Genomic DNA, 54,984 nt, shown 5'->3' on the forward strand with positions numbered 1-54,984 from the left:
CCGAACCCAGCCCGAAAACCACGACACAGCCGCGGATCAGCGGCTCTTTCACCGCCGTATTGCGCTTCAGCTGGCCACCCAAGAGATCAAGGCTGCGGTCCAGATCGCGCGCGGCCCGCGACATGTCGTAAACGCCATCGCTGATCGGCAGATCCCACAGGAACGGATCCCCGATAAACCCCCTGATGCCGAGCTCAGCGGCAGCTTCGGCGGCGGCATCGGCATATTTCAGCGTTCCGGCCTCAAGAAAGCAGGTCGTGCCATTCGAGAGCATTTCGAGGCAGTTGAGCATGGTCGCCGCGCGCTCATCGGCAAGATCGGAGAGGTCCCACCACCGGCGCAGCACATTCATCATCGTGCCGGTTTCCAGCGTATCCGGCAGCGCGCCCCGGGCGGTGTTCATGAAATGCACATGGGTGTCGATGAAACCGGGATGAACCGTGCCGCCTCTGGCGTCGATCACCTTATCCGCGCGGTAGCGGGTAAGGAGCTCCGCCTCTGGCCCGACATCAACGATACGCCCGCCACTGATCGCGATCGCCCCGTTGGGCAGGCAGCGCCGGCCGGCATCCATGATGATGACAAAGCCGTTGCGGATCAGACTATCGACAGGCAGCTGCTCCATGACATAGGCTCCACAAAGGCTGTTTCCTGTGGCACCCCTTTGGAAGGCGCGCCGCTTCTCTCCAATCATAGGGGGTCAGCCGGGTCGCTCAAATACTTATTACGACTTTGTTGATAGATATTTCGTATCAATAGCGTCGGGGGAGGAGCCGGCCATGATCAGACAATCCCAGCCGGCAGTTTTGCTGTAACGGCCCGCGTTGCCTTGCCAAAGCTTTCGTGGGGAGGTTTTCCGGCACCCACTGCCACAGTGCGGGCCCGACTCGGGGCCTGATCACGGATCGCATCGATGATTGACATGACAGCCGGGCTGCTGGCGGCCGCCTCAGGGAAAACCGCGTGCAACGTGCTGACGGCCGTCAGATCCGGCGGGCACAGGACCGCGACCCCTCTCGTTACGGCGGCCACGCTTTCCGGGACAAGGCTGTACCCGCAACCGGCCGATACCAGCGCGACCATTGTCAGGGTGGAGCCCACGACCTGCGACACCTCGGGCGAGAATCCGGCGGTCATGCAGGCCCCCATGACGGCATCGAAATAGCCCGGTCCGATATCGCGGGAAAAGAAGACAAAAGGCTCGACGGCCAGATCTGCCAGCCGCAGCGTCGGATCGCCGACCCGGGATGATCTTCGGCCAGCACAAGGACGAGACGGTCAACGGACACCTCTTCCGTCACAAAACCAGGCGCACGCCAAGGGCCCCGGATCAGGGCGATATCCAGTTCGCCTTCCAGCAGCATCTCGCCCTGGCGCACCGAATTCGCCTCGGTCAGACGAAGCTCGGTTTCGGGCCAGGCCTCGCGGAAGACTTTCAGGATCCCCGGCAGCAACACCGAGGACGAGCTGACAAAGCCGAGGCGGAGCGTCTCGCCTTCGGCACGCTGCACGGCCCCGAAAGCGATCTCGGCGGCCTTGAGCGCGCGCCGCGCATGGGGAAGGAGCCGGCGCCCTGCAGGGGTCAGCCTGACCCCTTTTGTGTCACGGTTGAACAGTGCCTGCCCGACATAATCCTCAAGCTGGCGGATCTGCTGGGACAAGGGCGGCTGCGAGATATGAAGCTTTTGCGCTGCATTGCGGAAATGCAGCTCCTCCGCGACGGCGACGAAATATCTAAGCTGACGCAGATCCATATTTCATCAACTCCCTTGCGGCAGAATATGAGATGGGCGGGGACGCGGAATTCCAGGCTGCCCCGGTGAAGGCGCTGACTATAGGGCCGGATCCGGGCGCCAGCCACCTGGGGTCCCGGAACCATGTTCTCTTCTTCTTCGCTTGCATAGCGTTAACCTGCTAAAGGTTGCCAGCATCGCAAAACTGGACACGATCTGACCGGAACAGTTGCGCCGGTGACAGATTTCTCATGCAGCGCGCCGCCCGCACTGAAGGGCGCGGTCACTGACGATACCTTTCCCCGAAATCCCACCCGCAAGCGCCCTGCAGGCCGCTTGCGGGTGGGAAGACAGGTTCTGGCCTGCGCCCCTGACGCCTCAGGCCGGCAGGCTGCCGCTGTGCCGGCGGAGCATCGGGCGCAGCAGGATCGGCAGGAAGATCGCCGTGCCGATGAGGGTGGTGACGATCTCGGGGGCGACCAGCAGGACGGCGGCGATCGCGAGGAGCCAGCGCTCCCACACATAAAGCCGGTCGGTCAGATAATCCGGGAAAGCCGCCGAAAGCGCGATGATCCCCAGGGCACAGCCATAGACCGCAAGGGTGAATTCCGACCATGAAAAGTTCTGCACCATGATCAGCATCGAGGGCGAGAAGACGAAAGGCACCATGACCTTGCCCATCGAAAGCCGGAACGCGGTGTTGCCGGTGGTGAAGGGGTTCGAATTCGCAATCCCCGCCGTGGCATAGGCACAAAGCGCGACCGGCGGCGTGATGTCGGCAAGGATGCCGTAATAGAAGACGAAGAAATTCGCCACGATCTGCTCGACACCCAGCATGGCAAGGATCGGCGCCGCGACCGTCACCATGATCAGATAGTTCGCCGTGGTGGGAACGCCGGTCCCCATCACGATACAGACGATTGCGGTCAGCAAAAGCGTCAGCAACAGGGTCAGGCCCTCGGGTGTCATGATACCGAAGGGGATCCAGGCAGACAGCGATCCGGCCCAGTCGCCTGCGGTCTGGGTGACGATATAAGCCACCTTGAACGACACACCCGTCAGGGTGAAGACGCCGATAATGATGCCGACCGTGGCCGCCGCCGCCCCCACCGCCAGCGCCAGCGCATATTTCGCGCCGACCACAAAGGCCGCGAAGATATCGGCAATCGTCATCCGGTTGCGCGGATTGACGAGACCGATGATGATGCAGAACGTGATCCCCCAAAAGGCGGCAAGGTAAGGCGTATTGCCGTTCATCAGCACGCCGACCAGCACGAAGAACGGGAAAAGCGTCGGCCAGTCGCGCCTGAGGATCGACCAGATTTTCGGCATCTCATCCCGGCTCAGCCCGCGCAGGCCCTGACGTTTGGCCTCGAAATGAACCTGCATCAGCACGCCGAAAAAATGCATGAAGGCCGGCACCAGGGCCGCGATCATGATATGGGTATAGGGGATGCCGAGGAATTCGATCATCAGGAAGGCGGCGGCCCCATGATGGGCGGCGTGATCTGCCCGCCGGTTGAGGCGGCGGCCTCGACAGCGGCGGCAAAGTGGCGCTGATAGCCGACCCGCACCATGGCGGGTATGGTCAGCGCGCCGGTTGTGACCGCATTTGCGATCGACGAGCCGGTGATCGTTCCCATCATCGCCGATGAGAGCACCGCGACCTTGGCAGGCCCGCCGGCATAGCGCCCGGCAATCGAGGTGACGGCATCGATGAACAGCTGGCCAAGCCCCATCCGGGTCGCCAGCACCCCGAACAGCACGAAATGGAAAACATAGGTCGCCACCACGCCCACCGGCATGCCGTAAATGCCCTGGCTCGTCAGATAGAGGTGGTTCACCAGCGCCGACCAGCTTGCGCCGGGATGGACCAGCATCCCGGGCATCTGGCGGCCGAAAATCGCGTACAGGATCATGAGCGCGGCAATCACCGGCAACGGCCACCCCATCGAGCGGCGGGTCGCCTCAAGCAGCACGACGATCAGCGTGGTGCCCATGACCAGATCCGGCATCGAGGGATTGCCGACCCGGAAGGCCAGCTCCGGGAAGACCCAGGGCACATAAAGCGTCGAGACGGCAGCGGCCGCCTTCATCACCCAGTCGTAAATCGGAATTCCCGCCGGGCGCCAGAGACTGGAGCGGTGCAGCCGGTCGTCGGCACGCCGGGCGGCAAACACCAGAAAGATCAGCGCCAGCACGAAAGACATATGGATGGCGCGATGCGTCACCTCGCGCATCAGGCCAAAGCCGGCGGTGTAATAATGAAACGCCGAAAGACTGAAAAGGGCCACGGCCGCCAGGCCGACTGTGAATTTCTCTTCCAGCGCGCGGGCTTCTGCCTCGTCAGGCCGGATGTCGCGGGGCTCTGCCGCCCCTTGTCTGTGCGGATCGCTCATCGGAACTCTTTCTGTTCTGGAGGTTGGCACGGAAAGACGAAAGCACGGCAGGTCGCGGCGCCGCGAGCAGAGGGGCGGGGTTTAACCACCCCGCCCCAGGCTTCGTCTTTCAGGGCAGATCACTCAGCGGCGGGGATCCCGAGGCCTGCCTCGCGGTAGAACCTTTCGGCGCCCGGATGCAGCGGAATGCCAACGCCATCCAGCGCATGGTCCAGCACGATTTCCTTGCCTTTGGCGTGACCCGCATCCAGAAGCGCCCGCGAGTTCTTGTTCCAGACCGCTTTGGTGATCTCCTAGATCAGGTCTTCGGGCTGAGAGGCACCGGTGATCCAGAGCGCGCCCACCGCCAGCGTCGCCACATCCTGATCAACACCCTGATAGGTGCCTGCCGGAATGGTGTTCGGCGCGAAGAAACCATAATCTTTCAGCACGCCCTCGGCCTCGGGGCCGGTCAGCGGAACGATGGTAATGTCGCGGCTGGTCGCCAGCTCGGCAATCGCCCCGGCGGGGAAGCCACCCACGAAGAAGAAGGCGTCCATATGACCGTCACGCATCAGATCGGCGGCCTGGTTCGGCTTCAGATATTCCGGGGTGATGTCAGCTTCCGAGAGGCCCCAGGCCGCAAGGATCAGCTGTGCATCGACCAGCGTGCCCGAGCCAGGCTCGTCCAGCGAGACCTTCTTGCCCCTGAGGTCAGCAACCGAATTGATCCCGGAGCCGGCCCGCGCCACCAGGTGGATCGATTCCGGGTAAAGGTTTGCGATGGCACGCAGCTCGGTCACCGGCTCCTGGCCATCGAAAACGCCGGTGCCGGTCCAGGCCCAATAGGCCACGTCGGATTGCGAAAAGCCCGATTCAATCGCGCCGCCCTTGATGCCGTTGACATTTGCGACCGAGCCGTTCGAGGCGATTGCAGTGGCCACGAGGCCTGGCGCGCCGCAGCTGCCCCCCTCGTTGCAGGCCCGCGAGCCGGGCGGGTTCGAGATCGCGTTGGCCAAAAGCCCGCCGATCGGGAAATAGGTTCCGGCGGTGCCGCCGGTTGCGATGCGGAAGAAGCTGATCTCCTGCGCCGACGCCCCCGAGGCGCCAAATGTGAGTGCCGCTGCCACCAGCAGTCTGGTAAGTCTGCCCACCATTAATTCGTTCTCCCTGTTATTATTTGTGCAAGGAAGGCTAGCGGCAGGTTCCCCATGTAACATCCCGTGAATCCATTGAATGCGCACTGTAGCGACCCGTGCCACTGCTGCGGTGTGGTTTTGCGCAGCTGGCGCGCCCCTTCGGGCACCGGTCGCAGGCTGGCGTGTGGGGCTCAAATGGCCCGCTGACCAGATGAGCCCGACGAGATCAGGACGGCAGATCGAAGCCTCGCGCATCCATGTCCCGCCGGGTGACCTGACCTGCGTCGCAGTGTTCCAGCCTATCCTGGAGCGATCATCACCATTTAAGCCGGCAGCAGTGCGCATTTCCGGGTGCCAGAGTTGATCGGTCACATCCATCAGATTCTGATGATCCCGCAACAGTATGAGCGCCCGTATGTTAAGCGCCAGAAAAACGACGCACCAATGCCAAGGCAATTGTCACCACGGCTCGCCAGCCCGGAATGCGCTTTGTGCCTACGAAAACCGACCGGCAGCAGGCCCGTGCTATGCTGTGCCGCGCCAGGGAACGCCTTTCGCACCAAAGAACCGAACTATTAAATACGGTGCGCGTCGTTCTTTATGAGTTCGGCTTTGTGGTTCGGCAGGCCTCAGGCACATCGGTCGTGTGAACGCTGTTCTTGATACAGGTGAAGCAGCGGTCGCTCGGTGCGTGAGCGGAGAATTCCCAGATCTTCTGCGACACACTGCAGAACAAACAGCCTGTACCGACCAGAGAGCCGGGCGGCTTTCCGGTGGTGCCGAGGCGGCGAAGCATCTGCAGGCCGTGCCGGGGCAAGGCCCAATCACCGCCCTGGCATTCGAGGCCTTCGCAGCGGACATGAAGGCTTTTCGTCGGGCCGCGACTGCGCGGCCTGGCTGGAACGATCACGCCTCCCGCAAGCTTCCAGGCCGGAGAGAATGCTTGCAAGAAAGCCGCGCGTTCTGGTCGCAATTTCCGTGGCCCATAAAATGGCGCGCGCCATTTGTGACATAATAACGAAACAACAGGACTATGGGATCCCTGCTGCCGCTACGGCCTGATCCGGGCGCCTCGCCCGGACCTAAGCGGGATGCAAGCCTTCAAGGATCCGCTGAAATGCCAGCTGGCCGGGATCGGCAAGTCCGACCGAACGCTCTCCAAACATCCGGGCCCGGCCGAGAAGACAGGGTCGGGACCGAAATGCCTCGACGACCTCGCCTGCGCTGGCGGTTGCGACGCGCGCCATCTGCTCCGGTGGCACCCCGACAAGCGATCTCGCCACTGCGTCGAGACTGTCAAGCACCGTCTTGTCACCCAGATTTCCCTTGCCGCGCGCCATCATCGCATCCCGCCCCCTCCGACGAGGGCCGGAATCCGGGCGGGATCAAGGCTGTCAGTGCCCTTCAGCTCCCGCGCTGCCGACATGAATCCAGTTGCAATCAGCGTGCCATAGGAGGAGGACGACACCCGCTGAAAGGCCTTTGCCACTTCCAGAAGTGCCAGACCGAAATCAGCCGGGAGATCGATCCGCGCCGCCTCGGCAAATCCATTGGCGACGGTGATCCCCAGATCGCCGTCGCCAAGTTCGCCATCGGCGCGGCAAAGTTCATCCGAAAAGCCGGCGGTATAGGCTGCCACCCGCTCCAGCCCCGCTTTCAGATCGGCAACCGTAATCATGCGACGCTCCAGAAGGCACAATGCGCCGGCGCCTTCAGCCAGCGCTCCAGATCCGCGTCCAGTTTAAGTACCGTCAGTGTCAGGCCGGTCATCTCCATCGAGGTGGCGTAACGCCCGATCAGCAGCCCGGCTACAGTCACCCCGATAGCGTCGAGCCTGGCCCTGAGACGGCGGTAAAGGATATAAAGCTCCTCTTGCGGGTAGCCCCCAGCGAATTGACCAGAAGCGCGATGCGCGCCCCCGCTTCAAGCGGCTGATCAGAAACCAGCTGATCCAGCATCTCATCGGCGATCTCATCGGCGGTTTTGATGGCTGAGCGGTAAATGCCGCGCTCGCCATGAATACCCATGCCCATTTCCATCTCATTCTCGCCCAGCTCGAAAGTGGGTTTGCCATGCTGCGGAATGATGCAGGGCGTCAGCGCCATGCCGATCGACACGAGATTATCGGCGGCCTTTTGTGCAGCGGCGGTCACGCCGGCGAGGTCAAGCCCTTCATCCGCAGCGGCTCCGGCGATTTTGAAGGCGAAAACCATGCCACCGACACCACGGCGCTTGGCAGCCTCGCTCCTCGGGGCCGATACCACGTCATCGGTCAGAAGAACGGTCGATGTGGAAATGTCATTCTCCAGATCAACCATCTCGCAGGCCATGTCGAAATTCATCACATCGCCACCGTAATTGCCGTAGAGGCAGAGCACGCCTTTGCCGCGATCGGCAAGCCGGATCGCCTCGGCCATCTGTTCCGCCGAAGGGCTGGCGAAGACATCCCCGACCGCGCAGGCTGAAAGAAACCCCTCGCCGACATAGCCGGTGAAAACCGGCAGATGGCCCGAGCCCCCCCCGGAGACGATACCGACCTGGCCCTCGGCCGCGCCGCCGGCGCGCGCCACCACCCGGCGCGACGGCTGGGCATAGATGTCCGGATGGGCGAGGATCATGCCCTCAAGCATCTCATCAACGTAATGCGCGGGCTGGTTCAGGATTTTCTTCATCGTGGCGTCCTCCCGGGGTCTGTGGTTCTGGTTTTTCTGCGTCACGCCCGGCTGCGGATGCTGCGCGCCTGCCAGCGCTCCATCGCGATGGGCAGTGCTGTTCCGATGATGATCAGAGCGCCGACCACCACTTTCTGCCAATAGGACGGCACACCCACCATCAGAAGGCTGGTATTGATCATGGTGATGACCAGAACACCCAGCATCGTACCGACCACCGTGCCGTAGCCGCCCGTGATCCGCGCGCCACCTAACACGACAGCTGCGATGACATTCAGTTCCTGCCCGACCAGATCGAAAGGGTTCGCCATACGGGCCAGCGTCATATGGGTTATCCCGGCAATCCCGGCAATTGCCCCTGCCATCACGAAGACAGCAACCTTGACCCCCGCCACATTGATCCCAAGCCGCCGCGCGCCTTCCTCTGAACCGCCGATCGCATAGACCTTGCGGCCAAATATTGTGAATCGCAGAATAAGCCCGACCAGAACTGAGACAGCTGCGAGGGCCCAGAAGGCCTTTGGCAGCGAGACCATCTGGCCCATCTCATTCTCGATCCGCACAATATTCGAGCGTGCAAAGCTGACCACTTCGCGCGGCATATTGGTGACATAGACTGTGCCAAGGAAGGTCAGAAGCGCACCGCGGATCAGGCTCATGGTGCCCAGCGTCACAATCAGCGTGTTCAGCCCGAACCCGCCAACCAGAGTTCCGTTTATCAGGCCGAGCAGAGCCCCGATCAGCGCCCCCATCGCAAACCAGGCCCAGATCGACAGGCCGGGATCAATGGCCATGATAAGTTTTGCGGTTGCATACATCGCAAAGGCACCGATGGCCGTGCACGAGACGTCAATCCCCCCGGCGCAGAGCACCAGCATCACCCCGATGGCGAAAATTCCGGTCACCAGCCCGTTGCGGGTGATGTCGATCAGCGTGGCTGCGGAAAAAAAGGCCGGGTTCAGGGCGCCCAGAAACAGCGCCAGAGCCAGCGCCATTGCCATGACCACCCCTTGGGGTGAGCGCAGGGTTCGGGTCAGAATGCCTGTCATATTGCCCATCAGTTTTCCTGCCGGATCAGCGGTCATGCGGCGCTCTCTCCTTGCGGATGATCGGCGGTGACGGCCGCATAGATTTCGTCTTCAGTGACGGATTCAGCGTCGAAAGTGGCGGTCAGACGGCCCCCGGTCATGACCCTGATACGGTCGGACAGCGCCATTGCCTCGTAAATGTCATCGGTGACCACCAGAACCGCACAGCCCTGACGCGAAAGCGCCAGCACCAGTTCATGGATGGCCCGTTTCGAGCCGACATCGACGCCGACGGTTGGCCCGTTCAGGATCAATAGCTTCGGGTCGGTTTCCATCCAGCGTGCCAGAACCACCTTCTGCGCATTGCCGCCCGAAAGGGTCGAAATATTCGGTCCCGGCCCGGGCGCGCGGACCGAGAGGCGCCGGATCGCATTGCTTGTGCGGGCTGCCATGGATCTGAGGCTGAGGAACGGGCCGCGCAGGTCACGCTCCATGGTTGCCACGCCGAAATTATCCCGGATCGGCTGGTCGGCGAACAGGGCCTCGGTCAGCCGGTCTTCGGGAACATAGGCGATACCGCGCGCCATGGCATCTTGCGCGGAGCGCAGGCGGATCACCCCGGATGCGTCCTCAATCGTGCCACTGTCGGGCTGCAACAGGCCAAACAGCGACAGGGCCAGCGGCGTGCGCCCCGAGCCGAGCAGGCCAACAATCGATGTGATCTCGCCAGGATGCAGATCAAGATCCACACCCTCATAATCGCCCCGACGCGTCAGACCGCGCAGCCGCAGAACCGGCGCCGCTGCAGCGACCGGGCTCCGCGCCAGGCGCTGGCTGTCGATGGGCGCCCCGACATCGCTTCGACAAGGCCGGCTGGCCGGAATGCCGTAATTGGCCCCGCGACAACCGCCTTGCCGTCGCGCAGCACCGTGACCGTATCGCAGACCGCGAAAACCTCTTCGATCTTGTGAGACACGAAAAGAAAGGCAACGCCATCGGCCTTCAGCTGGCGCACGATCCCGAACAGCTGCGCCACCTCGGCCCGGGTCAGGGCGGTGGTCGGCTCGTCCATCACGATGATGCGCGCTTCGTTTGCCAGGGCGCGGGCAATGGCCACGACCTGTTTTTCGGCCACGGGAATTTCCTCCAGCACCCGGTCAGGATCAAGGCTGACCCCCATCCGCGCCAGGACCTCCAGCGCCAGAGCCCTGCTACGGCGCGCCGAATAGACCCTTGCCCCCGACGAAAGCGCTGACAGGAAAGAGATGTTTTCATGGACTGTCAGATTGGGCAGCAGCGAAAAATCCTGCCAGATCACCGAAAGGCCATCGCAATCGCCGCGCGCGCGCCTTTTGGTGCGCGCTTGCCGTCGAACAACACCTCGCCCGCATCGGCGGCAATGACCCCCGAGAGGATCTTGATCAGGGTTGATTTGCCCGACCCGTTCTCGCCGGCAAGACAGCGCACCTCACCCGGCCAGAGCGTGAAGCCGACCCCTTCCAGCACCGGGATTGGCCCATAGGCCTTGGCAAGGTTTCGCAGGTCCAGCAGGGGAACGGGTGAGGGCATGGAAATATCCCGAAGGGCAGAGCGCGCGCCCTGCCCGGACCAAACCGGGCAGGGCCTGAAACGGATCAGAAGTTGTAATCGCCCATATTCGCCGAGGTCACATCTTCCCAGGCCTGGCCATAGATCACATGGCCATCGACCTTGACGTCATTATAGCCGGGGATCCCCAGGTCATCGCCGGTTTTGACCGCCTGCCCCTCGATCGCCATGACCGCCAGCTTGTTCATCGCCTCGCCGGCCTTGGCGGATCCCAGAATGAAATCATGCTGATGGTGCCCGCCTCGAGATAGGGGCCGCGAGACCGACACCAGCGAGGTGCCGACAATGTCACCTTGCCTTCAAGCCCGGCTTCCTCAACTGCGAGGGCGGCGCCAACCACATCCTCACCGGCGACCCCTGGATGCCCTTGAGGTTCGGATAGGTGCGCAGCAGTTCCTTGGTTTTGGCATAAGCGGTCTGCTGCTGTTCGTTCGATTCCACCTTGCCGCCAACCATTCATTATGGGTTTTCATTATGCGGTCAGATGGCGACAAAAACGGCATATTCGCCTTCCTCGCCCATACCTTCGCCGCGCCTTCATCAGATGCTCGCCATAAGCGCCATTGTCGAAGGCCTCGATATCCCAGGTGACATTCTGCAGCGAGGAAGCCTCATGGCCGATCACCTTGATCCCGGCATCAAGCGCCTTTTTCAGGACAGGCTCCAGCGCCTCGGCGAATTCGGCACCACGGTGATTGCGTCAACGCCGCGCGCGATCAGATCCTCGATCATCTGAACCTGCAACGCGGCATCGGCCGAAACCGGGCCAATCGTGGTGGCATTATGGCCGGAGGCTTCTTTGAAGCCGGCCACGCCCTCGGCCATGCGGTTGAACCAGGCGATGCCTTCCAGCTTCACCACGGTCACGATCTCATAGCTTTTGGTTTCGGCCAGCCGGGCCTGCGAGGCATGTCGCGCCAAGCGCCAGTGCCAGAGCGCCTTTGCGGATGGAAAAACTCATGTCGTCCTCCTCTGTTTTGTTTATTTTTCAGTTATTGCCACCGGCCAGCAGCGGCCGGGTGCTGTGGTAAAGGCTTTGGAAACGCGCTGCCCCCTCTTGGTAAAGCTGTGCCAGATCAGGATCTGGTGTCAGCGCGCGCGCGCTCGGGTTCCAGCGCGTGATATCGCGGGGAGCGACCATGCCGACCCCGACCGCCGCGAGAAAGGCATCGCCATAAGCCGCACCGGTCGAGCGGGCGCGGATCGTCTGCTGCCGTCCCGTGATATCCGAGATCCCCTGCGCCCAGATCGAATTGCGGGTGCCGCCCCCACCGCAATCACCTCGGTGATGCGCGCACCTGCCGCCTTATAGGTATCGAGGATCTGGGCGATGCCATAGCCAACCCCTTCCAGCAGGGCCCGATAGAGATCACCGCGCTGATGTGAGAGGTCGAGGCCGAAAATAACCCCTTTCGCCGCTGCATCATGGATCGGAGTACGCTCTCCCGAGAAATAGGGCAGCATCACCAGGCCCCGCGCGCCGGGAGGTGAGGCTGCCGCCTCGGCGCTGAGCAACTCAAAAACCTCTGTCTCGGGCAAATCGCGGGCGAACTGGCTGACAAACCAGCGTGTGAGCGTGCCCGCAGTGGCGGTTCCCGACATCAGCGCGTGCTGGCCCGGGAAAAGCCAGGGCGCATACCAGAGGTGCGGGTCCGCAATTCTTTCGCCGGTCACAAGGATCAGGAACATTGACGACCCATACATGAGCATCATCTGACCGGAATCCTGCACGCCCACAGAAACCGCCTCGGCGGCGGCGTCGATTGTTCCCGCGATCACCGGCGTGCCTTCGGCAAGGCCCGTCAGCCTCGCGGCCCCTGAAGAGATATATCCGGCGATATCGGTGGCCCAGGTCAGTGCGGGCAAAAGCGCGGCCGGCGCGATCAGATCATCGTAATCACGCGTCCAGGACTGGCTTTCGATGTCGTAATAGGGGTGATAGCTGGAGGCGGAATAATGGTCGATCACCACTTTCCCCGTCAGCCGGAACACGAGCCAGGTGGTCGAATTCATGATGTATTTCGTGCGCGCGAAAATCTCGGGCCGGTTGCGTTTCAGCCAGAGCATCTTGGGCCCGACGGATTGCGAGGTCAGACCATTGCCGGTGCGCCGCAACAGCGTTTCGACGCCGATTTCCGCTGTCAGCTCTGCGATCTCCCGGCTGGCGCGGGTGTCGACGCCGTAAAGCACGCCATTCATCAGCGCCTGGCCTGCCGCATCGACCGGCAGCATGCAGGGTCCGATCCCCGAGAGGCCGACCGCGGCAATCTCTTTCGGATCAATGCCACTTTTTGCCAGCAACTCCCGCGTCAGCGTGACAAAGCCCTGCCACCAGTCGGCCTCGGCATCATGTTCGGCATAGCCCGGCTCGGGGATCTGCATGTCATGGCGACGCGCAGCCTCGGCCATGACCCGCCCTGTCTCATCGACAAGGCATCCTTTCGCCTCATAGGTGCCGATATCAATGCCGAGCGTATAGCGCATCAGGTCACCAGATCACGGTCGAGACTGAAATCACCTGCCATGCGCGCAATGGCCGCACTGACCAGCCGGGTCAGTTGTGCAAGGTCACGCAAGTCGCACAATTCCAGCGAAGTATGGGTGTAGCGACAGGGAAAACACATATCGATACAGGCGACGCCGGTGCCGACCAGCTGCACATAAGAGCTGTCGGTAAGAGCGCCGGTATGGGCGGTGCGCTGCAGGGGGATACCTTCGGCGGCGGCGGTCTCATCCATCAGTTTCGGAAGCGCCGGATGGGGGATAGTGCCATTCAGCGTGCCCCGCCCGTGAAAGGAATACAGCGCCATTGCCGGGCCACCGCCCAGGATGACCTCGCCGCGGCTGGTCATGTCCGGCGTGTCTGAGTTCAACGCGAGGTCAATCTGAATCGCCACATCGGGCCGCAGCCCCTGGGCTGCCACCATCGCGCCACGGAGGTTGAATTCTTCCAGCACGGCAAAGACGAAATGCACCGTCGGGCGCTGAGCAGCCGGCAGTTCCGCCAGGACCGCCGCCGCCGCCATCACCACCGCGCAGCCTGCGCGATCGTCAATCCAGGTGCCCGCTACGCGGTGCTCGTTCAGATGCACAACCCGGGGCGTATACACCACCGGCGTGCCGATCCGGATCCCGAGCGCTTCGACAGCACTCGCGCTTTCGGCGCCGATATCAATGAAAAGATCCGCATAGGGCGTGACCTTGTACTTCTCATCAGCCGGGGTCGCGTGGTGCGATTTATTGGCGATGATGCCATGCACATCGCGCCCCTCACCCACGCAGAACGTGACCAGCTGCGCCGGAAGCGCTTTCTCGGGAATACCGCCAAGCCGCTCGATGCGGATCAGCCCGTTCGCTTCAATTTTACGAGTCACGAAACCAAGGCTGTCCATATGGGTAAACAGCATCACCGAAGGTGCGGTGTCGGCACCCGGCAGCGTACAGATCAGATTGCCCAGCATATCGACCGAGACCTGCAATGGCAGATGCGCAAGCTGCCCGGTGATATGGCGCCGGACCCGATCCTCATGCCCGGCGAGGCCCGGGATCAGCATCAGCGCTTCGAGTGACTGGCGAAGAGAGTCGATCATATCCGTTTGTTCCGCATGAAAAGAGGGCCGAGGCCCAGATTGCCGGCCATCCAGCGCCCCAGCATCACCGCAACCAGCAGGCCGCCGTAGAAGAGGTCGCGCGAATAGGCGCTGAAGGCCATAAAGTTCAGACCGCTTGAGATCAGCTGCAATGTCAGCACCGCCAGCACCACTCCGATCACGGTGCCACGGCCGCCATTGGGATCCACCCCGGCCAGCACATTGATCAGGATCACAAGCAGCAGATAAGAGCTGCCGTAATCGGGATTGGCCGAGCTGACCCGCGCCAGCACAACCAGCCCGGCCAGAGCCGCGATACCGCCGCAGATTGCATAGGTCCGCACAAGGGTTGTCGTCTCGGAAATGCCGGCAAAGCTGGCGGCAGTTGCATTGGCACCGTAAAGCCTGCCACGCAGTCCAAGCCGCGTCCGCGCCAGCACAAGTCCCAGCACCAGCGCCACGCTTGCGAAGATGACCAGCGGCAGCGGCAGGATCCCGAAGACAGACCATGTCCCCAAAGCGGCATACCAAGCCGGCAGCCCCGTCAGCGACGGGCCGCCCGTTATGACGATAGCGATGCCGCCAAACAGCTGCATGGTGCCCAGTGTTGCAAGGATCGCGGGCAGCCTGAGCCATGAGATCAGGAGCCCGTTGACCGCACCGCAGCACAGCCCCGCGAGGATCGTTACCGGAATCGCGACTGACGCCGCAACACCGCCTTCACGCAGCAAGACCGCGCAGATCACCGCGCTCAGATTGGCGACTGCCACGACAGAAAGGTCGATCCCCCGGCAACCATCGCGGGCAGAATTGCCAGTGCCAGCAGCCCGAATTCCGGGAACTGGAACCCCATCGACGAGAGATTGTTGAAGGAAAGATAGCCCGGCGCCGCCAGTGACAACGCGACGAAAATCCCGACCGCCAGCGCTGCGAGGCCGTAAAGATAGCTGGTTGTCGTATCGCGTCTTACGTCCATCGTCTCTCCCCGGTACGGTCTGCCCGAACGTCAGCCCAGGCTGGCTCTCACAATCCTCATGAACTCCTTTTCACGGTCCGGATCGACGGCATTGACATCTGCGGCCTGCAAAGCCTCCGGATCGCAGGCAACCGAGTTGACGATCTCCTTTATCACCGCGGCCTCATCATAAAGCCGGGTCCCCGGCAAAGGGTTCAGCTGGACCATGGCAGTCACCTGTTTCGTGCCGGGAAACAATTCTGCGAAGTTTGACATAGCTGCCCTCATGGCAATCTGAACATGCCGCGAAAATTGCGCCCCGGGCAAACCTGCCCTGCCTCTCTCTCGATGATAATCCCCCTGCAACCCTGTCTGCGGGTCTGGAGAAAAGGCTAATGGATGGCCTCGACAAGCGTCAACAGGATTCGAACACAATCGAAAAAGAATTCTGTGCGGACACCTGTAACTATCAGAGATTTTCGGTGAATTCTGCCGGGACCCTCATAGCAATCTGCATAAAAGTCTTCATATATTAATGATTTTGCTTAGGAAAATGATTTATGGACGAAGTCGCGACAGCCGGGAGGCCTCCTGCAACCATCAAACATTATCGAACATATCAAACAAAGTGCCCCGTCCGATAAGTCTGAAATTCCACCGGACCCTGCGCCTATGCCCTGGTCAGAGGTTGTGAATGTGATGAACAAACGGAGACACCGTGGGCCAGCGCCACCGGGGGAGGTCGCAGGCCATGCTTTGCCCCTGAACTGCGGTGGCATGGTCCCGGGCGCGCCACGCACCGAAAGACCCGGCCCGTCGCAACGATCATTCGAAGCGATCTGTTTGGCTCGATCAGAGTTAGCTGTTTGATCCAGGGTTTGATGGTTAGATCCTTTCTTTAGAATGCAAGGATGCCCTATGGGACAAATTGGTCACGGAAGCGCCAGGACCACGCACGTCATCCGAGCATCTATACAGCGATCGGAAGCTTCGAGCGCGGCGCTGAGCCGCGAATTGGGCATCAACCCAAAGACTGTTGCGAAGTAGCGGAAGCGTCAGATGGTCGAGGACATGAAGACTGGACGAAAGAACCTCGTTTAACGGTGCCAGGCGGGACGAGGAAGCATTGGTCGTGGCGTTCAGGCGGCATAACTGCGACCCTTAGACGACTGCCCCTATGCCCTGCACCCGTCTCTTCCGCATTTGACACGCTCGGCCTTGCATCGTTGTCTTCAACGCTATGGGATATCGCGCCTGCCGGAAGTGGATGGCAACAAACCAAAACGGCAGCGCTTCAAACGCTCCCCCATCGGCGACTTCCACGCGGATATTGCCGGGGTGCAGACCGCCGAAGGCAAACTCTGTCTCTTTGTCGCAATTGACAGAACCAGTAAGTTTACCTTCGTTCGCCTCGTCCAGAAGGCAGGAAAGATGGCTTCGGCCCAGTTTCTGCGGGACCTGATCGCAGCCGTGCCATATCGGATCCACACGGTATTGACCGCCAATGGCGTGCAGTTCGCAAATCGAAGCATCGATACCAGCGCCTTAGAGCACATTTTCGGGCGCGTTTGCCGCGAACACAGCATCGATCACCGGCTGACTAAGGTGAAACACCCATAGACCAACGGCCAAGCCGAACGGATGAACCGCACGATCAGGGAGGCCACCGTGAAGCGCTTCCACTACGACAGCCACGACCAGCTTCGCACACACCTCACCGACTTCATAGCAGCTTACAACTTCGCCCGCAGGCTCAAGATCCTCAACGGCCTCATCCCATGAGAATACATCTGCAAGATCCGGACATCAGAGCCTCACAGATTCATCCTGAGCCCGATCTACCAGATGCCAGGACTGAACACCTAAGGTCCGGCGCCAGCACCGCGGCGTTTCAGAACCTGTGCCGAGAAATGCGACGACCAACTTCATGAGGGTCGCCGCAATCCGCAAGCCAGGCTCCCGGTGACGCTCCCGGTGTCTGGTCGATGCAAGGGATCTGCTTTGTGAGACACACCTCACCTGTTGAACCCGGACGCCCGACGGCGGCGTGCCTGGCCGTATGTCAGGCGTTATCCGTCAGGGTTAGGTATCGTCTTTGGATTCCTCGGCCCTGACTTGCCATCGCCCTGCCCCTCAGGCTCCGAGCGCTCATCCTCCATATCCGCCGGATATGTCTCATCATCCAGGACAGAGGGTTTGGCAGCGCCCTGGGGCACTTCGCCTTTATAGCGTGTTTTGACAGGCATCTTCGATCCTCTCATCAGTGGTCGGTCTTATCTGAACACGTGGCCCCTGTGGTTTCCCGCCTCGTGATGTCCAGGCGGATTCTGTCCTGCTCGCCGCTGTCCTGCGCGGGCTGGCCATGCGCAATGCGCGGCCAGCCCGCTACGTCCTGCCGCCGGGAGCAAGCGACCGGACGTATCTCAGGCCGCTGCGAGGGCGGCCTGGTTGACCGAACCATCCGCAAGCTCTGTCAGCGTGCTGTCAGTGGCTTCTTCTTCGGAAAGGGTGGTTTGCAGGATTTTTGCAATCTCACCCTGCCCCATCAGTTTCGCCCAGTTCCTGAGCGTACCGTAGCGGGCCATTTCGTAATGCTCGACCGCCTGCGCAGAGGCGACCAGACCGGCATCCAGCGCAGGGGAACCTTTGAAGCTCTCGATCACCTCTTCGCCCTCATCAAGGATCCCCTCAATGGCCGGGCAGGTCTTTCCGCGCGCGGGTTTCCCCAGAATATCGAACACCTGCTGGAGCCGCTCAACATGGATCTGGGTTTCGTCATGGTGCTTTTCAAAAGCCGCTCCCAGCTCTGACGACTGTGCCGCCCGCGCCATTTTCGGCAAGGCTTTCAGGATTTTGCGCTCGGCGTAGTAGACGTCTTTCAGAAGGTCGAGGAACAAATCGTCAAGTGTTTTCGCTTTCATCAGTCTCACTCCTGTGCGCGATAACCTTTGCGGGGTGCTCGGGTTCAGATGCAGGAACCACTGCGGCGGCAGTTTGTTCCGGCGATGTGCGATCTTCACCGCCCGCGACGATCACCCCATAGTGCCGCCCCGCCCGCGCTGCGTTTCAGCCGGCCCGGCGGGCATCAGGTGAATCAAGGGGCCTTACAGCCAATTTCCTCAGCTCGGGAACATCACCGCCCGGCGCGGGTTTGTAACGGGACCTGCACAGAAAGGAGAGCACCATGTCTGCGCCGAATACCAACCTCGAAAAGCAGCGAAAGCGTCACTGGGCCCCTCTGCTGGGGATCGCAGCCGCCGCCCTGTTTGGCGTCCTGCTGATTGTCTACTGGATCGGAGAAGAGGTCGTGGAAGCCGATCCGGATGCGCCCGCCGGTCTTGATGCCGGAACCGTCAACGAACCCGCGCAGTCCACCATTCCTGCCCAGGTGATCGAGCCCGGGGCTCAGCCCGGAGCGTCCGGGGGCTCGGCAACACCGCCCACCACCCGCGAAAGCCCGCCGGTGCCCAATGCGCCGCAGGAGCTGACACCCGAGTAGACGAGGCCCGGATATTTGCCGGACGCTTTGGCGAGGCCAGACTTGCATTCGCAACAAGCGGGGCCCTGAGGTCAAACCGTTTGCGGTCGGATTTCTGGAAGGGGCTCCGCCGGTTTTCCCGCCTGTCCAGCCCCTGCAGGACGGTGGGAAACATCGACAGATCGTAGTTTCGCAAAGCCCGGCGGCCCGCCTTGAAGCGGGCCGCTCCAGTTTTTCGTCATGCCTGTGCAGAAGAAGGGGCCGCCGGTCAGGCCCCCTTGTCGCGAGACATTTCGCTCATCGTCAGCGTTATGTCTTTCGACGCGGTTTCGGCTCCGCTGTCGCGCGTGCCAACCACTGCCCTATTCGATAACCGCACAAGCCAGGCGGTCGCCCGCATTTCCGGTCGGCTGGCTGCGGTGGTCATCGGCACCGGCATGGGCCATCAAAGCACGGCCCATGACCGAATTGTCCCCCGCGCCAAGCCTTACATTCGGATTGAGCACCTGAACGCGGGCGAAGCCGTCTGCATCGGTGCGGATGTTCGGCATGTCCCCGGCATGGGGCCCGGTTGTCGAGAGCACGCCATGTTCCACATTGGCCGGATTGAAATGGCCACCTGCGGATTCATGCCCGGTATGGGGATCGCAACTGCCCGTCTCATGGACATGAAAGCCGAGCCAGGATTTGGCGGGAAGCGCACCCAGTTCCAGATCGATCAGCACACCGGCGCGGGTCTCGGTGAGGGTGGCGGTGCCGGTCTCGGCGCCTTCGGTGTCGACAAAGGTGACCCTGGCTTCCTGAGGCGTTTCTGATTGCGTGGTCGCCTCCTCGGCCAGCGCAGTGAGCGGCAGCATGAGAACGGCACTGAGAAGGGTGACGTGCACAGGTTTCATTGGTTTTTCCTCCATTAATGACGAAAGAAACCCGCAGCTTCCGGGGATGTTCCGGTCCGGATCAGTCCGAGACGGCGGCATTGTCCCGGCGCGCCACAGGTTGCTCATTCGCGCGGATATCTGCCACTTCAGCGGCCGTGACCGGCAGGGCATCATTCCCCCAGGCCTCGCGCAGAAAGCTCGCAAGCGCGGCGATTTCGCTGTCGCTCAGGCGGGCCTCATAGCCCTGCATCACCAGTGGCATCGGGCGCTGCACGGTCCCTGCGACCTCTGCGCCATGCAAAATGATCGAGACCAGCGGTGTGATTTCATCCGAAAGTACAAGCGTATTGCCCTGAAGCGCGGGGAAGATCTCAGGCGAGCCGCGCCCGGTGACAAAGTGGCATTGCGCGCAATTGTCCATGTAAATCCTGGCACCAGGCGGCATATCCGGCGCGGCTTCGGTCAGCATCTCTGCCGTGGCGCGGCCTTGGTCATCCGCCTCAGGAGCGGGCAGCGAGAGCGGTCCCTGAGGCACCGCAGCCGCGGGCGGGTCATGCGGCTGGCCGTCCAGCGCCTTCAGAAAACGCGCCATGGCGATGATGTCGGCATCGGTCAGATATTGCAGTGAATGCTCGACCACGAGCCCCATCTCGCCATTGGCAGTCGAGGCGAAGTTGCGACCGGTGGCGAGGAAAGCTGTCAGCTCCGGGATCGGCCAGTCGCGGGTCACACTTCCCGGCCCCCGCAGGGCGGGCGCTTCCTGTCCGTCGATGTAGCCGCCGGTCAGGAAGGCGCGTTCATCGGCGGTGATCCCGTCCTGGCCCATATAGACGGTGCGCGGGCTGTGGCAGGCCGCGCAATGGCCAGGGCCTTCGACCAGATACTGACCGCGATCGAGCACCGGATCGCCCATGATCCCATTGAACCTGCTGTCATGGGTCAGGATCAGCCAGTTCAGCGCGCGAATGCCCCAACGCTGGCTGAAGGGGAAAGGCAGATCGGGTTCGGGCACATCATTGCGGACCGGCTGCACCTCTTCCATGAAATAAGCGTATAGCGCGCGAATGTCGCGCTCGGTCAGCAGGCGGTAATTCTCATAAGGCATGGCCGGATAAAGATGGCTGCCATCGGCGCTTAGCCCGTCGACCATGGCTGCGCGAAACTGATCAAGGGTCCAGTCGCCGATGCCGGTTTCCGGGTCCGGGGTGATATTCGCGGTATAGATCGTGCCGAGCGGGCTGTGGATCGGCCGCCCGCCTGCGAAATCAGCGCCACCCTCGGAGGTATGGCAGGCCATGCAATCGCCCGCCCTCATGGCATATTCGCCAGCGCCGGGTTCAGGGGTCCAGCTGACGGGTAAGACCTCGGAGGCGGGCGTGCGGCTGACCGGGATCCAGATCAGGGCCACGATGGAAAGAGCTACGACCAATATCAGCGCCGGGAAGAGGCGAAGGACGGTTTTCATCTCATCCCCCCTCAGATCAGCGGACCGGGATTGCGCAGATACTGGCGCCGGATCGCATCCGCTGCCCAATAGGTCAGTCCGCCGACAAGACCGGTCGGGTTGTATTGAGTGTTCTGAACAAAAGCCCCCGCGCCGGTCACAAAGACATTATGCTTGTCCCAGGCCTGGAGATAGCGGTTCAGCGGGCCGCCCTCGGGCGTCTCTGACAGGATCGCGCCGCCTGTGTTATGGGTGGTCTGATAGGGCCGCACATCATAACGGCTGTCGAAATCCTTGTAGCTGGATTTCATCAGGTCGGGCTGCATTGAGCGCGCCAGATCCTCGATCTTCTGCTGCAAAAAGGCATTCAGCCGCAGCTCATTGGGGTGCCAGTCAAAGGTGATCCGCATAAGCGGGCGGCCGTGGCGATCTTTGTAGGTCGGATCCAGATCGCAGTAATGGCCGCGGTAAGACATGACCGAGCCGTGAAGCGAGATGCTCATCTCATGGCCGTACCATTCGGCAATCGCCGATTTCCAGCCGCCCCCCCATTCGGGCGTATCCTCGGGCAAAGGCATCGAGCGGATCGGCTGGCCATTGGTCTGGGCGGAAGAGATATAGGCGCCGCCGATGAACCCCTCGGCCCCGAAATCAATCGCATTCATGCCGAAATCATCAATGCACATGCCATTGATGCCGGCCCCGACAAAGGGGTTGAAATGCTCGTCTTTGAAGAACATCGAGGTCGAGCCGGTGATCTGATAGCCGTAATTCCTGCCTGTCACACCTTCGCCCGTGGCCGGGTCATAGGGCTGGCCGATGCCCGAGATCAGCATCAGCCTGACATTTTCGATCTGATAGGCGGCGAGGATGACGATATCGGCGGGCTGGAACACCTCTTCGCCGCTGTCCTCGTCAAAATATGTCACGCCGGTAGCGGTCTGGCCGTCAGGAGCCATCTCGACCCGCAAGACCTCGGCCCCGGTGCGGTAGCTGAAATTCGGCTTGCGGAAGAGCGCGGCGAGGATCGTCGTCTGAGGTGATGATTTCGAGTATTGGTAACAGCCGTAGCGCTCACAAAAGCCGCAAAAATTGCAGGCCCCCATCTGCATCCCGTATTCGTTGACATATGAGGTGGAGGCATTGCCGCCGGGGCGCGGAAACGGGTGGTAGCCCATGGCACGCGCGGCCTCGGCGAATTTCGCGCCATTATATGTCTCGGGCAAAGCCGGCATCGGATAGTCGCGCGACCGCCAGCCCTCGAACGGATTGCCGCCTTCGCGGATCTCGCCATTCACATTGCCGGCGTTCCCGGAAATACCTGCCACATATTCGAAACGATCAAAAAACGGCTCCAGCTCGTCATAGGTGACGGGGTAGTCGCCAATGGTCATATCCTCGGGGATGATCCCCTCGCCCCAGCGATCAGCGACATAGCTGCGTAACCCCAACTCGACCGGCTGCGGCCGCCAGTTCTGACCGTTCCAGTGCACGCCCGCACCGCCGACCCCGTTGCCGAGCAGGAACGACCCCCATTTGCGCATCGGCAGCGCGGTCTCATTCAGGTCGCGGCGGATGGTGATGGTGGATTGCGAGGGGCGCTGCATCATCTTGTGACGCTCGCCCTGCGCCAGCTCGTCGATCATCCCGGGATATTTCATTTCCGGCACGGTTCGCCGGTCGGGGCCGCGCTCCAGCGCCACAATCTCCAACCCCTCCTCGGCCAGTTCCATCCCCATGATTGCGCCCGTCCAGCCAAGGCCGACAATCACCACATCCTTTTTCGGATTCTGCCTCGCCATAGCTCAGGCCCTCTCGCCCGAGATCGAAACCGGGCCGAGCGGATAGGGGATATTGTGCCGCCCCACCCATTCCTTGAAATGCGCCCGCGCGCCCGGAAAGCCGATATGGACCCAGGCCGCCATGCCGTGATTGCCGCCATGGATCGGGTCCGCGAAATAGCCCTCTTTGGTATTGGCCAGCAGGATCTCGAAGAAATCGCGCAGCTCTGGCGGCAGGGAAACCTCACCCTCCTCCAGCGCGGTCAGCGCCGCGTCCTGATCCTCTGCCGCGAGGGCAGAGAACGCCGCGCCGTGGCGGGCCTCGCACCAGGCATCAAAGAGCGGGATCGCCGCGCGGTAGATTGCAGCCGGGGCGAGAGGCGATTGCCAGCCCAGTTCCGGCGGCGCGTCGGGCTGATGCGGCCCGTCCATATACCAGTCGGTCGCCGCGCCAAAATCACCCGCCAGTTCCCGGTCGATAAAGACCGGCACCCGCGCTTCGATCGCACCCGGACCATCCCCCTCCGACGGAATCAGCCGGGCTACGGCGGCCAGAACGAACACCCATTCGGCCGCATCGAAAAAGCGGCGCGGATGATCTTCAAGCGGCGGCAGATCCTGCGCCGCGACTGCCCCCGCGGGCCAGAGCCCGGTTGCGGCCAGACTGGCGGCAGAGACCCTGAGGAACTGGCGCCGGTCTGGATGGTGGTCGGGATGGCTGGGGGTATGTCCGGTGCGGATCAGCGGGCTTTGCGGTGGGGCGGTCATGTCGTTTCCTCGCTGGGAACTGGGCCTCGAAGAACAGGGCCGGGAAGCGGCATCCGAGATGCACTTGAAAATCAGAACCGGGCGCGGGGCGGATTGTTCCGAAATAATCCGGAACAGTGCTGCCGCGAACGCGTTTTACGATTCCCGGCATGGCAAAGGACCGGCAAGGACATGGATGAAAACAAGGATGTTCTGAGCGCAGTGCTCGATCAGCTGGACGAGATTGGCGCGACCACGACGGTCAGCATCGGCGCGGTGGCCGAGGCGATCGGCACGCGGTCTTTTGCGACACTGATGCTGATCTTTGCGCTGATCGCGGTGTCTCCGGCCAGTATCGTGCCCGGGGTGACGACGGTGGTCGCGCTGGTCGAGTTCCTGCTTGTGGCGCAGATGATTGCCGGCAGACGTCATATCTGGTTGCCCGATCTGCTCTCCGACAGGGAAATTCCGGGCGAACGCCTGCGGTCTGCCGTTTCATGGCTGCGCAGGCCGATTGCGGTCGTGGACCAGATCCTGCAGCCCAGACTGAGCTTTCTGACTGAAAAGCCCTGTCTTTATATCTGGCTCTTCCTGATCCTCGCGCTCACTCTGGTCATGCCCTTCATGGAACTGGTGCCAGGCACCGGCACCGTTGCCTCTGGTCTGATTGCCCTCGTGGCGGCGGCCGTTCTGACCCGGGACGGCGCCTTGCTGATACTGGCGGGTCTGTGCCTTGGCGCCCTGGTCTGGATGGTGCGTTTGCTTGGTGAAGCCCTGTTCTGAGCGCGCAGTTTCTCTGTCTGATCCACCATCTGCGGGGAACAATTCCCGCGTCCAGGCGTTAACCCGCGCGGGATCATAGCTGAAGCAAGACTCCATTCAGATATGTACCTCGAAAACGTTAAGGCGCCTGCCCATGCAGGCGCCTTTTCTCTCGCCGCTTTCTTTGGCGGCGTCAGGTCTCGAAAACTGTTCCGTGCAGATGCTCTGGCAGTTCCTGCAGCTTCTCTTTCGTCCGGACGGCTTTGCCATTCGCATCCCGCATCAGGGTCAGCTGATCGGGACTGATCCGCACGGGCCCCGATCCGGTTGCAACAAAGCCGCCGATATCAACCCCGGCATCGACCACGACCACGACCACGACCTGGGTCAGAGGGCCAGCGAACAGACCGCTGCCATGAATGGTCGCCGGCACATCGCGATCGCATCGGCTGCCTGCTGAAGCACGGCGCGGCATGAAGCGGGGATTTCCGCCGCAGCGGAGGGCGTTCGGGAACAAATGCGCGGGGCTCAGGGTTGGATGTCGTTGCGTAGCGGCGCCCGATTTCGCCTTGCGGCATCCGCGAGTATTTCGCCTTGAATGAGGCGGTCACCGCCGGGCTGGCATTTCTCGCTGCAGGGGCGATCTTTACGGCGGGCGGCCTTTACGTCGGGCGGTAAGGTCACCGGGCTGACGACCGGCGCAGGTATGTGGATGGCCGGAGCCATCGGCTTGGCCTGTGGCAGCGGCTTCCTGCCGCTTGCCATCATGGCGACAGTGCTTGCGATCCTGGTGCTGTGGGTGCTGTGGGTGCTCGGGCGCGTGTCGCGCCGCATTGCGCGGATCTGCGATCGCGGCACCTCAGACGAAAATCACTGACGGGAAGGAGGCAAAGATGCCCGCAAAATCGAAAGCTCAACAAAAGGCGGCCGGGGCTGCCCTGTCGGCAAAACGGGGAGAAACGGCGCGAAAGGATCTGGTTGGCGCGTCAAAGGAAATGTTTGACAGCATGACCGAGGCCGAGCTGGAAGAGCTCGCCTCCACCCCGCATGACGGCTTGCCGGACCGGGTGGAGGATGACGCATGATAACCCCTTTGCAGCCCGCTGAAATCACCCGAGCCCTTCTTATCGGCAAACAGGTTTTCGCATCACGCAACGAAGCCGTCGGTTCAGTCAGCGATGTTCTCGGCACCGGCAACTCCGCGGTAATATTTGTCGACCTCGGCGGGCTCTTTTGCGCTGGTGGCAAGACCATTGAACTGGCCGCGAATGACATGCGGATTGGCCGGGAGGAAAACGGGGCAATCATGCTTGAGACGCGACTGACACTCCACGAGCTGGAGATGTTACCTGAAGTAAAACTCTGAGCCGTGGGCCAGGCCGGTCTGCGCGACCGGCCTGCCGGATCATGCGCAATGTCACCATGCGCGCATCTGGCAAAGAGGCTGAAACCTCTCATCCCCACAATCGCCGTTAACACTGTGCTGTTTTGGTCGAGTGCCGACGCCGCTTCTGGCACATGGTGCACCTTCCATCTGCCGATGACGGGGGTGGTGATGCGCGGCCCAGAAGAGGCGAGCGGTTCACTGTTCAGTTGTGATAGTCCGCAGGAGCGGATGCAGGATAACCTGCTGTTTCGGTGGTTTGTGGATGGTTGGTTGATGCCCCGGTCTGGGTGACAACCGGGTCTATGAAGAACCGTGACCGCCTGTTGAACACCGAAATGTCGCGCAAAGTCTGGGCGGCAATACGCGCAGATCGCGCAGTTCAGCCGCTTCTGTCGGACGACCACATTTCGGTCGAGGGCAAAGGGCTCAAGGCTCGGGCAGCAATTTAGGGCTTCCGGCCAAAGCCCGAAGCCATGCGGGGCATAGTACGCGCGGGTTCCTGACCGTTCCCGCCGCCTGTGCTGGGGCAAAGCCGTTCCCGCCAGTGCGTCGCCGCTTCATGGCGTCTTCCTGAGGCAGGTCAGGGCGATCAGTTCAGGCGGTTCAGGTGACGTTCCAGAATGGCTGAGGCAGCTTTGGTGTCATGGCGGCGGATGGCGACCATGATACCATAATGATCATTGTCAACGCGCGGCTTCCACCGCTTGCTGTAATGAACAAGGATATAACGCGCCGCCAGGTTTTGCATGCTCTCGACCGCTTCCAGCAGCCGGGGCATCTCGCAGGCCTCATAGATCTTCATATGAAAGGCACGGTTAAGCTCTTCCCAGTCAAAGATATTCTGCGCCTGGTCACAGGCCTGGCGCAGGGCGTCGGCCTCGCGCACCTGGCCGGGGGTGAGATTGGGCACGGAATGCAGCAAGGTCAGCGGCTCGAGCGCCAGCCGCATCAGCTTCAGCTCCTTTTGGGCCATCGGGTCAAGCGGTGCGACCTGCATTCCCCGGTTGTGCTGTGACACGACCAGGCCGCGCGCGACCAGTTTCAGCAGCGCCTCCCGCACAGGTACATGGCTGGCACCAAACTCGGCGGCGAGATAATCCTGACGAAGCTTTTCACCCGCCATCAGCTCGCCACGGATGATGCGTCTTGCCAGTTCATCCGCGATCAGCTGTGGCGTTGGGACGGCTGGCATGACGTCGATCAACCTTGGTGGGACGGAGGGAAAGAGCGAGGCGGGCGCCGTAAAGGGCCGTTTATGATCTGCGGGCAATACAATAAGACGGGCGATAGGTCAAAGTGGGCGGCCCTGCCGCGTTGATCTCTCGCAGCAGGCCGCGCAGCCGTCCCGGCGAAACCCGCCCTGCGGCAAAGCCGTTCACGCCGCTGGCGCGCAGATGCGCAAAAAGATCTTGGGCGCTTTCGAACTGCAGGGTGATGGCCTCATCGCGGAAGACAAGACCCTCCATCCCGGCGGGCAGGGCATCATATATTCCGGCAGCGTTCAGATAGGAGGGCGCGCCCCGGGGCAGACCCCAGGCGGAAAATTCGGGGAAATTGTCGGGGCCAAAGCCTGACAGCGCCAGCAGGCCTGCGGGGCGCAGGGCCTGCACCGCTTTGGCCAGCAAGGCCCGCGGATCGGCGATCCATTGCAGCATCGAGGCGCTGGCGAGCAGATCCAGATCTCGCGGGAAATCACAGGCGGCGGCGTCTCCCGGCAGAGGATATACGCGCCCCTGCCCCGGCCAGGCCAGCTGCGGCAGCGGGGCGACAAGATCATTCAGCCAGATGTCCTCGGGGCACAGGCGGGCAAGTTGCCGTGTCAGAAGGCCGGTGCCATGGCCCAGTTCCAGTACCCTGCGGGCGGTGCTGATATGGGAGAAGATGCCTTCGGCCAGGCTCCCGGCGATCCGGGCCTGCGCCAGGGCCGCACTCTCGTAGCTGTGATGATGGCGGGAAAACCCCGCCGCGATCCGCGCCATCATCATCTGATCTCGCTCCAGGCGCGCCAGTGGGGAAAGGGATTATGGCCGCAGTCGAGCCATGTGATCTGCCGCCCCGGCCAGCCCCCGGCCATCCGGCCCTGCGGAAAGATACGGTCGCGCCGCCCGGCAATGATATGGGTGAATGCGGCGGTGGGAGCGGGCTCGCGCAGGGCAAGATGTTGCAGTTCCAGCGCGAGGGCGTCGGGTTCGGTCTGTTCCGGCAGGTCGGCCCCGGCGCGGCGGGCGAAGCGCTGCAGGCTCTCTGCGGTGACCGCCCCCGCCGTGGCGTGATAGGTCTCGGGGCCGATGGCCGCGCACGGATCGGGCGCGCCGCAGATGGCGGTGGCCCGCGCCGGGGCCAGATGATCCAGATGGCGCGCGGCGACAGCCACCCCCATCGACCAGGCAATCACATGCAGCCGGCGATAGGGGTGCAGCAACGCCACGGGCAAAGTTTCATCGCGGTAATCGTCGAGAGCCAGCACATCATCGCCGCCCTGCAGATGGTGAACAGCGCCTGCGCCGACGGCCCAGCCGCCATAAAACAGGATCAGATCTTCGCTGCCGGATCTTTGCAGCCATTGCGCCCGCATCAGAGCCCCTTTGCGATGGCAAGCATTGCCGCGCTGACCTTTGTCAGCTCGTCCGGGCGGATCGTCAGCGGCGGCATGGTATAGAGCAGCCTGCCGAAGGGCCGCAGCCAGACGCCGGTCTCGGCGCAAAAGCGGTGCACCTTGTCCATCGGCAGGGGCGCCTTCATTTCGATCACCCCGATTGCGCCGAGGACCCGGAGGTCCGCAACCGATGGCAGGACGGCGGCGGGCGCGAGGTCACGCCGCAATTGCGCGCCGATGCTGCGGGCCGCTCCGCTCCAGTCCGCGCTTTGCCACAGATCCATGGCGGCGGCGGCAACGGCGCAGGCCAGCGGATTGGCCATAAAGGTCGGGCCATGCATCAATGTGCCGGCCTCCCGTGCCAGATCGCCGGTGGCAATGGTGGCGGCCAGGCTCATCATGCCGCCGGTCAGTGCCTTGCCGAGGCACATGATATCGGGCCTGACCCCGGCCAGATCAGCCGCAAAGGGCGAACCAGTGCGGCTGAAGCCGGTGGCGATTTCATCGAAGATCAGCAACACGCCATGGCGGTCGCAGATCGCCCGCAGGTCCCTGAGATAGGCGGGATGATAGAAATACATTCCCCCTGCGCCCTGGACGACAGGTTCGATGATGAAGGCGGCAATCTCTGCGTCATGGCGGCAAAGCAGCGCCTCGACCTCGTCCAGCCCGTTCAGCGCCGGGTCCTCGGGCCAGGCGGCACCATAGGGCACCGGCGGGCGGGCGGCGAAGTGCTGCGGCGCGATGGCCCGCCCGAAATGGCTGTGCATACCGGTCTCGGGGTCGCAAAGGCTCATCGCTTTCCAGGTGTCACCATGATAGCCGCCGCGCACGGTCGCCAGGGCGGTGCGTCTGCGGTGACCGCGCGCGATCTGGACCTGAATGGCGAGTTTCACCGCCACCTCCACCGCCACCGAACCACTGTCGGCATAGAAGATCCGGTCGAGCCCCTCCGGCAGAGCAGCGACCAGCCGGCGGCTGAGATCAATGGCCGGCTGATGGGTCAGCCCGCCGAACATGACATGCGGCAGCTGTGCCGCCTGGTCCTGCACCGCTTTGACCAGCGAGGGCGGCGCGTGGCCGAACGCCGCGCACCACCAGGAGGACATGGCGTCAATCATCCGCCGGCCATCGTCGAGCGTCAGCCAGATGCCCTCGGCCCGCACGACCTTGTGCTGCGGTGCCGGATGCGCAATCGAGCTGTAGGGATGCCAGATATGGCTGCGGTCAAAGGCCAGATCCTCCATTACAGCGCGGCCTTTATGGCGCTGAGGTCGATACCCTGAAAGGCCTGTTCCAGCGCGGGGCGGGTGACATTCGCCAGGCGCGGCAGTCGGCCGAGCGCGGGCAGGGCAGCGATCCGGCAGATGGTTTGCTGGCTGTCCTGCATTTCCGCGCCGAAAAAGACGATCCCCAGCAGCGGCACGCGGCGCGCGCGCAGGGCTTCGATGGTCAGCAGGCTGTGATTGATCGTGCCAAGTGCGGTCCGTGCCACCACGATGACCGGGGCCTGCCATTTCGCCATCTGATCGGCGTATAGGAAACTGCCGTCCAGGGGCACCAGCGCCCCCCCGCCCCCTCGACCACCAGCGGGCCATCGACCCGGGGCAGCGACATCGCCGTGATCCTGACCCCCTCGCGCGCCGCCGCATGATGCGGCGACGCGGGAAGCTTCAGCCGATACGCCTCGGGAAGGGTGGGGCGGCCGGTCAGGCGGGCGACGGTCTCGCTGTCGGTCTCTTCGTCAAGCCCGGCCTGGACGGGTTTCCAATAGCTTGCCTGCAAAGCCAGCGTCAGCCCGGCGCTGAACACGGTCTTGCCGATACCGGTATCGGTGCCGGTGATGATGACGGCAGAACTCATATCGGCCCCCGGATTTTCATACCTGCAATGGCGACGAAAAGCGCATCAATATCCGTGACTTGCAGCCCGCCGGTGATCGAGATGCGCAGGCGCGCGGTGCCTTTCGCCACGGTGGGCGGGCGGATGGCGCGAATATCGAAACCCGCCTCGCGCAGGTGACGCGCGGCCCCGAGCGCCGCATGGTCCTCCCCGAGGATCAGAGGCAGGATCTGGCTGAGGCCGAGATTGAGCCCCAGTTTTCGGGCGGCGCGATGGGCATGGAGGCGCAGGGTTTCGGCATGCCCGATCAGGGCGGGCCGTGTCTGCACCAGCAAAAGCGCCGCGCGCACCGCTGCCGCAACAAGCGGCGAGGGGGCGGTGGCATAGATAAAGGGGCGCGCGCGGTTGATCAGCGTCTCGGTCACGATGCGCCCGGCGCAGATCAGCGCACCACTGGCCCCGAGCGCCTTGCCGCAGGTATGGACCAAAATCGATGCAACATCGTCCGGCACATCGGCAAGCCCGCGCCCCATCGGCCCGTAAAGCCCGGTCGCATGGGCCTCATCCAGGACCAGAACCGCGTCGCACGCCCGCGCCAGCGATATGAAATCCGCCAGTGGTGCGAAATCGCCATCCATCGAATAGAGCGTCTCAAGCGCGATCCAGATCCGCCCCGAGCCACCTCTGGCGCGCCAGTCGCGGATCTGATCCTCTGCATGCTGTGCGTCACTATGGCGGAACTCCCAGCTCTGCGCCGGGCCGAGCCGCATCCCCTCATGCACACTGGCATGGATCCCTGCATCATAAAGCACCAGATCGCCCGACATCGGCAGTGCCGAAAAGATAGCCTGATTGGCCTGAAAGCCGCCGCCCATGAACAGGCAGGATTCAGTGCCGAAGAAATCGGCGGCCTCGGCCTCCAGCGCTGCAAATTCCGGATCATTGCCGCGCAACAGCCGCGATCCGCCCGACCCCACGGGGACACCCCGGGCGATGGCCACCTGTACCGCTTCGGCGAGGGCGGCGGATGCACTCAGGCCCAGATAGTCATTCGAGGCAAAGTCACGCCCCAGAGCCGGCAGCAGCGCGCGGGCGCGCCCGCGCGCTGCCGTGACCGCAAGCCGTTCGGCATGGCGGGGAAACAGGCTCACGCCGCCGCCCCACAGGGGCGCAGTTCTTCGGCGCGCAGGCCGAGCCTTGCGAAAAGCTGCGCGTCTTTGCTGTCGCCGGGATTATCCGCTGTCAGCAGCGTATCGCCGACAAAGATCGAATTGGCACCGGCGAAAAAGCACATCGCCTGCAGCTCATCCGACATCGCGCTGCGCCCTGCCGAAAGCCGGACATAGGATTTCGGCGCCAGAATACGCATGGTGGCGATCGTGCGCACCATCTCGATCGGATCAAGAGGCGCCACATCTGCCAGGGGTGTGCCTGCCATCGGCATCAGCATGTTGATCGGGATGGATTTCGGCGGCTCGGGCAGATCGGCCAGGGTCTGGATCATCGCGATCCGGTCCTCAGAGCTCTCGCCCATGCCGATGATCCCGCCGGAACAGACATTGATTCCGGCCAGGCGGACCCGCTCCAGCGTCTCCAGCCGGTCGGCAAAGCTGCGGGTCGAGATGATTGTGGGGTAAAAGCTCTCGGAGGTGTCGATATTGTGGTTGTAATAGTCCAGCCCTGCCGCCCTGAGCTGCACCACCTGGGCATCATCCAGCATCCCCAGCGTCATGCAGGTCTCAAGCCCGAGCGCCTTTACCCCCTCGACCATGGCGATGACCGCCTTCATGTCGCGCGCTTTCGGCGAGCGCCACCCGGCCCCCATGCAATAGCGCGTCGCCCCCGCATCTTTGGCCTTTTTCGCCTCGGCCAGAACCTTCTGCACCTCCATCATTTTCGAGGCGCTGAGTTTAGATCCGTTGCGCGCCGATTGCGCACAATAGGCGCAGTCTTCCGGGCAGCCGCCGGTTTTGATCGACAGGAGTTTCGCGCATTGGATGCGGTTCGGGTCGAAGTTTTCCCGATGCACGCTCTGGGCGCGGAACAGCAGATCCATCAGGGGGAGATTATAGACAGGGCTCGCACGCATTTGCATCGGGGTCCTCCGGCAGGGCTGCGATCAAGCAGACAGGGATCCGGGCGCGCGCTCAATTTGCAAAGTTATCTATTATTTGCCCCGGAGCTGAAATTGATTTAATGTTTAAAATCAATTTTGTAGATCAGATCCCGTGTGGGGGGCTGGCGGCAGGGGCCTTCCGGTTTGTCTATAATATATTATCCGCATCCCATGTTTCCTCGGCTCTGCAGACCGAGCCCCCTCTCCGGCGCAGGATCGCAGGCTCCGTATGCCACGGCCCGGTAAGGGGATAGTCATCGCTAAATCCGCTCTTTGAACTCACCCTCGGTCTGTGGCTGGCGTCTCGCCGCGGACTGTCCCGGATCATCCTACGAGCGGTGATGCTGGTGATTGCCTCACGCGACCTCACCGGCCTGGGGCAGTGGGGCCCGTTCTGCCAGATCGGCCCAGGGTCTGTGCCGGGCAAAGGCATCGATGCGCAAGAGGCGGGCGGCGACAATGATCGGTATCAGCACCACCAGCCCCGCCATTACGTTCAGCACAGACACACTGGCCAGCGTCGATTGCATGGTGATGTGCGAGGCCCCGTCCGCCACAGCCGCCTGACAGGGCCTGACCGACAAAAGCGGCAGGCGATGCGAGAGGATCATCGGGATAGGAAAACTGCCCCCGCTCTTCCTGACGGCCAGTACGGCGGGCATGATCACCGGCAGCATCACCTTCATCCGCGACTTGCCCGCCGTGCCTGCCTCTTTCAGCCGCATATCAACGCGGGCAATGGAGGAGACGGGACGATACAGACTTAGGTGCCGTAGATGCATCTCATCGAGGGGATCTGCCCGTAACAGCCATAGAGGCCGGGCAAACGGATACGGGTTTCGCACAGCGAGCGGGTGATAAGCCCGTTATTGCCGGCATGATCGTCCAGGCGCCGGCTGCGATCACCTCAGGGTTCACCGGGTTGATCAGCGGCGGCAGTGCGTTCAGGCCCTTGACGGGAAAGCTGTGGGGCGGTGACATAGGCCAGCGGCACGCCGAGCAGCGTGGCCAAGAGGGTGACGGCTGTGGCGGAAAGCAGCGTGTTGCCGATGGCCCACATATATTTGGGGTTGTTGAAAAGGCGGGCCCAGCCACTCAGCCCGTCGCCAGGGACGCTGGTGGATATGCCGCAATCACCAGGGCCTCGAAGGCGTCGATGCCCGGATCGACCGCCGCGCCCCGGCATAGAACCGTCATGGCCGGGGCCATACAGATCCGCCATCACTTCGGCCCCCTTGCCAGATCAGGCCGATAGCCGGTTCTCGGGCCCGGATATTGCCGCGAGCTGACAGCGGCGGGCCGGTTCCGGAGGACCTGTTTCGGCACGGCGGCAAGAGGCAGGCTTTCGGCTGCGGGTTTTCCGCGCGCATCGGCGGCAAGGATCCTGACCTGGCCGAAAGCGGCTTCGACCGGTCCGCCGGTCGCAACCGAGCCGCCGGCCAGTTGGCCGCGCCGACGAAAATCCCGACATGTCTGGTGCGCGACGTGGCGCAGATCTCTTCTGGGATTTCTTGCAGGCGGCGAATCTGTCAGAGGCCACCTGGGTTCATAACCCCATTCAGATCAGGCATCGACAGGGCTTCTTCAGCATCGTGGGTCACGAAGGAAGTGGTGATAATCGCCTCGTTCTGCAGCCCTCTGATGATCTCGCCGATCTGGACGCGCAGCTTTGCGCCCAGATTGGACAGCGGCGCGTCCATCAAAAGCCCCGCCGGTCTGATCACAGACGCAAGGGCCAGCGCCACAGGCTGCCGCAGGACGCCCGACAGCGCCGCTGAGCGGCGCGTATCGTCCGACCCACCAATGCCGCATCGTCACTGTACCGGCGCCACGCAGAAACTGCGGGTCGAAATCGGGTTGTGCCAGCAGCGCCCCCGGCTTCGGTCACCGGACCATCGGTTCTGACCTCGTTCAGGCGCCAGATGCCGTCCTGGACATAGGTCACGCTGCGGTCCCCGTCCGGCCAGACATAGACGTTCAGCGCAATCTGCTCGCGCAGCTTCTGCATCTCTGCCGAAGCCTGCCAGAAGATAAAGCCATGGCATGGTTTTTCCGAGATCACCTCGCCGCTCAAAGCCCTGACCTGACAGGTGAACGGGTCAGAGGGCAGAGCGCCCGCGCTCCATTCATCCAGGAGCTGCGCATTGGCCGCGCAGGCCTGCGCAATATTGTCCGTACAGCCCATGTCAAAGGCGCGCGAGGCCTCGGAAAGCACCAGCGGCGGCGGCGGATCCTCCTCCTCCCCGGGAGGTGCGAAGGCAAGGGGCGCTGCCGGTGTTTCGCCCCGGCGCACGCTGTCAGTCAGCATCCCGCCATAGATCAGGCAGGCCGCGCCATCGGTGGTGGCGACGCGCTGATGAAAGCAGCCGCGCTGATATGCGGCCAGCGCAAGCCCCGGATCGGCGGCCTGGCAACCCCGTCAGAAAGCAGATCGCCGGCCAGCCTGCACCCGTAAGGCGCCACCGAAGCGTCTGCGCTGTCGCAGGTGAACCGGGCCCATCGCAGGCCTCGGGCAGACGCGTCTGATCCGCCAGACGCGTCTGATCCGCCAGCGCCAGTTTCGCCGCATCATAACAGGCCCAGCTGTCCTGATCAGTCCCGCTGGCCATCACTGCCTCGCAGGCCATCGACCGGATATAGAGCGCGCCTTCCCCGTCACCACGCTCTGTCATCGCATCCGCAAGCTGGCTGCAGGTATTGTCAGCCTGCGCCATGGCGTGTGCATCCCGGCAGCCCATGCGCAGGGTCGCAAGCCAGGCCTCAGGATCGTCGCGGGCGGGGATGGTCACGCCCTGGGTTTCATATCCGACCCTGGCGTAAAGCCCCGCCAGTGGCGCGCAGCCTTTGATATTGGTGCGCGAACAGGCCTCTTTCAGCATCACTTCGACCGTGTCCAGACCATCCGCTGCCTCCAGCGCGGCATAGACATACAGCGCCTGACTGCAATCCTGCGACGATCCTTCGCCGGGGGACAGGCAGGATCGGGCAAGGGCGTCATATCGGGCGCGCAAGGCGGGGCGGGCCTCGGAGAGTGTGACGTCCATTGCCGCGCCGAGGCTTTCGCAGATGCTGTCCTTGCTGTCCTGAGCATCACAGAGCGCAATCGCGCGGGCGGCCGCAGCCTGCCGCTCGGCCACCGGCCAGAAATCGGCCAGCTTTGACAGGGTGGCGCAGGCCGCCGGATCGCCGGCTGCGCAGCCTTCAGTCAGGAAGGCGCTGGCCCGGGTCACACGCGCCGGACCCCGCGCATCGGCATCGCCATAGGTCAGGAAATCGCGGTAAAGATAATAGGCGGATTTGCAGCTGCGCTGATTTGGATCGCGGGGGCCCTGGGTGCAGATCCCCGCCTCGATCGCCGCCAGCGCGAACCGTTCATCCGGGGTCGGCCCCGCCGCGCCCCCGCCGCTGTCACCGTGCGAAAGCCCTCTTCCAGCGCCTCGCAAATCCACCCGATCCCTTGCTGGCAGGCGGTCAGACTGGCCGCGAAATTCGATGCCGCCTCGACGAGGGACGGGCTGCGATCTGACGCCGTGTTCCGCGCCAGCAGGATACAGCCGATGCGGTCCTGCGCATCGCAAAGCAGTTTCGACAGCTCCGCCGTCACGCGATCATCCGTCGCCGCCCCGTTCGGCAGCGCCTGATCCTGTGCAAGCTCAGTCGTATTGTCCTGCCGGTTGATCGCCAGCTGGCACCCTTCCAGGTCTTTGGCCATACAGCCCAGCAGAGCATAGCGTGTGACCACAGCCGGCCCACGGCCCGGCCCTTCCGGCGCATCATAGATCAGGCTGGCAAATGCGGTGCAGGCCGTGCCGAGGCCCAGATCGCAGGCCTGTTTCATCCCCGCAGGATCCCCGGCGTGACGGGCCTCGGCCAGCAAGGCCACAGCCTCCTGCCCCCCTCCCTGCCCGGCCTCGACAAATCCGGCGTCCTCCCGGATCAGCGCCGCGCTGAAACCGGCACCGGAGACACAGGAACTGCCCTCTGGCAGCTGATCGGAAAGGCGGATTGTCCTTTCGCTGGCCCCGGTGCTCAGAAGACCCAGCACCAGCGCATAGCCGCCCGCCTGCAGCCTGTATGCGGAAGCAGAGGGGCCAAAGGCAGGCAGGGAGGCCGCGAGATCGTTCAGCCCCGAAAGCGTATCGGCATGGCCCGCAACAAGATGGCAGGTGTTCGGTGGCGCGAGATAGCTCTGCTCCTGACCATCACTGGCAGTCGTCGGGGGGCAGAAATGCGTGACCCCGGCAGTCTCCAGATAGCCCACGGCCCGTTCCAGCCCCTTTCCGGTCGCATAATCCAGCGCGAACCATGCCGCGCCATCCGGGCCGAAGGTCACGTCGCGCAAGGAAACCTCTTCGCCCGCAGCCAGTTCGCGCGCTTCCGCCCCGGCAGGCGCCGTGTAAATCGGTTGGGCGGCGCAGATATGGCGGGTTTCCAGCGGCTGATGGGGCGCAAGTTCCTGCGCCAGGGCCGGAGAGCAGACCCCGAACGCGAGCAAAGCAAGGGCAGGCAAGGTGATCCTGATCATTAAAACTCGCAAATGGTGACGTCCCGGGCCACGATCACAGGCCTGCTGCCGATCTCGGGCAGGATGGACCGGAAGGGGGCCGGTTCCAAGCAGGGACGCGATGTATCCGGCGTGATCCTGCCGAGCGACAGGGGATATGTCCGACCGGGGTCCGGGGGAGACTGTTCCCGCTGAACATCTGTGCTACAGGGCGTGGAAACATACGACATGGACGGCGTTATGCGGAAACTTCTTCTTGTTATCATTGGCCTCGCATTGCTGGGCTTTGGCGGTTATCGGCAATTTGCCGGTGCGGGCGTCAGCGCGGCAGACCAGGCGCGCTGCGAAGAACAGGTCCGCGCGCAAAGTGGCACCGATGCCGAAGCCCTGGCGCTTTTGCTGCCGAAATGCAGCGATACCGGGATGGTGGCAATGATGGATGCCCAGGCATCGGGCGATGATGCCCAGGCGGCAGCGCGCCGGATCTCGCAGGCCAATCAGGGCGACCTGACGGCGCATCTCGTTGACTGGGCGATGATCGGCGCGGGCCTTGCTGCATTGGCGGCAGCTGCGGCCCTGAACCGCCGCCGCGCATGATCCGGGTGCCGGGGTGAAGACCTCACGCCGGATCTGGCTGCTGATCCTGATGGTCGTCATCGGGATCGCACCACTCGCTTCGGTTGCCCTGGCCGGGCTGATTGCGGACTGGAACGGCTGCGCCCTGCATGAAGGCTTTGCCCAGCCTTGTATCCTGTTGGGAACCGATATCGGCGGCGTGCTTTACACGATGGCCGTCATGGGCTGGCTGATGCTGATTTCGCTTTTCTTCCTTGGAGGCGGATTGCTCGGGCTGGCCTGGGAGGGCGTCTTGCTGATCGCCCGGAGGATATCGCGGGGCCCGAGATGACAGGCGCAGCGCCTGCCGCGCGGCTTTCCTTAATCCGCCGGGCGCAGCAGGGTTTGGGCCGATCAGACCGCGCGCAAGGGATGCTGCTGCGCCAATAGTTCGACCGCCGCTTCTGCTTCCTTCCGGGGGGTATCCCAATGAACATCCCTGTCAGGGGCGGGTTCAGCTGTCAGTGCCGTGTGCCGGAACCCGTCAGCGACGAGACCGGCAGGCTGATATCAATGGTCAGGCCGTCCTGCGTCCATGATCGTGTCGCGTGACCCCGAAGCTGGCCTTCGACGATTGAATTGAACAGCTTCGAGCCAAAGCCTGTACCCTGACCCGTCGTGGCAGGTAAATGCGTCATTTCCATCCAGCGAATGCTGAAGCGATCTTCGATGTGGCAGAGCTCGACCCGGAGCAGGCCCTGGCTGTCCCTGAGGGCCCCATACTTGACGGCATTCGTCCCCAACTCATGAAATATGAGAGCGATCGCGGTCATGGCTGACGGGTCGAGCGGCAGATCGTCGCCCGTGATCGTAATGTGGTCTTCCCCTTTGTCGTAAGGCGCGAGAAGTCGGCGCAACAGTTCCGCCATAGTGGCCACTGTTCCGTCCTGGTTATGCCGGATAAGGCCGTGGGCATCGTGGAGCGCTCTCAGTCGTCCCCGAAGCGACTCCGTCACGGCCTTCACATCTGAGCCGTCGCGGGCCGTGAGGCTGACCAGGCCATTCACAAGTGCGAACAGATTGCCGATCCGGTGGTCAAGTTCCCGGGCGATGATCTCACGCTCGGCTTCCAGTTGCTTGACGGCGTCGATATCCGTGGAGGTTCCATACCAGCGCGTGATCGCGCCTTCGGCGTTCCGCAGCGGTTTGGCAAGAACCTTGAGCCAGCGATAGCTGCCGTCATGATACCGGAAGCGATAATCGATTGCGTAGGTTTCTCCCGTCGCAAGGCAGGCTTCCCAGGTTGCATCGACCCGCGCCTTGTCCTCTGGGTGAACCAGGGTTTTCCAGGTTTCTGCCGTGATCTCTTCCGGGGTGATGCCGGTGAATTCGGTCCACCGGCAATTGAAGTAGTCGTGCCGCCCATCGGCGTCCGTGCTCCAGACTATCTGAGGAATGGATTCGCTCACGATATTGAAACGTTTGTTGCTTTGCTCAAGTGTCTCGACGGCGTCGGTCAGCTCGGTGATATCGATCAGGATGCCGCTCAGATGGGAAGCCGCGCCTTTCCCGTCACGCACCACTTTGCCGAAAGCGGCAAACCAACGGTTTTCACCAGTTGGAGTCGCAATTCTGTAGCGGCAGTGATAGTCAGAGCCGGTCGCGATCGCGCCACCGAGAGCATCGAGTACCCGCTCACGGTCATCCGGGTGAAGGAGCGGCGAAAGTCTCTCAAGGGGGATACCGGTCTCGGGCTGGTCCTCCATTCCGAACCGTTTCAGGAACGTTCCTTCCACGGTGAGATCCCGCCGCGCCAGGTTCATGTCCCATGTGGCGATGATCCCGCCGGCTTCGAGGGCTATGTCGACGCGTTGCCGGGCAAGCAAGAGCTTACTGATCAGGTCATCGCGATTGCGCATCACGATAGACAATGTGACAGGCGCCAATGCGACCATGAAGGCTGCCAATCGCATGGAAACAATCGCATGCTCGTCATAGGCGCCCGCGACACTGTGAAGATAGGCCTCGCACATGACGGTCAGCAACCAACAGCTGAACACGAAAGCGAGGGCGGAAGCAGTGAAGACGGAATAAGCCAGGCCGCACCACAAAAGCGCGGGCAGCGCGAAGGCGAAGGCGCCTGGCCCTCCCACAACCATCGCCAGGGCGCAGGACGCGGCCAGAGCAACGACAGGAACTGCTGCAAGCGCGCGCGGCACCAGGTTGAACGACCTGATATTCGCGCCCAGGCTGCGAGGCGTCGGCGCGGAGAGTATGACCGGCAACAATGCGATATAGTTGACGAGTTCCGTCGTGAACCAGAATGTCCCTGCATTGACCGCCCCGAGCCTCAGTACCAGAGGATCGGCAATTGCGCCGACAAGCCCCGCAGAGGCGGCACCCGACACCGAGACAAGGACAATATAGAGTGCGGATGCCGGCTCCCGCATCCGCAGCGCATTCTCGGGAAGATACCGGCAGACAAGGCAGGCTGTACCCACGCCGCACAGGTTTGCGGCATTGAGCACTAAGGCCTTTGCAATACTGGTGCCCGCGATCAGGTCTGCTGCCATATAGGCCACCGCCGCCACAGCCACACCGAGGGACGGCGCGTATCAGGCAGGCGAACGAGCAATCCGAGCATGACCGCATTTGCGGGCCAAATCATCGCAAGATACCCGACCGGTCTTGTAAGGATGCCCAATGCACATGCGGTAAACACCGCGAGACCGATGACGAGCGAATGCGGAGGAAGAGCCGGGACGCGTTTGAACCATCTGGACGATGCACTGCTTTCTACGGAGGCCATCAGAGTCTCTCGCCGACAGGTCAATGCGACAATTTAGCGCATCCCCCTGCATAGTCACCTGGGTTCTTTACCAGTGCCAAAGCGGGATTTTTGCGAAAACCGGCGGCTGGCCGGAAGTGCCCCTTCCCTCTTATATTCAGGCCGGGCGTTGGATTCCGGCAGTGCCGGGAGCATTGAAGCGGTTCACACGGCGCTGGTGAACACCTTTGGTCCGACAGACCCTGCGCCCCCGATGCAGATCTGGATTTCGGCTGTCTGGGGTCTGGATCACGTAATGCGTTGCGTTCCGCCAAACGTCTTGAGGCAGCCCATCCTGGCCTTGATCCGCCTTCGGGCGTGATATCCGGACCAGCGTTTCCAGGCAGAACCTGAGGACGTTCGTCGGGGAAACAGCCTCCCGGACTGTTGTCTGATCTTCCTCACCGCTGAACACCACAGGGCGGCCATGGCTGCCGGTCCTGAGCGCGCCTTGTCAGTCCTTATCCAGCCAGATCAGCAGAGATCCGCGCTGCTTCAGCGCAGCATTGCAGCACTTCCGGTTCGTCATGCGACAGATGACGGGCGCGGGCTTGCTCATGCCCGAAGCCTGACCACACGGAGCCGAACCGGGGATCCGGGCTGGAGCTGACTTCTGCAACAACACCGACCAGATCAGGCACCCTGAGGGCGTTGTACGACAGCCCGCGAATATCATTGCCGCCTGGTTTCTCGCCTCAGCGAAAATGAATTTTATGAGCTCCGGCTGGCTGACCGGGGAACGACCCCGGCCAACGGCCAGCAGGGCGCCCTGTTCTTCGTTGCCCCGGTTTGAGAGGCCATGTCCGGGATGTGACGCAGGCGATTACAGCCTGCGCAACTGTTCTTTCCAGGCCGGATTGCTGGTGATCTGCTGAAAGCGCATCAGCTTCCACACCCCATATTTGTAGAAATCGAAATCCAGCGCCGAGACCTTCAGCTGCACCATCGACCAGGCTGCCCATTTCACATCGGCCAGCGCCTTGTGAACGGTGACCCGCGCCACGATCTCGGGCGTTACCCGGCCGAAATATTCCTCGATCAGTTCGGCCTCGATTTCGGGCGTGTAGAACATCTCGCCGAACCAGATGCCCAGATCATAACAACGGTCGTTCATTGAAGCATATTCATAATCGATCAGCATGATCGAGCCATCCGCACCGATCATGAAATTGCCGGGCATCGGATCGTTGAACGAGGGCACCAGATCAAGGCCGAGGCCTGCATCGCATCGCGCGCCATCTTTGTGTTCAGCGCAATCCATTCGGCATGGCGCGGCACGGGCGAGCCAAGCTCTGCCATCTGCACATGATGCTCGTCGATCATGTCGAAAACGGTCTTTGTCAGCCCAAGCGCGGGCAAAGCATGCATCTGACGATAGGCCGCAATCGCCGCCGCGCGATTGGCGGGATTGCCGAAATCGGCATGGGTCGAGGGGCGGCGGTCGGGGATGAAATCATTGATCTCCACGCCCTGATGCGCGAGATCCTCGTAGATCTTCGGGCCAAGCCCGGCGGCTGCGGCCTTGCGCGAGGCATCCATCGCCGCGACACGGTCGATGAACATCTCGGTGCCGTTGCCGGGGATTTTCACGAACCAGTCACGTCTGGTGCAGGCCGATTGCACCCGCCAGTTGGAATTCGAGATCCCGCCCGAGACCGGCGCATAGCGGGCGCCTTCCCCGAACAGCGCCCTCGCATCCAGCATGGCCGCTTCGATATCACGCTCGGCCTGGCTCGCGGCGCTCCCCAGTGCTTTCATCATGCCCGACCCTCCGCGATCCGGATCTTTTCCTCGAATCCGGGGTGATGCAAAGCCAGCCGCGCCCGCATCAGTCGCCATTCGCCGAATTTCAGCCATTCCAGCGATTTGCGCACCGAGACATGGCCGAAGATCCGGCAGAAGATGGCCTGGATCATGTCATCCACCACCGACCAGAGCCGCGCCCGGGCAAAGCCCGCCTCATCGCCGCCATACCCGCGGAAGGTCGCCTGCATGTCCCGCTCGAATTCATGCATCTCGGCCAGCACCGCGCCCAGATCATACATCGGGTCATTGAGGCCGGCCCGGTCGAAATCGACCAGCATCGCGGCCTGGTCCGGCCCGATCATCAGGTTGGAGACCGAGCTTTCATTGCGGCACAGTGCCAGCGGCGCCGCCTCCAGCACCGGGCGGGCGGCGTTTAGAAGCGACATGATCCAGACAAGATCCGCAGGCAGGGAATCGCCCAGGCGGCCTGCCTCAGAGATAAGCGCCTCAAGCCGTGCGAAAGGCTCGAACCGCGCGCCATTGGCCGGGGTCTCATGCAGCCGCCGCAGCGCCTGCATGGTGTTCCTGCGAAAATCCGCGTCAAGGCAATCGGCCAGTCGCGCCTCGCGCCAGCCCGGACCTGCCGCCGCGAAGAGGATCGCTCCGGCTTCCGGATCGGACCAGAGAACCCGGGGCGCGACCCCGGCCTCGCCGGCCGTCTTTGCCGCCGCGAAACCGGTCGGCAGGTCAAGGACATCCCGGATCTCGGGATGGATGATCTTCAGAAACCGGCTTTCGCCATCAGGCAGATCGACGAAAACCGCCGCGCTTTCCAGCCCCCGGCAGGAGGGCGAAGCCAGCGCCGCCGGGCCGGGCCGCGTCTGTGCGCCGTCCAGCCCCGGCGCGGCGGCAATCACCCGCGCGACATCGGCATCCGTGACAATCTGACTCATGCGTCCCCCTCAGGAATTGATGGTCACAGCGAGGTCGAGATCACCCCCGGCGGCGTCGATCCGGCGGATCATCCCCACAAGAACATCACCGCCCTTCGCCAGATCTTCCGGGCTGGTATATTCGTTGTAACGGTGGATCACGCCATCGACCGACGGCACGACGAAGACAATGGACGGTATGCGACGCTGGATCGTCACCGCGTCATGGCCGCCGACCGTATCAAGTTCGATCCGCCCGTAGCCGTTCTCGTCGGCGCCCATTTCGACCAGCTTCACCAGCCGTTTGTCGAACCGCCCCGCCGGGCGGCGGTCAATCGAGACGATCTCGCCGGCCACGCCTGCTTTCGCCATCAGCTCCGGCAGGGCGGCTTTCAGCCCGGCTTCCGACCAATCGAGCATCGCCTGTTCCGGCGAGCGCAATTCGCAGAACATGATCACTTTTTCCGGAATGATATTGGCGGAATTGGGCGAAATATCGAGCCGCGCGCAGGAGCTGTACAGTGTATCCGGCGCGGTATTGGCGAGGTGCTTCAGCTCGGCCATGATATAGGCCGCACCCAGCAGCGCATCCTTGCGGTCTTCCATTTTGGTCGGGCCGGTATGGGCCTGTTCGCCCGTGACCTCGATCTTCACCTTCAGCGCGCCCCAGTGGCGGGCGAAGGGGGCGATATGTTTACCGGCCTTTTCCAGCTCGGCATCGCCTTCGATATGAACTTCAAGATAGGCGACCGGTTCGGGCGCGGTATCGGTGCCCGCATAGCCCACGAGTTTCAGCTCATCGCCCACCGATTTGCCATCGCGGTCCTGGCGCGCCAGCGCGAAATCGAGGGTATATTCGCCCGAGAAGACCGACGATCCCAGAAGGCTTGGCGTGAAGCGCGCGCCTTCCTCATTCATCCAGTCGGCGACGCAGAAATTGCATTGCGGCGTGGTGCCGGTCTCGGCGCACCAGGCGCGGTAGCTTTCGATTGCCGCCAGTGCTGCCATCACGCCATAAGCGCCATCGAACCGCCCGCCGAGCGGCTGGCTGTCGATATGCGAGCCGATCATCACCAGCGGCGCGCCTTCGCCGGCAAGGTCGATCTGGCCGAAGAGATTGCCGATGGCATCGACCTTTACCGTATAGCCGCGCGCGGCCATTTCGGTTTTGAACCAGTTGCGCGCTGCCGCATGGGCATCGGTCAGCGCCGGGCGGTCGACGCCGCCCATCGGCGTTGCGCCGAATTCCGAGATCTTGTCCATCAGCCGGTTCAGAAGACCTGCGTCGATTTTGCTTGGGACTGTGGTGTCAGGCATAGGTCTTCTCCGATACGGCCGGGGTCTCGTCGTTAAGGAAGCACGCCGCAAGCGCCCGCCCGCCCCTGTCGCGCAGGACCGGGTTTTCCACGCGGCAGCGGTCAAAGGCATGCGGGCAGCGGCTGGCAAAGGCACAGCCGGGCGGCAGGTCGATGGGTGAAGGGGGCTCGCCCTCCAGGAGGCAATCCTCGGGACGGTAGCGCCGTGTCTCCAGCGTCGGCGCGGCAGAGAGCAGCGCGCGGCTATAGGGGTGGCCGGGGTCAAAGAACAGCCGCTCATTCGGCGCCACCTCGACCACTTCGCCCAGATACATCACCGCGATCCGCGAACAGACGCGGCGCACCATCGTCAGGTCATGCGAGATGAAGATATAGGTGAAACCGTGCAGCGCCTGGAGGCGTTCGAACAGATCGAGCAGCTTGCCCTGTTCGGTCTGATCAAGTGCCGAAAGCGTCTCGTCCATGATCAGAAGCTTCGGCTCCAGGATCATCGCACGCGCCACATTCAGACGCTGGCGCTGGCCTGCCGACAGCCCGCCGGTCAGGTGGTTGTAATAGCTGTCGGCAGCCCGACCTCGTTCATCACCGCCCGCGCCCGGTCGCGCCGTTCCGCAGCCGACCCGATGCCGTGGATTTTCAGCGGCTCTTCCAGGATCTTGCCGATCGGCCATTGTGGCGGCAGCGATCCGTAGGGGTCCTGCAGCACCAGCTGGAATTTCTTGCGCATCCCGCGCAGCGTCGCGGCGCTGGCCGTGCCGACATCTTCGCCGTCAAAGATGATCTGGCCGTGATCGGGGCGTTCCAGCCCGGTCAACAGCCGCATCAGCGAGGATTTGCCACAACCGGATTCGCCCACGACCCCGAAATTGTCGCCCTGGAAGACATCGAAAGACACATTCCGCACGGCCTGAACCACAGAAAGCCCGGCCTCGCCGCCGCCGGATCTTATAGGCTTTCGCGACATCGCGGATCGAGAGCACCGGCTTTGGCACATCCCGTTCCTCGCGCGCGCGCGGGTGGTCTCATCCCAGAGCTTCGGCAGTTCCTGGATCAGTTTGGCGGTGTAGGCGCTTTTCGGGTCTTCGATCAGGGCGCGGGGCGGCTGCATTTCGGCCACGCGTCCGGCATTGAGCACCATAACCCGGTCAGAGGCATCGCAGGCCACCGGCAGCGACGAGCAGATGAACAGCACGGCCGTCGAGAATTGCGCATTCAGGTCGCGCATCAGTTTCAGGATCTGCGCCGCCACCGTCACGTCGAGCGGCTGGGTGATATTGTCGGCGATCAGCAAGGCCGGGTCCGAGATCAGCGCATCGACGATCATCGCGCGCTGCATCATGCCGCCGGAATACTGGAAGGGATATTCTTCAAACCGCTTATGGGCAGACGGAATCCGCACCGCATTCAGCAGCTGGATCGCCTTTTTCTTCGCCTCGGTGGCTGAAATATCCGGGCGCACGGCGCGGAGTTTCTCGACCAGCTGCGCGCCCACGGTCATGGTCGGGTCCAGTGCACCGGCGGGGTTGCCGCCGACATAGGCAATCTCACGGCCCGCGAGTTTGCGCGCAAGGGCAGGGTTTTGCACCAGATCCTGGCCGCGAAAGCGGATCTCGCCGCCGGTGATGCGCAAAGGGTCCGAGAGCCAGCTTGCAATCGCGCGGGCCAGCACGGTCTTGCCCGACCCGCTTTCGCCGATGACCGACAGGATCTCGCGTGGGTGGATGTCAAAGGAGATCGCCGAGAGGATCTCGCGCGCTCCGGCGGCAACGGTCAGGTTCGAGACCTGAAGGACCGGCGCAGATTTCATCGCCTCTTCCATCTTCATGCCCCCCCGTAGATCTTGTTGCGGGCACGCTCCAATGCGGCGCCCATCAGGTTGATACTGGTCAGCGTGATCACAAGGAAAACGCCGGGCATGGTGGCGATCCACCAGGCGTTCATGATGTATTTACGCCCGTCCGAGATGATATTGCCAAAGGTCGGTGTCGGCGGCTGCACCCCAAGGCCGATAAAGCCCAGCACGGATTCAAAGATCATCATCCGCGCGATATCCAGCACCGCGACAAAGGCCATCGGCGGCAGGAGAAGCGGCAGGATGAGAAGAAACATGATCCGAAGGTTCGTCGCGCCCAGCACCATGGCGCCGCGCACATATTCCTTTTTCGCTTCTGCCATCACTGTCGAGCGCATCACCCGCGCATAGACCGGCCAGCCCGCCAGCCCGAGGACAAGGATGATCGAGGGAATGGTTGGTCGCGACACACCCAGAATGGTGATTGCCAGAATGATCATCGGGATCGCGAGCTGCGCATCGGTCAGCCGCATCAGCACCATATCCACCCGGCCACCATAATAGCCGGCAAAGAGCCCGATCAGCGCGCCGACGATCAGCATCAGCACCGTGGTCGCAACCCCGATCAGCAGCGAATAGCGCAGCCCCGTCAGCGCGCGCGACAGCATATCGCGCCCCAGCTGATCGGTGCCGAGCGGGTGTTTCCATGTCCAGCCCTCGCCAAGGAACAAAGGCGGGATCAGTTTCTCGCGGACCGACAGCTTCGTCGGGTCCAGCCCGCTGAGTTCGGGGTAAAGCGCTGCGGCCAGCACCAGAAGGATGAAGACGATCAGCCCGATGCGGAACTCGATCGAGGCAAAGGCCTCGCGCCAGATCCGCGAGGATACGGTCTGGGCGGCGGCGACGCGGGCGGCGGGGTCAAGTGTTGTGACGCTCATCAGTAATCCAGCCTCGGGTCGATGGCGGTCGCAGCAAGGTCGACCACGATATTGATCAGGACGAAGGCGGCAGCGGTGATGATGGCGATGCCCTGGATCAGCGGGAAGTCACGCTGCATCACCGCATTGATCGTCAGAAGGCCAAGGCCGGGGTAATCAAAGATGAACTCGATCACCAGAACACCGCCCAAAAGCATCGAAAACTGCACGCCGAGCAGGTTCAAAAGCGGCACAGCTGCGTTTTTCAGCGCGTGGCGGAACACGATCTGGTTGCGCGACAGCCCCCGGACCCGGGCGATGTCGATGAAGTTCTGCGCCATCACGCCCGCGACCGAGACCGTCAGCGTGCGGATCAGGAAGGGCGCGATCTCGATGGCCAGCACGAAGGCCGGCAGGATCGTATAGGCGAAGTTGTGATAGCCGATGGAGGGCACCAGCTGCCATTTCACCGAGACCACCAGCGCCAGAACGATGCCGAGCCAGAAATTCGGCAGGCTGACGAATAGCGATGAAAGGTAAAGCGCCATCCGGTCAGGCCATCTGCCCGGGTAAAGCCCGCCTGCCACGCCAATCGGCAGCGCGATGACCAGCGCGAAGACCATTGCAAGCAGCGCGAGCTGGATCGTCATTGGCGCGGTCTGGGCGATCAGGTCCAGCACCCTTGCCCGTTCTCCCCGGGTCGAGTCGTCGAAACTCGCGCCCCCCACCGCCGCACCCGAGGCGGGACGGACGAAGCTCTGCCCGAAATCGCCCTGGAACACCTTGGTGATATAGCGCGTGAATTGCACCGGGATCGGGTCGCGCAGACCCATCTCGGTCGCGATCTCCTCGATCAGCGCCTCGGGGGCCATGCCGCCCGCCATCAGGCGCACCGGATCGCCGGGCACCACGCGCAAAAGCGTGAAGATCAGCGCCGATACGAGAAAGACAATCACGACGCCCTGCAAAAGGCGGCGCACAAGGAACCTAAGGATGAACATTCAAACCCCGGACGTTCTGGCAGAAAGTGTTGCTGGAAGGGCTGGCAGAGAGCGCGGGCGCCCTCTGCCAGAGGCTTTGTCAGCCGAAGGTGCCTTGGGAGGCGTCAATCTGCCCGTCGGGATACATGATCAGCCCCGAGAGGTTCTCGCGCATCCCGTGCATCAGCACCGAGGTGAACAGGGACAGCGCCGGAACCTTGTCGGCCAGCATCGGCATCAGATTGGTCTGAAGCGAGGTCTTGCGCGCTTCGAGGGAAGGCGAATTGCGTTCCTCATCCAGCGCCGCGTCAATCTCGGCATCTTCGATGCCGCAGATCCGTTTCGACGAGGAATGGAAATGCGAGCGCAGAACCAGATCCGGCTCTGGCGAACCTGTGGACCAGCCGCAATCGACCATATGGCCCGGACCACCGCCCGGACGGTCATAGAGACGCTCGTTCCAGGCCGCGACTTCCATCACGTTAAGCGTGACCTTGAAGCCCTGTTCCTGCATCAGCGCGGTGATGACCTCGCCATATTCCTTGGTTTTCGGGTAGAAGCCGGTCGAGGTGATATATTCCAGCTCCGGCAGGCCCTCACCATTCGGATAGCCGGCCTCGGCCAGCAGGCGCTGGCATTCCTCGGGGTTGTATTCCGGGTAGTTTTCAAGGTCGATATAGCCGAATTTGATCGGCGAGACAAAGTTCGCCGAGGCGTGACCGGCCGAGCCCATCACTTCCAGGATCAGCTCACGGTCGATGGCGTGGCAGGCGGCTTTGCGCACCAGCGGATTGTCGAAGGGCGCTTTCGAGCAACGGAACCAGAGATATTTGTTCTCGACCGAGACCTGGCGCTTGATGACGATACCGTCCTCAGCCTCCAGCGTTTCGGCCTGTTCGGGCTCCAGCCGTTCGATAATATCGGCCTGGCCGGACATCAGCGACAGCATCCGCGTGGTGCCGTCACCGACAAACGAGAAATTGACGCCCGGCACGGTCGGCGCGCCTTTGAAATAGCCCGGGAAGGCCTCCATCACGGTGTCATTGCCGCGCTGTTCGACGAATTTGAACGGGCCGGTGCCGTTCAGACGCTGCGAGAGCGGACCCGAGGGGCCACCCGCCACGTCATCCGCCGCGAGGATCGGCAGGTAAGACGCGAGGAAGATGAACAAAGACGCGCCGTAGCCGCCTTTCGAAGTGTCGATGACGACGGTGAAATCATCCGGCGTGGTGACTTCGAACGTGTCGGTCGCACCCGGATAGACCTGCTTCGGACGGTCCAGCCCCGAACCATATTCCAGCGTCGCCTTCACGTCTTTCGCGGTGAAGGGCTTGCCGTCATGGAAGGTCACGCCTTCGCGGAGTTTGATCTCCAGCGTATGGGCGTCGATTTCCCTGATCTCGGTCGCGAGTTCATAAACCACTTCATCGGGCTTTTCCGGCGTCATCGGCGCGCGGGTCAGATAGCCCATCACGAAGCCTTCGATATTGGTCTGCGACAGCGTGGTATGCGCGGTCGGATCCCAGTTGCCGGTGATGTTTTCGGCCGAGAGGAAGGTGATGGGTTTCGTCGTCTGGGCCATGGCCGGGCCAAACAGGAAATTCGTATTGATCTGCGGCATGGCGGCAAGCGCGCCAAATCCCGCTGAATAGTTCATAAACTTCCGTCTGCTGATCATTTCTCTCTCCATGTTGGATGCCCGGTACCGATTTCTGGCTTTTCCGGGCTTTGGTTATTTGTCGCCGCATGATGATTTGGCCCCATGCGTGCGGGGTATTTCTGTATCAGCCAGGGTGCTCCGGCGCCTGGCCCGACAGATGGTGCAACACTTCGGCATGCAACTCCGGCGTGGCCGAGGCGACGACATCACCGGCAGATTGCAGCGTGAGCGGGCGGCCATCCCAGTCGGTGATCACGCCCCCTGCGCCTTCGACCACCGCGACAAGCGGCAGGTAATCGAAAGGCTGCAGCCCGGTTTCGATGACGAGATCGCAATGCCCCGAAGCCAGCAGCCCGTAATTGTAGCAATCGCCGCCATATCGGGTCAGCCGGCCCCTGGAGCTGACCGCGTCAAAGGCTGCTTTCGAGCGGCCAGGAAAGGCGAATGGATTGGTCGTATAGATCCAGGCATCGACAAGTGCCTTGCAGCTGCGGGTCTGGCAGGGTGCACCATTAAATGTGCTCGGCCCGCCCGTGCTCCCCTGCCAGCGCTCGCCAAGCGCGGGCATGTCGATCTGCCCCAGCACCGGCACGCCGTCTTCCAGAAGTGCGATCAGGCCGCCATAAAGCGGATGCCCGGTCACGAAACTTTTGGTGCCGTCAATCGGATCGACCACCCAGATGCGGCGGCTGTCGAGATTGCTCGGTGCTTCTTCCTCACCGAATATCCCGTCTTCGGGGAATTTCTCCGCGATCATGCGGCGCAGCATGGCCTCGGTCGCGCGGTCAGCGATGGTGACCGGCGATTTGTCCTCCTTGTCCTCTACCTCAATCGGGCGGCGGAACCAGGACAGGGTAATCTCTTTCGCAGCCTCAGCCGCCTGCGTCAGGAAACGCAGTTCATCACCGGGGTCCGATTTGGAATCTCGTGGCATTTGTTGCACCTGCGAGGCATTTCTTCGTCAAACTAGTAGCGATTCGCACAAACGCGCAACAAAATTAGTTTGTCAGATGCAAAAAATTGTGGATTCAATTGCGGCATAGGGCAAATCGCGGGCAGCTAAGCGGCGGATTGACTGCTGAACTGGCCGAAACCGCCGTATTTGAGGGTGGATTGCCACATGGTTTTGGGTTTTTGTGGAATTTCTTTGGCTTTAAAGCCGGTGAAGAATGAGGTGACACATGTGGTCGCATGAGCGGCAGGCGCAGATCCTCGGTCAGCTGACCGCCCGGCAGAAGGTTTCAACCGGCGAGCTTGCCACACAATTCGATGTCTCGCGCGAGACGATCCGGCGCGATCTTCTGGAAATGGAGGAGAGCGGGCTTCTGAACCGCGTCCATGGCGGCGCGACCCTCGCGCGATCCGGGATCGAACCCGAGCCGGCCTATGAAATGCGCCGCGCCGAGAATGTGGCCCAGAAAACCGCCATCGGGCGCAAGGCCCTGACCCTGGTCCCCGAGGGATCGACGCTTTTCATTGACACCGGCACCACCACCATCGCTTTCGCGCGCGAACTGGCGGCGCGGGGCAATATCCGCGTGATCACCAATTCCTTTGAGATCGCCCGCATCATGTCTGCGGGGCGTGAATGCGACATCCTTCTGCTTGGGGGCGGCCGCATCGCGATGTGCCAGCGACCTATGGCGAGATGACCTTGTCGCAGATCGACCGCTTCCTCGCCGATTTCGCTGTCATCTCGCCGGTGGGTCTGCATGCCGACCGCGGCGTCACTGATTACGAATTGCATGAGGCCGAGGTCGCCCGGGCGATGATGCGTCGCGCCCAGTCGAATATTCTGCTCTGCGATTCCGGAAAGATCGGCGCGGAAAGCCGGGTCTCGATCTGTCGTCTTGAGGAGATCAACCATCTGGTCACCGATCCTCATCCGCGCGGTGCCAGCCTGACCCTGACGCGCGGCACGGTGCATTTTTGCGAGGTTGCGACAGGCAGTTGACCCCCCCCCCCCGATGGCTTGCAGGGGCCCGGCCTCACCCGGCCATTCGCCCGCCCGGCACGGGAAATGCTGCTGCCCCGGCGGCGGCGCAGAGATCCAGGCGGAAAACACACAGGCCTGGTACGCAGCGGGTGCGCGTTCAGGCACCGTCACGACCTGGCAATCTTCTGAAATCACTCCCCGAAGGTGACTGAAACACAGAGAGACCGAACTCTGGCAGGACGCCGTAAAGGTGGTCGAAAATATCCGACTGTATGCCCTCATAGGCCACCCAGGCGATGGTGTTCGTAAAGCAATAGATCTCGATCGGCAGCCCGTCAGCCTCGGGGGAAGCTGACGCACGATCATCGTCATGTCCTGACGAAGCTGCGAATGCGCCTTGAGATAACTCTCCACATAGGCGCGGAAGGTGCCGATATTGGTCAGGCGGCGGCGGTTCGAGCTGACCTCATCGGGCTCAAGGACCGCGTTCCAGTCCGACAGTTCACGGGTCTTGCGCTCGATATAGCTTCTGATGGGCTTCATCTGCTGCAGTCGAAGCAACTCGTCATCCGAAAGATAGCGGATGGTATTCTGGTCAATGTTAAGTGAGCGCTTGATCCTGCGCCCGCCGGTCTCCTGCATTCCGCGCCAGTTCTTAAAGGGCTGGGTTACGAGATTCCGGATCGGAACCGTCGTGATCGTCTTATCCCAGTTCTGGACCTTTACCGTATGGAGCGCGATCTCGATCACATCGCCATCGGCATTCTGGGCCGGCATTTCCACCCAGTCACCAACCTTGACCATGTCGGTGGAGCTGATCTGAACCGATGCGACCAGCGACAGCAGCGTATCCTGAAAGACGAGGATGAGAACGGCGGTCAGCGCCCCAAGTCCGGAGAGAAGGATCAGGGGCGAGCGGTCGATGACCGCCGCAACCATCAGGATCGCCGCAATGCCATAGACGAGAATTGTCGCAACCTGAACATAGCCCTTGATGGATCTGCCATTGCCCGCAGAACGCCGGTTCCAGATGGTGTGGAACAGCCCGAGCGCCGCCGAGATGGCCATCGCAAAAACCAGGATGTTGAATGCGTTCGCGACGTTTCGGACGATTGTGGCGATGGCAAAGGGCAAACCCGGTACCTGCATGATGCCGGCAGAAATCACCAGGGCAGGCGCGGCATTGGCGATCCTTGCAATCACCCCGGACCGTACAACCTCGGGTCCCTGGATATACTGGACCCCTTCGATCAGGCGGTGAAGGAGTTTCACCAGCACCGCCTTGGTAACGATGTTCACCAGGAGTGCGGCAAGGATCAGCGCACTGAGCCAGAATAGGTTTCGACCCAGGGTGTATCGACCGCGAAGGCCCAGAGGTTATGCATAATCTTAGTCTCTCATCTGCCGGTTTTGCCTGCGAAAGGGTGACCCTGCCTTGTGCCCTCTCAGGCGTCTCGGGGCAATGTCACGACCGGCCAGTCTGTCGGCATCGTGATCACTATCCATGCGGGATCGTGGGCTTACGCAGAGTGAAAGGCCAGGTCCGGCCAGGAATGTATTTCACGCATTCGGGGCATTGTTGCGAAAACGGCTGTTGGCCCGAGTTGCACCTTTCCCCCTTACATCCAGGACAGGCGCTGGATCCCGGCAGTGCCGAGGCCATAGAAGCGGTACATCCGGAGCAGGTGATCACCCATGGTTCGAGAGACCCTGCGACCCGATGCCGGTCTGGACTTCGGCTGTCTGACGGTCCGGATCACGTGAGGCGATGCATTCCCGCAAACGCCTTGAGGCAGCTCACGCTTCCCGTCGCAACGTTCGCGCCACTTGGCATCCCCTGTCGGGTAAAATACTGGATGCCGCAGCATGATCGTGAGATGGCCTGCGGCAACTATGTGTTCAGCCGGATCGACGCGGCCTTGCACAAAATGGCGTCAGCCTGAAGTCATGGGGGAATGTTCCGGCGTAAGAGCCCGCAGCCCCCCGCCATCCGACCAGAACGGAGACCGACACGATGCCGAAAGCCGTAACCGCCCGGATCGACAAATTGCTCTCCTCTATGGGCTATGGATCGCGCAGCGAGATCGGCCGGCTGGCGCGCGCCGGGCGGATCACACTGGATGGGGCAAAACCCGTCGATGTCACAAGCCGTATCACGGTTGACGCGGATCTGCCGGCACGCCTGAGTGTCGATGACGCGCCGCTTGATCCCGTGGCAGGGATGGTGATCCTTATGAACAAGCCCGCCGGCGTGACCTGTTCGCACAGCGAAGCGGGACCCCTGGTCTACGGCCTGCTGCCGCAGCGCTGGCGGCAGCGTGATCCGGTCCTCTCGACGGTCGGCCGGCTTGACAAAGAGACCTCTGGTCTCCTGCTCCTGACCGACGATGGCGATCTTCTGCACCGGATCATCAGCCCGCGACGCAAGGTCAGCAAGACCTATCGCGCCACCCTCGCCCGCCCGCTGAACGGCGACGAGGCAGCGCTGTTTGCCTCAGGTGACCTGATGCTGAAAGGTGAGACAAAACCGCTTGATCCCGCGGTTCTGGAAATCCTGTCGCCGACCGAAGCCCTGCTGACGATCACGGAGGGGCGATACCATCAGGTGCGACGCATGTTCGCGCCTGCGGCAATCATGTCGAGGCGCTGCATCGTGAGAGCCTGGGGCAGCTGCGCCTGCCGGATGATCTGGCGGCGGTTCCTGGAGGCTGCTCGGGGCGGAGGATCAGCAGCGGGTCTTTCTGTAGGATGTTCCCGGCCGGAACCGGGTCGCACAGGTTTCGACCCGGAAGTGCTTTGGCGGCCGGGCGTATTCCCATAGTCTGAAGATAAGCCCATTTCTGTGCCTGACTGCGGCACAGCGGCCTGCGCCAGGGTCAGACCGGTCACAGGGCGGGCACTCGGTCCCTGATCAACGCAATTCCAGGCAACCGGAACCAGAAATACGCGGCGGGGCGTTGCCCCGAAGGTTTTCGCGCTTACCCAGCGGCTCCAAAGGCACTATGCACCCTCATCTTACATATCCGGGGTCCGGTCATGGCGCAGAATGCCACCATCTACAAAGTCGAGCTGTCCGTGGCCGATATGGATCGCCACTATTACGAAACCCACAAGCTGACCGTTGCCAAACACCCTTCCGAGACGGATGAGCGGCTGATGGTGCGACTTCTTGCCTTCGCTCTCAATGCCGAAGCCGAGCTGGAGATGACCAGGGGCCTCTCAACGGATGACGAACCGGACATCTGCAGAAAAGCCTGAGCGGCGATCTTGAACTATGGGTCGCACTGGGCCTGCCCAGCGAGAAGGTCATTCGCCAGTCCTGCAGCAAGTCCAAAAAGGTCACCGTCTACGCCTATGGCGGCAGGCAGGCCGAGATCTGGTGGGATAAAATCAAGGGCAGCTCCGCGCGCTTCGACAATCTCCAGGTGATCAACCTGACACAGGAAGACACGGCCGGGCTGGCGAAGGAGGCAAATCGCTCGATGAAGCTGCAGGTCAATATCCAGGATGGCGACGTGATGGTCAGCGTCGATGGCAGCGTGCTTTACCTCAGCCCGACGAAATGGAAGGCAGCGGCATAGCGGGCACCTGATCGCGATGTGACGGCCGGAAGCCCCCAATCGCTGATCCGCAAGCCCTGCACGCGCCTTTTGGGCCAGGCAGATATGCACTGACCCGAGCGGCT

At 62.4% G+C, this 54,984-nt stretch carries 59 protein-coding genes and 9 pseudogenes (1 of these 68 only partly in view); 15 read left to right on the forward strand and 53 right to left on the reverse strand.

The annotated features are described in order from the left end of the window. The 21 genes and pseudogenes from QNO18_RS21720 to QNO18_RS21815 form a co-directional block, all read right to left on the reverse strand. Positions 1-625, reverse strand: the start of a protein-coding gene (locus QNO18_RS21720; RefSeq protein ID WP_283179586.1) for an amidohydrolase family protein. The gene continues 791 nt to the left of window position 1, outside the view; only the first 625 of its 1,416 coding nucleotides appear in the window; its start codon is at positions 623-625; its stop codon lies beyond the left edge, outside the window. Between the two features lie 508 nt (positions 626-1,133). Next, entirely contained in the window at positions 1,134-1,754 is a 621-nt protein-coding gene (locus tag QNO18_RS21725; RefSeq protein WP_283179587.1) for a LysR family transcriptional regulator, read from the reverse strand. A 357-nt stretch (positions 1,755-2,111) separates the two neighbouring features. Continuing rightward, positions 2,112-3,206: a TRAP transporter fused permease subunit gene (locus QNO18_RS25825; protein ID WP_349293925.1), complete on the reverse strand. Its 1,095-nt coding sequence runs from the start codon at positions 3,204-3,206 to the stop codon at positions 2,112-2,114. After that, positions 3,206-4,132 carry a TRAP transporter fused permease subunit gene (locus QNO18_RS25830; protein ID WP_349293926.1) on the reverse strand — a complete coding sequence of 309 codons (927 nt, stop codon included), beginning with the start codon at positions 4,130-4,132 and terminating at the stop codon, positions 3,206-3,208. The genes QNO18_RS25825 and QNO18_RS25830 overlap by 1 nt, the downstream gene beginning before the upstream one ends. 119 nt (positions 4,133-4,251) lie before the next feature. Next, a pseudogene (locus QNO18_RS21735) lies at positions 4,252-5,268 on the reverse strand (TAXI family TRAP transporter solute-binding subunit). Positions 5,269-6,332: 1,064 nt separating this feature from the next. After that, entirely contained in the window at positions 6,333-6,590 is a 258-nt protein-coding gene (locus tag QNO18_RS21740; protein ID WP_283179588.1) for a DAK2 domain-containing protein, read from the reverse strand. Continuing rightward, the gene (locus tag QNO18_RS21745) at positions 6,590-6,928 is read right to left on the reverse strand and encodes a DAK2 domain-containing protein (protein WP_283179589.1); all 339 of its coding nucleotides are present in this window, start codon (positions 6,926-6,928) and stop codon (positions 6,590-6,592) included. Before QNO18_RS21745 ends, QNO18_RS21740 begins: the two co-directional genes overlap by 1 nt. Beyond that, positions 6,925-7,110, reverse strand: coding sequence for a dihydroxyacetone kinase subunit DhaK (locus QNO18_RS21750; RefSeq protein ID WP_283179674.1), 186 nt, complete (start codon positions 7,108-7,110; stop codon positions 6,925-6,927). Before QNO18_RS21750 ends, QNO18_RS21745 begins: the two co-directional genes overlap by 4 nt. After that, the gene (locus QNO18_RS21755; protein WP_283179590.1) at positions 7,065-7,922 is read right to left on the reverse strand and encodes a dihydroxyacetone kinase subunit DhaK; all 858 of its coding nucleotides are present in this window, start codon (positions 7,920-7,922) and stop codon (positions 7,065-7,067) included. The genes QNO18_RS21750 and QNO18_RS21755 overlap by 46 nt, the downstream gene beginning before the upstream one ends. Positions 7,923-7,963: 41 nt before the next feature. Next, positions 7,964-9,007: an ABC transporter permease gene (locus tag QNO18_RS21760; protein ID WP_283179591.1), complete on the reverse strand. Its 1,044-nt coding sequence runs from the start codon at positions 9,005-9,007 to the stop codon at positions 7,964-7,966. Then, on the reverse strand, positions 9,004-9,699 hold the full coding sequence (locus QNO18_RS21765) for an ATP-binding cassette domain-containing protein (RefSeq protein ID WP_283179592.1): 696 nt from the start codon (positions 9,697-9,699) through the stop codon (positions 9,004-9,006). Before QNO18_RS21765 ends, QNO18_RS21760 begins: the two co-directional genes overlap by 4 nt. Positions 9,700-9,722: 23 nt before the next feature. Further along, positions 9,723-10,268 (reverse strand): ATP-binding cassette domain-containing protein, encoded by a 546-nt coding sequence (locus QNO18_RS21770; RefSeq protein WP_283179593.1) that lies wholly within the window; start codon positions 10,266-10,268, stop codon positions 9,723-9,725. Beyond that, positions 10,265-10,519, reverse strand: coding sequence for an ATP-binding cassette domain-containing protein (locus tag QNO18_RS21775; protein WP_283179594.1), 255 nt, complete (start codon positions 10,517-10,519; stop codon positions 10,265-10,267). The genes QNO18_RS21770 and QNO18_RS21775 overlap by 4 nt, the downstream gene beginning before the upstream one ends. A gap of 65 nt (positions 10,520-10,584) precedes the next feature. Next, the gene (locus QNO18_RS21780) at positions 10,585-10,746 is read right to left on the reverse strand and encodes a hypothetical protein (protein ID WP_283179595.1); all 162 of its coding nucleotides are present in this window, start codon (positions 10,744-10,746) and stop codon (positions 10,585-10,587) included. 100 nt (positions 10,747-10,846) lie between these two features. Beyond that, positions 10,847-11,014, reverse strand: a complete 168-nt coding sequence (locus tag QNO18_RS21785) for a hypothetical protein (protein ID WP_283179596.1) — start codon at positions 11,012-11,014, stop codon at positions 10,847-10,849. 195 nt (positions 11,015-11,209) lie between these two features. Beyond that, positions 11,210-11,479, reverse strand: a complete 270-nt coding sequence (locus QNO18_RS21790) for a substrate-binding domain-containing protein (protein WP_283179597.1) — start codon at positions 11,477-11,479, stop codon at positions 11,210-11,212. Positions 11,480-11,647: 168 nt separating this feature from the next. Further along, positions 11,648-13,042 (reverse strand): FGGY family carbohydrate kinase, encoded by a 1,395-nt coding sequence (locus QNO18_RS21795; protein ID WP_283179598.1) that lies wholly within the window; start codon positions 13,040-13,042, stop codon positions 11,648-11,650. Next, positions 13,042-14,148: a M20/M25/M40 family metallo-hydrolase gene (locus QNO18_RS21800; protein ID WP_283179599.1), complete on the reverse strand. Its 1,107-nt coding sequence runs from the start codon at positions 14,146-14,148 to the stop codon at positions 13,042-13,044. Before QNO18_RS21800 ends, QNO18_RS21795 begins: the two co-directional genes overlap by 1 nt. After that, the gene (locus QNO18_RS21805) at positions 14,145-14,918 is read right to left on the reverse strand and encodes an ABC transporter permease (RefSeq protein ID WP_283179600.1); all 774 of its coding nucleotides are present in this window, start codon (positions 14,916-14,918) and stop codon (positions 14,145-14,147) included. Before QNO18_RS21805 ends, QNO18_RS21800 begins: the two co-directional genes overlap by 4 nt. After that, a complete protein-coding gene (locus QNO18_RS21810; RefSeq protein WP_283179601.1) occupies positions 14,900-15,124 on the reverse strand; it encodes a hypothetical protein in 225 nt (74 codons plus the stop codon). Before QNO18_RS21810 ends, QNO18_RS21805 begins: the two co-directional genes overlap by 19 nt. A gap of 30 nt (positions 15,125-15,154) precedes the next feature. Further along, entirely contained in the window at positions 15,155-15,379 is a 225-nt protein-coding gene (locus QNO18_RS21815) for a hypothetical protein (RefSeq protein ID WP_283179602.1), read from the reverse strand. Positions 15,380-16,021: 642 nt separating this feature from the next. On the opposite strand from QNO18_RS21815, the pseudogene QNO18_RS21820 reads away from it, so the two are divergent. Then, positions 16,022-16,969 (forward strand): annotated as a pseudogene (locus tag QNO18_RS21820) (IS481 family transposase). A 557-nt stretch (positions 16,970-17,526) separates the two neighbouring features. Here QNO18_RS21820 and QNO18_RS21825 read toward each other — a convergent pair. Beyond that, positions 17,527-18,024: a ferritin-like domain-containing protein gene (locus tag QNO18_RS21825; protein ID WP_283179603.1), complete on the reverse strand. Its 498-nt coding sequence runs from the start codon at positions 18,022-18,024 to the stop codon at positions 17,527-17,529. A 263-nt stretch (positions 18,025-18,287) separates the two neighbouring features. Here QNO18_RS21825 and QNO18_RS21830 point away from each other — a divergent pair, with 263 nt between their 5' ends. Beyond that, positions 18,288-18,602, forward strand: a complete 315-nt coding sequence (locus tag QNO18_RS21830; protein WP_283179604.1) for a hypothetical protein — start codon at positions 18,288-18,290, stop codon at positions 18,600-18,602. 341 nt (positions 18,603-18,943) lie between these two features. On the opposite strand, the gene QNO18_RS21835 is transcribed toward QNO18_RS21830, so the two are convergent. From QNO18_RS21835 to QNO18_RS21850, 4 genes are all read right to left on the reverse strand, one after another. Beyond that, positions 18,944-19,477 (reverse strand): superoxide dismutase family protein, encoded by a 534-nt coding sequence (locus QNO18_RS21835; protein WP_283179605.1) that lies wholly within the window; start codon positions 19,475-19,477, stop codon positions 18,944-18,946. A 61-nt stretch (positions 19,478-19,538) separates the two neighbouring features. Beyond that, positions 19,539-20,924 carry a cytochrome c gene (locus QNO18_RS21840; RefSeq protein ID WP_283179606.1) on the reverse strand — a complete coding sequence of 462 codons (1,386 nt, stop codon included), beginning with the start codon at positions 20,922-20,924 and terminating at the stop codon, positions 19,539-19,541. Positions 20,925-20,935: 11 nt separating this feature from the next. Beyond that, on the reverse strand, positions 20,936-22,705 hold the full coding sequence (locus QNO18_RS21845; RefSeq protein ID WP_283179607.1) for a GMC family oxidoreductase: 1,770 nt from the start codon (positions 22,703-22,705) through the stop codon (positions 20,936-20,938). 3 nt (positions 22,706-22,708) lie between these two features. Then, a complete protein-coding gene (locus QNO18_RS21850) occupies positions 22,709-23,452 on the reverse strand; it encodes a gluconate 2-dehydrogenase subunit 3 family protein (RefSeq protein ID WP_283179608.1) in 744 nt (247 codons plus the stop codon). A 171-nt stretch (positions 23,453-23,623) separates the two neighbouring features. On the opposite strand from QNO18_RS21850, the gene QNO18_RS21855 reads away from it, so the two are divergent. Then, positions 23,624-24,214, forward strand: coding sequence for an exopolysaccharide biosynthesis protein (locus QNO18_RS21855; protein WP_283179609.1), 591 nt, complete (start codon positions 23,624-23,626; stop codon positions 24,212-24,214). Positions 24,215-24,386: 172 nt separating this feature from the next. On the opposite strand, the gene QNO18_RS21860 is transcribed toward QNO18_RS21855, so the two are convergent. After that, a complete protein-coding gene (locus QNO18_RS21860; protein ID WP_283179610.1) occupies positions 24,387-24,626 on the reverse strand; it encodes a hypothetical protein in 240 nt (79 codons plus the stop codon). A 161-nt stretch (positions 24,627-24,787) separates the two neighbouring features. On the opposite strand from QNO18_RS21860, the pseudogene QNO18_RS21865 reads away from it, so the two are divergent. The 4 genes and pseudogenes from QNO18_RS21865 to QNO18_RS21880 form a co-directional block, all read left to right on the forward strand. Then, positions 24,788-25,070: pseudogene (locus tag QNO18_RS21865) on the forward strand (MgtC/SapB family protein); the annotation flags it as partial. Positions 25,071-25,086: 16 nt separating this feature from the next. Beyond that, positions 25,087-25,278 (forward strand): DUF3008 family protein, encoded by a 192-nt coding sequence (locus QNO18_RS21870; protein ID WP_283179611.1) that lies wholly within the window; start codon positions 25,087-25,089, stop codon positions 25,276-25,278. Then, positions 25,275-25,559: a PRC-barrel domain-containing protein gene (locus tag QNO18_RS21875; RefSeq protein ID WP_283179612.1), complete on the forward strand. Its 285-nt coding sequence runs from the start codon at positions 25,275-25,277 to the stop codon at positions 25,557-25,559. The genes QNO18_RS21870 and QNO18_RS21875 overlap by 4 nt, the downstream gene beginning before the upstream one ends. Positions 25,560-25,802: 243 nt before the next feature. Next, positions 25,803-26,026: pseudogene (locus QNO18_RS21880) on the forward strand (IS5/IS1182 family transposase); the annotation flags it as partial. A 143-nt stretch (positions 26,027-26,169) separates the two neighbouring features. On the opposite strand, the gene QNO18_RS21885 reads toward QNO18_RS21880, so the two are convergent. From QNO18_RS21885 to QNO18_RS21940, 13 genes are all read right to left on the reverse strand, one after another. Next, positions 26,170-26,772 carry a GntR family transcriptional regulator gene (locus QNO18_RS21885; RefSeq protein ID WP_283179613.1) on the reverse strand — a complete coding sequence of 201 codons (603 nt, stop codon included), beginning with the start codon at positions 26,770-26,772 and terminating at the stop codon, positions 26,170-26,172. A 61-nt stretch (positions 26,773-26,833) separates the two neighbouring features. Next, positions 26,834-27,559, reverse strand: coding sequence for a methyltransferase domain-containing protein (locus QNO18_RS21890; RefSeq protein ID WP_283179614.1), 726 nt, complete (start codon positions 27,557-27,559; stop codon positions 26,834-26,836). A 2-nt stretch (positions 27,560-27,561) separates the two neighbouring features. Further along, on the reverse strand, positions 27,562-28,155 hold the full coding sequence (locus QNO18_RS21895; RefSeq protein WP_283179615.1) for a pimeloyl-ACP methyl esterase BioG family protein: 594 nt from the start codon (positions 28,153-28,155) through the stop codon (positions 27,562-27,564). Further along, a complete protein-coding gene (gene bioA / locus QNO18_RS21900; RefSeq protein WP_283179616.1) occupies positions 28,155-29,423 on the reverse strand; it encodes an adenosylmethionine--8-amino-7-oxononanoate transaminase in 1,269 nt (422 codons plus the stop codon). Before bioA ends, QNO18_RS21895 begins: the two co-directional genes overlap by 1 nt. Continuing rightward, positions 29,423-29,701: an AAA family ATPase gene (locus QNO18_RS25835; RefSeq protein WP_349293927.1), complete on the reverse strand. Its 279-nt coding sequence runs from the start codon at positions 29,699-29,701 to the stop codon at positions 29,423-29,425. The genes bioA and QNO18_RS25835 overlap by 1 nt, the downstream gene beginning before the upstream one ends. Further along, complete coding sequence (gene bioD, locus QNO18_RS21905) at positions 29,629-30,039, reverse strand: ATP-dependent dethiobiotin synthetase BioD (RefSeq protein ID WP_349293928.1); 411 nt, start codon at positions 30,037-30,039, stop codon at positions 29,629-29,631. Before bioD ends, QNO18_RS25835 begins: the two co-directional genes overlap by 73 nt. Then, a complete protein-coding gene (locus tag QNO18_RS21910; RefSeq protein ID WP_283179617.1) occupies positions 30,036-31,169 on the reverse strand; it encodes an 8-amino-7-oxononanoate synthase in 1,134 nt (377 codons plus the stop codon). Before QNO18_RS21910 ends, bioD begins: the two co-directional genes overlap by 4 nt. Continuing rightward, complete coding sequence (gene bioB / locus QNO18_RS21915) at positions 31,166-32,113, reverse strand: biotin synthase BioB (protein ID WP_283179618.1); 948 nt, start codon at positions 32,111-32,113, stop codon at positions 31,166-31,168. Before bioB ends, QNO18_RS21910 begins: the two co-directional genes overlap by 4 nt. Positions 32,114-32,490: 377 nt before the next feature. Then, a complete protein-coding gene (locus tag QNO18_RS21920; RefSeq protein ID WP_283179619.1) occupies positions 32,491-32,859 on the reverse strand; it encodes a hypothetical protein in 369 nt (122 codons plus the stop codon). Between the two features lie 182 nt (positions 32,860-33,041). Then, positions 33,042-33,356, reverse strand: a complete 315-nt coding sequence (locus tag QNO18_RS21925) for a hypothetical protein (protein ID WP_283179620.1) — start codon at positions 33,354-33,356, stop codon at positions 33,042-33,044. A gap of 307 nt (positions 33,357-33,663) precedes the next feature. Further along, complete coding sequence (locus tag QNO18_RS21930) at positions 33,664-33,834, reverse strand: hypothetical protein (RefSeq protein ID WP_283179621.1); 171 nt, start codon at positions 33,832-33,834, stop codon at positions 33,664-33,666. A gap of 20 nt (positions 33,835-33,854) precedes the next feature. Next, a complete protein-coding gene (locus tag QNO18_RS21935) occupies positions 33,855-34,442 on the reverse strand; it encodes a hypothetical protein (protein WP_283179622.1) in 588 nt (195 codons plus the stop codon). Positions 34,443-35,399: 957 nt separating this feature from the next. Continuing rightward, positions 35,400-36,659 (reverse strand): hypothetical protein, encoded by a 1,260-nt coding sequence (locus QNO18_RS21940; protein WP_283179623.1) that lies wholly within the window; start codon positions 36,657-36,659, stop codon positions 35,400-35,402. Positions 36,660-36,878: 219 nt separating this feature from the next. On the opposite strand from QNO18_RS21940, the gene QNO18_RS21945 reads away from it, so the two are divergent. Both QNO18_RS21945 and QNO18_RS21950 read left to right on the forward strand, forming a co-directional pair. Next, on the forward strand, positions 36,879-37,235 hold the full coding sequence (locus tag QNO18_RS21945; protein WP_283179624.1) for a hypothetical protein: 357 nt from the start codon (positions 36,879-36,881) through the stop codon (positions 37,233-37,235). Between the two features lie 13 nt (positions 37,236-37,248). After that, a complete protein-coding gene (locus tag QNO18_RS21950; protein WP_283179625.1) occupies positions 37,249-37,545 on the forward strand; it encodes a hypothetical protein in 297 nt (98 codons plus the stop codon). A gap of 169 nt (positions 37,546-37,714) precedes the next feature. On the opposite strand, the gene QNO18_RS21955 is transcribed toward QNO18_RS21950, so the two are convergent. The 13 genes and pseudogenes from QNO18_RS21955 to hisN form a co-directional block, all read right to left on the reverse strand. Continuing rightward, positions 37,715-39,766, reverse strand: coding sequence for a PAS domain-containing protein (locus QNO18_RS21955; protein WP_283179626.1), 2,052 nt, complete (start codon positions 39,764-39,766; stop codon positions 37,715-37,717). 372 nt (positions 39,767-40,138) lie between these two features. Further along, positions 40,139-40,368 (reverse strand): annotated as a pseudogene (locus tag QNO18_RS21960) (hypothetical protein); the annotation flags it as partial. A gap of 109 nt (positions 40,369-40,477) precedes the next feature. Beyond that, positions 40,478-40,579 (reverse strand): annotated as a pseudogene (locus QNO18_RS21965) (IS5/IS1182 family transposase); the annotation flags it as partial. A gap of 264 nt (positions 40,580-40,843) precedes the next feature. After that, positions 40,844-41,314: pseudogene (locus tag QNO18_RS21970) on the reverse strand (phosphotransferase); the annotation flags it as partial. Positions 41,315-41,777: 463 nt separating this feature from the next. Next, positions 41,778-42,719 (reverse strand): phosphotransferase, encoded by a 942-nt coding sequence (locus QNO18_RS21980; protein WP_283179629.1) that lies wholly within the window; start codon positions 42,717-42,719, stop codon positions 41,778-41,780. A 9-nt stretch (positions 42,720-42,728) separates the two neighbouring features. Next, the gene (locus QNO18_RS21985; RefSeq protein ID WP_283179630.1) at positions 42,729-44,015 is read right to left on the reverse strand and encodes a Zn-dependent hydrolase; all 1,287 of its coding nucleotides are present in this window, start codon (positions 44,013-44,015) and stop codon (positions 42,729-42,731) included. Next, positions 44,008-44,505, reverse strand: a complete 498-nt coding sequence (locus QNO18_RS21990; protein WP_283179675.1) for an ABC transporter ATP-binding protein — start codon at positions 44,503-44,505, stop codon at positions 44,008-44,010. Before QNO18_RS21990 ends, QNO18_RS21985 begins: the two co-directional genes overlap by 8 nt. Before the next feature lie 9 nt (positions 44,506-44,514). Further along, positions 44,515-44,559, reverse strand: a pseudogene (locus tag QNO18_RS25840) (hypothetical protein); the annotation flags it as partial. After that, positions 44,556-45,821 carry an ATP-binding cassette domain-containing protein gene (locus QNO18_RS21995; protein WP_283179631.1) on the reverse strand — a complete coding sequence of 422 codons (1,266 nt, stop codon included), beginning with the start codon at positions 45,819-45,821 and terminating at the stop codon, positions 44,556-44,558. The pseudogene QNO18_RS25840 and the gene QNO18_RS21995, both read right to left, overlap by 4 nt. A gap of 14 nt (positions 45,822-45,835) precedes the next feature. After that, positions 45,836-46,744: an ABC transporter permease gene (locus tag QNO18_RS22000; RefSeq protein ID WP_198835921.1), complete on the reverse strand. Its 909-nt coding sequence runs from the start codon at positions 46,742-46,744 to the stop codon at positions 45,836-45,838. After that, a complete protein-coding gene (locus QNO18_RS22005) occupies positions 46,744-47,724 on the reverse strand; it encodes an ABC transporter permease (protein ID WP_283179632.1) in 981 nt (326 codons plus the stop codon). Before QNO18_RS22005 ends, QNO18_RS22000 begins: the two co-directional genes overlap by 1 nt. A 79-nt stretch (positions 47,725-47,803) precedes the next feature. Then, positions 47,804-49,381, reverse strand: coding sequence for an ABC transporter substrate-binding protein (locus QNO18_RS22010; protein WP_171909721.1), 1,578 nt, complete (start codon positions 49,379-49,381; stop codon positions 47,804-47,806). A gap of 106 nt (positions 49,382-49,487) precedes the next feature. After that, positions 49,488-50,297 carry a histidinol-phosphatase gene (gene hisN, locus QNO18_RS22015; RefSeq protein ID WP_283179633.1) on the reverse strand — a complete coding sequence of 270 codons (810 nt, stop codon included), beginning with the start codon at positions 50,295-50,297 and terminating at the stop codon, positions 49,488-49,490. A gap of 247 nt (positions 50,298-50,544) precedes the next feature. On the opposite strand from hisN, the gene QNO18_RS22020 reads away from it, so the two are divergent. From QNO18_RS22020 to QNO18_RS22045, 6 genes and pseudogenes are all read left to right on the forward strand, one after another. Continuing rightward, positions 50,545-51,015 carry a DeoR/GlpR family DNA-binding transcription regulator gene (locus tag QNO18_RS22020; RefSeq protein WP_283179634.1) on the forward strand — a complete coding sequence of 157 codons (471 nt, stop codon included), beginning with the start codon at positions 50,545-50,547 and terminating at the stop codon, positions 51,013-51,015. Then, positions 50,991-51,317 (forward strand): hypothetical protein, encoded by a 327-nt coding sequence (locus tag QNO18_RS22025; protein ID WP_283179635.1) that lies wholly within the window; start codon positions 50,991-50,993, stop codon positions 51,315-51,317. The genes QNO18_RS22020 and QNO18_RS22025 overlap by 25 nt, the downstream gene beginning before the upstream one ends. Before the next feature lie 372 nt (positions 51,318-51,689). After that, positions 51,690-51,908, forward strand: a complete 219-nt coding sequence (locus QNO18_RS22030) for a hypothetical protein (RefSeq protein WP_283179636.1) — start codon at positions 51,690-51,692, stop codon at positions 51,906-51,908. Positions 51,909-52,028: 120 nt separating this feature from the next. Beyond that, positions 52,029-52,637, forward strand: coding sequence for a hypothetical protein (locus QNO18_RS22035; protein ID WP_283179637.1), 609 nt, complete (start codon positions 52,029-52,031; stop codon positions 52,635-52,637). Positions 52,638-53,313: 676 nt separating this feature from the next. Further along, positions 53,314-54,120: a pseudouridine synthase gene (locus tag QNO18_RS22040; RefSeq protein WP_283179638.1), complete on the forward strand. Its 807-nt coding sequence runs from the start codon at positions 53,314-53,316 to the stop codon at positions 54,118-54,120. 215 nt (positions 54,121-54,335) lie between these two features. Continuing rightward, positions 54,336-54,880: pseudogene (locus tag QNO18_RS22045) on the forward strand (YaeQ family protein). The last annotated feature ends 104 nt before the right edge of the window (positions 54,881-54,984 follow it).

The organism is Gemmobacter sp. 24YEA27 (genome assembly GCF_030052995.1).
GTDB lineage: Bacteria > Pseudomonadota > Alphaproteobacteria > Rhodobacterales > Rhodobacteraceae > Pseudogemmobacter.

Bases quoted from the DNA above. Each gene is read 5' to 3' on its own strand.
- QNO18_RS21780 (WP_283179595.1), bottom strand. From the start codon at position 10,746: ATGAACAAGCTGGCGGTCATGGCGATCGAGGGGCAGGCGGTCAAAACC.
- QNO18_RS21870 (WP_283179611.1), top strand. From the start codon at position 25,087: ATGCCCGCAAAATCGAAAGCTCAACAAAAGGCGGCCGGGGCTGCCCTG.
- QNO18_RS21875 (WP_283179612.1), top strand. From the start codon at position 25,275: ATGATAACCCCTTTGCAGCCCGCTGAAATCACCCGAGCCCTTCTTATC.
- QNO18_RS22005 (WP_283179632.1), bottom strand. From the start codon at position 47,724: ATGTTCATCCTTAGGTTCCTTGTGCGCCGCCTTTTGCAGGGCGTCGTG.
- QNO18_RS22020 (WP_283179634.1), top strand. From the start codon at position 50,545: ATGTGGTCGCATGAGCGGCAGGCGCAGATCCTCGGTCAGCTGACCGCC.
- QNO18_RS21935 (WP_283179622.1), bottom strand. From the start codon at position 34,442: ATGCTGACTGACAGCGTGCGCCGGGGCGAAACACCGGCAGCGCCCCTT.
- hisN (WP_283179633.1), bottom strand. From the start codon at position 50,297: ATGCCACGAGATTCCAAATCGGACCCCGGTGATGAACTGCGTTTCCTG.
- bioA (WP_283179616.1), bottom strand. From the start codon at position 29,423: ATGGAGGATCTGGCCTTTGACCGCAGCCATATCTGGCATCCCTACAGC.
- QNO18_RS21760 (WP_283179591.1), bottom strand. From the start codon at position 9,007: ATGACCGCTGATCCGGCAGGAAAACTGATGGGCAATATGACAGGCATT.
- QNO18_RS21855 (WP_283179609.1), top strand. From the start codon at position 23,624: ATGGATGAAAACAAGGATGTTCTGAGCGCAGTGCTCGATCAGCTGGAC.
- QNO18_RS21840 (WP_283179606.1), bottom strand. From the start codon at position 20,924: ATGAAAACCGTCCTTCGCCTCTTCCCGGCGCTGATATTGGTCGTAGCT.
- QNO18_RS22010 (WP_171909721.1), bottom strand. From the start codon at position 49,381: ATGATCAGCAGACGGAAGTTTATGAACTATTCAGCGGGATTTGGCGCG.
- QNO18_RS21810 (WP_283179601.1), bottom strand. From the start codon at position 15,124: ATGGACGTAAGACGCGATACGACAACCAGCTATCTTTACGGCCTCGCA.
- QNO18_RS25830 (WP_349293926.1), bottom strand. From the start codon at position 4,132: ATGAGCGATCCGCACAGACAAGGGGCGGCAGAGCCCCGCGACATCCGG.
- QNO18_RS21885 (WP_283179613.1), bottom strand. From the start codon at position 26,772: ATGCCAGCCGTCCCAACGCCACAGCTGATCGCGGATGAACTGGCAAGA.
- QNO18_RS22030 (WP_283179636.1), top strand. From the start codon at position 51,690: ATGCGCCTTGAGATAACTCTCCACATAGGCGCGGAAGGTGCCGATATT.
- QNO18_RS21890 (WP_283179614.1), bottom strand. From the start codon at position 27,559: ATGGCGCGGATCGCGGCGGGGTTTTCCCGCCATCATCACAGCTACGAG.
- QNO18_RS21985 (WP_283179630.1), bottom strand. From the start codon at position 44,015: ATGCCTGACACCACAGTCCCAAGCAAAATCGACGCAGGTCTTCTGAAC.
- QNO18_RS21995 (WP_283179631.1), bottom strand. From the start codon at position 45,821: ATGAAATCTGCGCCGGTCCTTCAGGTCTCGAACCTGACCGTTGCCGCC.
- bioB (WP_283179618.1), bottom strand. From the start codon at position 32,113: ATGCAAATGCGTGCGAGCCCTGTCTATAATCTCCCCCTGATGGATCTG.
- QNO18_RS25825 (WP_349293925.1), bottom strand. From the start codon at position 3,206: ATGATCGAATTCCTCGGCATCCCCTATACCCATATCATGATCGCGGCC.
- QNO18_RS21850 (WP_283179608.1), bottom strand. From the start codon at position 23,452: ATGACCGCCCCACCGCAAAGCCCGCTGATCCGCACCGGACATACCCCC.
- QNO18_RS21895 (WP_283179615.1), bottom strand. From the start codon at position 28,155: ATGCGGGCGCAATGGCTGCAAAGATCCGGCAGCGAAGATCTGATCCTG.
- QNO18_RS21990 (WP_283179675.1), bottom strand. From the start codon at position 44,505: ATGATCCTGGAGCCGAAGCTTCTGATCATGGACGAGACGCTTTCGGCA.
- QNO18_RS21945 (WP_283179624.1), top strand. From the start codon at position 36,879: ATGCGGAAACTTCTTCTTGTTATCATTGGCCTCGCATTGCTGGGCTTT.
- QNO18_RS22000 (WP_198835921.1), bottom strand. From the start codon at position 46,744: ATGAGCGTCACAACACTTGACCCCGCCGCCCGCGTCGCCGCCGCCCAG.
- QNO18_RS21775 (WP_283179594.1), bottom strand. From the start codon at position 10,519: ATGCCCTCACCCGTTCCCCTGCTGGACCTGCGAAACCTTGCCAAGGCC.
- QNO18_RS21830 (WP_283179604.1), top strand. From the start codon at position 18,288: ATGTCTGCGCCGAATACCAACCTCGAAAAGCAGCGAAAGCGTCACTGG.
- QNO18_RS21835 (WP_283179605.1), bottom strand. From the start codon at position 19,477: ATGAAACCTGTGCACGTCACCCTTCTCAGTGCCGTTCTCATGCTGCCG.
- QNO18_RS21825 (WP_283179603.1), bottom strand. From the start codon at position 18,024: ATGAAAGCGAAAACACTTGACGATTTGTTCCTCGACCTTCTGAAAGAC.
- QNO18_RS25835 (WP_349293927.1), bottom strand. From the start codon at position 29,701: ATGGCGAAATGGCAGGCCCCGGTCATCGTGGTGGCACGGACCGCACTT.
- QNO18_RS22040 (WP_283179638.1), top strand. From the start codon at position 53,314: ATGCCGAAAGCCGTAACCGCCCGGATCGACAAATTGCTCTCCTCTATG.
- QNO18_RS21845 (WP_283179607.1), bottom strand. From the start codon at position 22,705: ATGGCGAGGCAGAATCCGAAAAAGGATGTGGTGATTGTCGGCCTTGGC.
- QNO18_RS21725 (WP_283179587.1), bottom strand. From the start codon at position 1,754: ATGGATCTGCGTCAGCTTAGATATTTCGTCGCCGTCGCGGAGGAGCTG.
- QNO18_RS21930 (WP_283179621.1), bottom strand. From the start codon at position 33,834: ATGGACGCGCCGCTGTCCAATCTGGGCGCAAAGCTGCGCGTCCAGATC.
- QNO18_RS21940 (WP_283179623.1), bottom strand. From the start codon at position 36,659: ATGATCAGGATCACCTTGCCTGCCCTTGCTTTGCTCGCGTTCGGGGTC.
- QNO18_RS21795 (WP_283179598.1), bottom strand. From the start codon at position 13,042: ATGCGCTATACGCTCGGCATTGATATCGGCACCTATGAGGCGAAAGGA.
- QNO18_RS21740 (WP_283179588.1), bottom strand. From the start codon at position 6,590: ATGGCGCGCGGCAAGGGAAATCTGGGTGACAAGACGGTGCTTGACAGT.
- QNO18_RS21755 (WP_283179590.1), bottom strand. From the start codon at position 7,922: ATGAAGAAAATCCTGAACCAGCCCGCGCATTACGTTGATGAGATGCTT.
- bioD (WP_349293928.1), bottom strand. From the start codon at position 30,039: ATGAGTTCTGCCGTCATCATCACCGGCACCGATACCGGTATCGGCAAG.
- QNO18_RS21980 (WP_283179629.1), bottom strand. From the start codon at position 42,719: ATGAGTCAGATTGTCACGGATGCCGATGTCGCGCGGGTGATTGCCGCC.
- QNO18_RS21800 (WP_283179599.1), bottom strand. From the start codon at position 14,148: ATGATCGACTCTCTTCGCCAGTCACTCGAAGCGCTGATGCTGATCCCG.
- QNO18_RS22035 (WP_283179637.1), top strand. From the start codon at position 52,029: ATGGAGCGCGATCTCGATCACATCGCCATCGGCATTCTGGGCCGGCAT.
- QNO18_RS21815 (WP_283179602.1), bottom strand. From the start codon at position 15,379: ATGTCAAACTTCGCAGAATTGTTTCCCGGCACGAAACAGGTGACTGCC.
- QNO18_RS21920 (WP_283179619.1), bottom strand. From the start codon at position 32,859: ATGCGGCTGAAAGAGGCAGGCACGGCGGGCAAGTCGCGGATGAAGGTG.
- QNO18_RS21785 (WP_283179596.1), bottom strand. From the start codon at position 11,014: ATGGTTGGCGGCAAGGTGGAATCGAACGAACAGCAGCAGACCGCTTAT.
- QNO18_RS21925 (WP_283179620.1), bottom strand. From the start codon at position 33,356: ATGGCGGATCTGTATGGCCCCGGCCATGACGGTTCTATGCCGGGGCGC.
- QNO18_RS21745 (WP_283179589.1), bottom strand. From the start codon at position 6,928: ATGATTACGGTTGCCGATCTGAAAGCGGGGCTGGAGCGGGTGGCAGCC.
- QNO18_RS21955 (WP_283179626.1), bottom strand. From the start codon at position 39,766: ATGGCAGCAGACCTGATCGCGGGCACCAGTATTGCAAAGGCCTTAGTG.